This window comes from Bradyrhizobium sp. 157 (assembly GCF_023073815.1).
Lineage (GTDB): Bacteria > Pseudomonadota > Alphaproteobacteria > Rhizobiales > Xanthobacteraceae > Bradyrhizobium.
The window spans coordinates 1-57446 of the sequence record NZ_JADPKF010000014.1; the positions used below are offsets into that span (position 1 = coordinate 1).

A 57446-nucleotide genomic window follows, 5' to 3' on the forward strand; every position below is an offset into this window, starting at 1 on the left:
TGCAGATAGTTGCGTTCAATCGTCCGGTCGTAGCTGTTATCGCGCATTGGATCGTCCTCCAGTGGAGCGATCCAATCAGCGAATTAGTGAACATGCACAGCAATGACCAACGAAGGCAAATGATCGGAGCAGCATCTTGGGGCATGACGTCGCCGATTTCCTCGGCTAACCTTGCGGCAAGGCCCGCCAAGAGGGCCAGAAAATGTCCGGGGAGGACAAGCGTGCACAGAGGGCGTGTCGTATTCGGCGCCATGGACGAGGTCGTGTTCGGACGGCCGGCGTCCGAGGCGCTCGTTGCGCAGCTGGATCGGCTCGGCACCAGGCGCGCCTTCCTGATGGTCAGCGGCACGCTCAACCGCGAAACCGATGTGATCGACACTATCCGCCGTGCGCTGGGACCGCGCTGCGTCGGCACGTTCGATGCTATGCCGCCGCACACGCCGCGCTCAGCCGTCATTGCCGCCAGCAAACAGGCTCGCGCTGCGGATGCCGATCTCATTGTCACGATCGGCGGCGGCTCGATCACCGACGGCGCCAAGGCAGTGCAGCTTTGCCTTGCCAATGACATCCGCAGCGCAGATGACATCGACCGGATCAAGGCCAGTCGCGGCGGCTCGCCGCAACTTGCGGCACCAACCGTGCGCCAGATCAGCGTCCCGACGACGATCGCCGGCGGCGAGTTCTCCTCCACGGCAGGCGTCACCAACGAGAAGACGAAGGTCAAGGAAGCGCTGCGCCATCCGCTGATAATGCCGCGCGCCGTGATTCTCGATCCCTGGCTCAGCGTACACACCCCCGAATGGCTGTGGCTGTCGACCGGTATCCGCGCCGTCGACCATTGCGTCGAAGGCATCTGCTCGCGCGAGGCTCATCCTTATGCCGACGCGCAGGCGCTGAAGGGCCTGTCGATGCTGGCGCAGGCCTTGCCGCGGGTGAAGGCCGACGCCAAAGACCTCGACGCGCGGATGGATTGCCAGATCGGAACCTGGCTTTCGACCGGACCGCTCGCTTCCGGCGTACCGATGGGCGCCAGCCACGGCATCGGTTACGTGCTCGGCGCGGAGTTCGGCGTCCCGCACGGCTACACCTCCTGCGTGATGCTGCCGTCGGTGATGCGCTGGAACAAGTCAGCGAATGCCGAGCGGCAGGCGCTGGTCGCGGCTGCGATGGGGCGCCCAAACGATGACGCCGGCGACCTGCTCGATCGCTTCATTCGCGGCCTCGGTATGCCCTGCAGCCTGCGCGAGGTCGGCGTCGGCCCGGAGCAGTTCGATCGCATCGCGCAACAAGCGATGGCGACGCCCTGGGTGCCGCGCAATCCGCGCAGGATCGAGGGGCCGGCGCAGGTGCGTGAGATTCTGGATATGGCCGCGTAGGGAGACCAAAGCCAACATGTACACCGGTACACATGCCCGTCTTCGTCCACTTCAACCCGCGTTCATCATGGCTTCCACTGGCGAGGCCGTCACCTATCGGGAGCTAGAAGTCCGCACCAACCGGCTGGCGCATCTGTTCCGCAAATACGGATTGAAGCGGCTCGACCACTATTCGATCTTCATGGAGAACAACAGCCGCTACCTCGAGGCCGGCGGCGCCGGCGAACGCAGCGGGCTATACTATACCTGCGTCAACTCCTACCTGACCGCGGGCGAGCTCGCTTACATCCTCACCAACAGCCAGTCGCGCATTCTCATCACATCAAAGGCAAAGCTCGACGTCGCACGCGAGGCGCTGAAGGAATGCCCCAAGGTCGTATTATGCATTGTCGCAGACGGCGACGGCGAGAGCGACCGTATCGTCGGGCTTGAGCAGGCGACGGCAGATCTGCCGAACACGCCGATCGCGGACGAATGCATCGGCACCGCCATGCTCTATTCGTCGGGCACCACCGGCCGGCCGAAGGGCATTTTGCGGCCGCTGCCGGAGCAACCGCCAATCCAGAATCTGCCGATCTTCGATTTTCTGCACGGCGTCTGGCACTACCGCGAGGGCATGATCTACCTTTCGCCCGCGCCGCTCTACCATTCGGCGCCGCAGGCCGCCGTCAACCTGACGATCCGCGCCGGCGGCACCGTCATCATCATGGAAAGTTTTGATCCGGAAAAATATCTGGAGCTGGTTCAAAGGTGGGGCGTCACCCACACCCAACTCGTGCCCACGATGTTCTCGCGCATGCTGAAGCTGCCAGAGGATGTCCGCAAGCGTTACGATCTCTCATCGCTGGAAATCGCGATCCATGCCGCCGCGCCATGCCCGGCTGCAGTGAAGGACGACATCATCAAATGGTGGGGGCCGATCATCCATGAATATTATGGCGCCACCGAAGGGCTCGGCTTCACCGCCTGCAACACCGAGGAATGGCTGGCCCATCGCGGCACCGTGGGCCGGGTGCTGCTCGGCGACCTCCATATCCTCGACGAGAACATGCAACCCTGCCCGGTCGGCACACCCGGCACGGTGTGGTTCAAGACCGCGACCCCGTTTGAATATTTCAACGATCCCGTCAAAACCAAGGAGGCGCGCTCTCCTGACGGCAGCATGAGCACGGTCGGCGACGTCGGCTATGTCGACAATGACGGCTATCTCTATCTGACCGATCGCGCGACCTTCATGATCATCTCCGGCGGCGTCAACATCTACCCGCAGGAATGCGAGAACCTCTTGATCACCCACCCCAAGATCGCCGACGCCGCGGTGTTCGGGGTGCCGAATCCCGATCTCGGCGAGGAGGTAAAAGCCGTGGTGCAGCCGATGCCGGGCGTTTTGCCGGGACAGGAATTGGCCGACGAACTGATCGCCTTCTGCAGCCAGTCGCTGTCGCGCCAGAAAGTGCCACGCTCGATCGACTTCGAGGCCGAACTGCCGCGGCTGCCGACCGGCAAGCTCTACAAGCGCCTGTTGCGCGATCGCTATTGGGGCAACAAGACCTCGCGGATCGTCTGAGCATGCCACGATGTGAGATGGTGATGGACACAAACGTCGCGCTGCGCAGTGGTGCGGTGCATCATCGGGTGAGACATCTTAGCGCGAACCGCAAACTAGCGGCTGCTCGGCAACGAACCTGGCTCTTTCGCAGGCAACAGCCGAGTTGGCGCGCATGTTCCGCCGCGCGGATTTCTGTTAGGCCGAATTACCAATTCGTACGTCAGCTTGGCTGGTTGCCCGGACGCGCGGTCATGCTATCGTCTGGTGCAATCGGCCGTTTCGAGACCGAGCAAATGTGGGAGGGGATCATGCGGAGCGTCCATGCGCTTGCCGCCGCAGCGTTGTTGTTGCTGCCGGCTTATGATGTTGCATCGGCCGGCGAGCCGAAACAGGGCGGCATCCTCAGGGTCTATCATCGCGACAGCCCCGGCAGCGCCTCGATCCACGAAGGCGCGACCTTCTCGATCAACGTTCCCTTCATGCCGGTCTTCAACAACCTCGTCATGTTCAAGCAAGACGTCGCGCAGAACAGCGCAGATTCCATCGTCCCGGATCTGGCGGAGAGCTGGGCCTGGAGCAACGACGGCAAGAAACTCACTTTCAAATTGAGGCAGGGCGTCAAATGGCATGACGGCAAGCCGTTCACCTCAGCCGACGTCAAGTGCACCTTCGACATGCTGATGGGCAAGTCGCAACAGAAGTTTCGCCAGAACCCGCGAAAGTCCTGGTACAACCAGGTCGAGGACGTGACGACAAACGGCGATTTCGAGGCATCGTTCAGCCTGAAGAGGCCGCAACCGGCGCTGATTTCGCTGCTCGCCTCTGGCTACACCCCCGTCTACCCCTGCCACGTCTCGCCGGCCGACATGCGTACCAAGCCGGTCGGCACCGGCCCGTTCAAATTCGTCGAGTTCAAGGCCAACGAATCGATCAAGCTCACGAAGAATCCCGACTACTTCAAGAAGGGCCTGCCGCACCTCGACGGCATCGAGTTCACCATCATCACGAACCGTTCGACGGCCATTCTCGGATTTGTCTCCGGGAAATTCGACATGACTTTCCCGACCGAGGTGTCAATCCCGCTCTTGAAGGAGGTCAAGTCGCAGGCACCGAACGCAGTGTGCGTGGTCGAGCCGGTCAACGTCTCGACCAACATCATCGTCAACGCGTCCGCCCCGCCGTTCGACAATATCGACATTCGCCGCGCGCTGGCACTGGTGCTCGACCGCAAGGCCTTCGTCTCGATACTGTACGAGGGACAGGCCGACATCGGCGGCACCATGCTCCCCGCACCGGGCGGCTTGTGGGCGATGCCGAAGGAAATGCTGGAATCGATTCCGGGTTACGGTCCCGACGTCAACGCCAATCGGGAAGAGGCGCGCAAGCTGATGCAGAAGGCGGGCTATGGACCGGACAAGCGCCTCGCCGTCAAGGTCGCCACGCGCAACATCCCGATCTACCGCGATCCCGCCGTCATCCTGATCGACCAGATGAAGAGCATCTATATCGACGGCGATCTCGACGTCGTCGATACCGCACAATGGTTCCCGAAGGTCGCCCGCAAGGATTACTCGCTCGGCCTCAACCTCACCGGCAATGCGGTCGACGATCCCGACCAGTCATTCTACGAAAACTATTCTTGCGGCTCGGAGCGCAACTATACCAACTACTGTAACAGGGAAATCGAGAAGCTGTTCGACGAGCAGTCGATGGAGAAGGATGTCGCCAAGCGCAAGAAGTTGGTATGGGAGATCGACAAGAAGCTGCAGGAAGACGTGGCGCGGCCGATCATCTTGCACGCCCGCCAGGGCTCGTGCTGGCAGCCTTATGTCAAGGGCATCACCATCATGGTGAACAGCTCCTACAACGGCTACCGTTACGAAGACGTCTGGATGGACAAGTAACGTCCGGCCGAGAGAAGCCGATGCGTCAGGGAGAGTAGCCGGGTGTTTGCTTACATCGTGCGACGCCTCGCCTTGATGCTCGTGACCCTGGTCGGGATCTCGATCATCATCTTCGTGCTGCTGCGCGTCGTCCCCGGCAACATCGTCGATATCCTGTTCGACGCCGCCGGCTTCGTCGATCCGACCGACAAGGCCAACCTGGAAAAGGAACTGGGCCTCGACCTGCCGATCTATCAGCAATATCTGAACTGGATCGGCGGGCTGCTGCAGGGCGATCTCGGCTACTCGTATGTGTCCGAGAAGCCGGCGCTGCAGGAGATCCTGCCGCGCATTCCGATCACCGCCAAGCTCGCGGCGCTGGCGCTGTTGTTCTCCGCCTCGATCGGCATTCCCTTAGGCGTTCTCAGCGCAGTCCACCAGGGCTCGCGGCTGGATTACACCCTTCGTGTCGTCAGCCTGAGCGGCCTGTCGCTGCCTTCCTTCTGGCTCGGGCTGCTTATCCTGATGGCCTCGGTTTCGCTGTTCGGCCACATGCCGATCTACAACCCGAACCCAGCAACCTGGACGGAGGCGTTCGCGATCTATGCCGTGCCGGCGATGGCGGTCGGTTTTCGCAGCGCCGCGCTGACCATGCGCATCACGCGCTCCTCGATGCTCGAAATTCTGCGGCAGGACTACATCCGCACCGCGCGCGCCAAGGGCGCGTCCGAGGCTTCGGTCAATTATCGCCACGCGCTGAAGAACGCGATTCTGCCTGTTATCACAGTGATCGGCATCGAGGCGGCGTTCCTGATCGGCGGGCTGATCGTCACCGAAACCGTGTTCAATATTCCAGGCGTAGCCCGCTTCCTAGTCGAGGCGCTCCGCTGGCGCGATTATCCGATCGTGCAGAATCTCGTGATGCTGATCGCCGTGGTCGTAGTGGTCGCGAACTTCACCGTCGACATGCTTTACGCCGCGATCGATCCGCGCATCCGGTATGGGGATTAGCCGCGTGACCACGATTAACTTCGAAAGCGAGTTGAGGCGGGCCGGCGCCCATTCTACGCATGGCTGGCGCCGGCTGGTGTTCCTGGCGCAACGTTATCTGCTCGGCACGATCGGCCTCATCATCATGGTGATGTTCGTCTGGATGGCGATCTCGGCCGACCTGATCGCCCGCTACGACCCGCTCAGTGTCGATTCGGCGCAGCGGCTGGCGGCGCCAAGCGGGGCGCACTGGATGGGAACCGATTCATTCGGCCGTGACGTCTGGAGCCGGATCATTCACGGCGCGCGCATCTCGCTCGCCGTCGGTATCGGCGCCACTGCGCTGGGATCGACGATCGGCGTCATCGTCGGCCTCGTATCGGGCTATCTGTCCGGCTGGGTCGATCTGCTGTTCCAGCGCGTCACCGACATCCTGCAGGCGCTCCCCTTGTTAGTGCTGGCGTTGGTGATGACCGCGGCGCTCGGCCCCTCGCTGCCGAACGTGATCATCGCGATTGCGATCCCGTTGATCCCGACGGTCGCCCGCGTGATCCGCGCCAATACGCTGGCGCTGCGCGAGCAGCCCTTTGTCGAGGCCGCAAAATCGATCGGCATGAGCGAGACCCGCATCGCGCTCCGCCACGTGCTGCCGAACACGCTCGCGCCTTTGATCGTGCTGGCGACCGCGCAGCTCGGTTCCACCATCCTCACCGAAGCCTCGCTGTCGTTCCTCGGCCTCGGCATTCCCGAGCCCTATCCGTCTTGGGGACGCATGCTGTCGGAGTCTGCGGCCGAATATGTTCGCACTGCGCCCTGGCTGGTGATTTTCCCGGGCGTCGCCATCTCCCTTGCCGTATTCGGCACCAATCTGTTCGGCGACGCGCTCCGTGACATCCTCGATCCGAGGCAGCGCGGCTGATGAGCGAGGCGCGCAAGGACGACACTATTCTCGACGTGAAGAACCTGCAGACGGTGTTCTTCACCAATTCCGGGCTGTTCCGCGCGGTCGACGACGTATCGTTCACCGTGCGCCGCGGCGAGACGCTGGCAATCGTCGGCGAGTCCGGCTGCGGCAAGAGCGTGACCGCGCTGTCGGTGATGCGGCTGGTGCCGGACCCGCCGGGCCGGGTGGTCGGCGGCTCGGTGACGCTGGAAGGCACCGATCTGCTCGGCCTCTCTGAGGCCAAGATGCGCGACATCCGCGGCAACCGGATCTCGATGATTTTTCAGGAGCCGATGACCTCGCTCAATCCGGTAATGCGAATCGGCGACCAGATCACGGAAGTGCTTCACCTGCACCAGGAGATGACGTCAAAGGAAGCATGGGCCAAGGCGGTCGAGATGCTGCGCCTGGTCCGGATCCCCGAGCCGGAACGCCGCGCGCACGAATATCCGCACCAGCTCTCCGGCGGCATGCGGCAGCGCGCGATGATCGCGATGGCATTGGCTTGCCGGCCGGCGCTGCTGATCGCGGACGAGCCGACCACCGCGCTTGACGTGACGATCCAGGCGCAGATTCTGGCGCTGATCCTCGATCTACAAAAGAGGCTCGGCACCGGCTTGATCCTGATCACGCACGATCTCGGCGTCGTCGCGCAGACCGCGCAACGCGTCATCGTGATGTATGCCGGCAAGAAGGTCGAGGAAGCGACGGTAGAGGACCTGTTCGAGAATCCAAAGCATCCCTACACGCGAGGGCTGATGGCTTCGATGCCGGCGGTGATTTCGTTCGGCGCCAAGACCGATGCGCGGCTGAACGAGATTCCCGGCATGGTGCCGTCGCTCACGAACCTGCCGCCGGGCTGCGCCTTTGCGCCGCGCTGCCGCCTTGCCGTGGATCGATGCCGCGCCGAATATCCACCGCTGCAGGAAGTCGATGCCAATCATCTCGCGGCGTGCTGGCGCGCAACCGAATTGGTAGGCGCGCCATGACCGACCAACGTCCCTTGCTGGAAGTGACCGACCTCGTCAAGCACTACGCGGTGCGCGGCGGCGTCCTGCGCCGGCGCGTCGGCACCGTGCATGCGGTTGATGGCGTCAGCTTCTCGGTCGCCAAAGGCGAGACGCTCGGGCTGGTCGGCGAATCCGGCTGCGGCAAATCGACGGTGGCCCGCAGCGTGCTGCGGCTGGTGGAGCCGTCCAGCGGCGCCATCAAGCTGAACGGCACCGACATTACCGGTCTCAGCAAGGCCGAGATGCGCCCGCACCGTCGCTCGATGCAGATCGTGTTCCAGGATCCGTTCGCCTCGCTCAATCCGCGCATGACCGCGGGCGACATCGTCGGCGAGCCGCTCGCCGTTCATGGCCTCGCCACAGGGCGTGCGCAGCAGGAACGCGTCGCGGAACTGTTCGCGCAGGTGGGATTGCGGCCTGATCAGATGAAGAACTACCCGCACCAATTCTCCGGCGGCCAGCGGCAGCGCATCTGCATTGCCCGCGCGCTGTCGCTCGGGCCGAGCCTGATCGTATGCGACGAGCCGGTCTCGGCGCTCGACGTCTCGATCCAGGCCCAGGTGATCAACCTGTTGATCGACCTGCAGCGCAAGAACGATTTTTCCTATCTGTTCATCGCCCACGATCTCGCCGTCGTCGCCCATATCAGCCATCGCGTCGCCGTGATGTATCTCGGGCGCATTGTCGAGATCGCGGATAAGTCCGAGCTGTTCGCCAACCCGCGGCATCCGTATACGCAAGCGCTGCTGGCGTCGGTCCCGGTCGCTGATCCCAAGGCAAAGCGTCTTGCGCCCATGGTCGACGGCGACGTCCCGAGCCCGATCAACCCACCCTCGGGATGCGCCTTCCACACCCGCTGCCGCTATGTCATGGAACGCTGCAAGGTGAAGCGGCCGGCGCTGGTGGAAGCCGGCGAAGGACATCAGGTTGCGTGCTGGCTGAATGATGGGACGGGGCGACCGGAATAACATCCGTCATTGCGAGTGAAGCGAAGCAATCCATGCACCAAGGAAGTATGGATTGCTTCGTCGCTGCGCTCCTCACAATGACGGTGGAGGTGGTCAGCCCGCCGCAATCTCGACGACGATCCTGCCGGTCGTCACCTGCTCGCCTTCGGCCACATCGATCGCCGACACCGTGCCCGCAACGCCAGCCGTGTGCACATGCTCCATCTTCATCGCTTCCAACGTCATCACGGGCTGGCCGACCGCGACCTCTTCGCCCGGCTTGACCAGCACCGCCACCACGCGGCCGTTCATTGTCGCGCGCACCTTGCCGTCGCCGTCCGCCGCCGCAGCGGAGGCCGGTGCGGCCAGCGTCAGATCGCGGGCGGCAATCGAGGCTCCGCGATGCAGGATGTACAGACGACCGCCGTCGCGCAGAAATCTCGCTGACTCCATCAAGCCGTCGGTGCGAAAGCGGATCGTGTCGGCGCCAAGCTCGTCGATCTCGAAACGCCGCTCGTTGCCATCGAGGCCGGCGACATAACTTCCGTCGCGGTTCCGAACGATATCAACCTCGAACGCACCGTGGCCAAGGTCGATCCGCATCGTCAGCGGGAACGTCGTCGCCAGACTGCGTCCGCTGCGCCAGGGCGGCGCATGCGAGTTGGTGACGTAAAGCAACAATGCCGCCAACGTAGCGCCCGTCTCGTCGTTCGCACGCGACGCCAGCAATTCGTCGCGGTGATTGCCGATGAAGGCCGTGGTCGCTTCGCCCTTCGCAAAGGCAGGATGGCGCAGGCAGGAGATCAGAAACTCCTGATTGGTAGTCACCCCAAACGCTGCCAGTTGCTCCAGCCCACAGATCAACCGGCCGCGGGCCTCGTTGCGGTCGGCACCGTGGCTGATGATCTTGGCGACCATCGAATCGTAGAACGGCGGAATCTCCGAGCCCGATCGCAGCGCGTGCTCGACGCGGATGCCGTCGGGCATCTGCCACAGCGCCATTCGGCCCGATTGCGGCATGAAGTCATGATCCGCGTCCTCCGAGCACAGCCGCACCTCGATAGCGTGGCCGGAGAATCTGACGTCTTCCTGCTTGAGCCCGAGCGGCTGGCCGGCGGCAATGCGCAACTGCAGTTCGACCAGATCGAGCCCGGTAATCGCTTCGGTGACGGGATGCTCGACCTGCAGGCGCGTGTTCATTTCCATGAAATAGAACTCGCCGGACGGATCGAGCAGGAACTCCAGCGTACCCGCGCCCTCATAACCGATCGATTTGACGGCAGCGACCGCGACGGCGCCCATGCGCGCCCGCAATTCCGGCGTCACCTTCGGCGACGGCGCCTCCTCGATCAGCTTCTGGTGTCGGCGTTGCACCGAGCAATCGCGCTCGCCGAGATGAATGGCATTGCCGTAGCGATCGCCGAACACCTGGATTTCGATGTGGCGGGGATCGATGATGGCGCGCTCCAGGATCACCGTGGGATCACCGAACGCGCCCTGCGCCTCCGACCTTGCGCTGTGCAGCGCATCCGGAAATGCCGCGGCGTCTTCGACAAGACGCATGCCGCGACCGCCACCGCCCGCAACCGCCTTGATCATCACGGGGAAGCCGATCTTCCTGGCCTCTGCCAGCATCACTGCGTCGCTCTGGTCCGTGCCCTGATAGCCGGGCACGACAGGCACGCCAGCCTCCCGCATGATGTCCTTGGCGCCGGCCTTGTTGCCCATCGCCCGGATCGCCTCCGGCGACGGCCCGATGAAGACCAGTCCGGCATCGCGGCAGGCCTGCGCAAAATCCTCGTTCTCGGCGAGGAAACCGTAGCCCGGATGCACGGCGCCGGCCCCGCTGGCTTTGGCGGCGGCGATGATCGCATCGATCCGCAGGTAGGATTGCGCCGGCAGCGCCTCGCCGATCCGCACGGCCTGGTCCGCCTCGCGTACGTGCAGCGCATCACGATCGGCATCGGAATAGACCGCGACGACGCCATAGCCCAGGCGGCGCGCGGTGCGCTTGATCCGCAGCGCGATCTCGCCGCGATTGGCGACGAGAATCTTGAAAAATGGCGTTCGCTTCATCTCGATCCCGCTCATGGCCGGGCGACCGAGAATTGCATGCGCTGCGGCGTGCGGGCTTCGGCCTCGCGGCAGATCGCCAGCACCTCAGAAAGTACGCTGCGGGTATCGCGGGGATCGATCACGCCGTCATCGAGCACGCGCGCACTGGTCGAGAACACGTCCATCTGGCCGTCGAACACGCCTGTGATCTGCGCCTTCATCGCCTCCAGCTTTTCCTTCTCGATCGGCTTGCCCCGCCGCGCGGCGGCCGCCTCGGTCACGATTGCCATGGTCTCGGCGGCCTGCTCGCCGCCCATCACGGCGGTCTTGGCATTGGGCCAGGAGAAGCAGAAGCGCGGATGGAAGCCGCGCCCGCACATGCCGTAATTGCCGGCGCCGAAGGAAGCGCCGCAGTAGATCGTAATCTGCGGCACGGTCGCCGAGGTCACCGCCTGGATCATCTTGGAGCCGTGCTTGATCATGCCGGCTTCCTCGTAAGCTCGGCCTACCATGTAGCCGGTGGTGTTGTTCATGTAGAGCAGCGGCGTGCGCGACTGGCAGCAGGTCTGGATGAAATGCGTCGCCTTATTGGCGCCGGGCACGTCGAGCGGGCCGTTGTTGGTGATGATCCCGATCGCCTGTCCTTCGATGCGGGCGTGGCCACAGACCGTCGCCGGGCCGTAATTCGCGCCGAACTCGGTGAAATCGGAATCGTCGACAAAGCGCGCGATGGCCTGGCGCATATCGACGGGACGCTTGTGGTCCATCGGCATGATGCCGAGCAGTTCCTCCGCATCATAGCGTGGTGGCTTGAAGGACGCGGCCACCGGCTTCGGCCGGTCCCATTGCAAGTTGGCCATGATGTCGCGTGCGATGCGGAGCGCATCGCGATCGTCTTCGGCCAGATAGTCGCCCAGGCCAGAGATGGAGGTGTGCATCTCGGCTCCACCGAGTTCCTCCTCCGTCGCGATCTCTCCCGTTGCGGCCTTCAGCAGCGGCGGCCCAGCGAGGAACGCGCGGGTGCGGCCGCGAACCATGACGATGTAGTCGGATAGTCCGGTCTGGTAGGCGCCGCCCGCCGTTGACGATCCATGCGTCACGGTGACGACGGGCAGGCCAGCGGCCGACAACCGCGCGAGATTGCGAAAAATGTTGCCGCCGCGGATAAAGTCTTCGACGCGGTAGCGCAGCAGATTGGCGCCGGCGCTTTCGACCAGTTGCACGTAAGGCAGCTTGTTTTCCAGTGCCAGTTCCTGCACCCGCAGCGTCTTGTCGAGGCCGTACGGTTGCAGCGCGCCGGCGTCGATGCCGGAATCGTTGGCGCTGACCATGCAGCGGATGCCGGCGACGAAGCCGATGCCGGCGATCACGCCGCCGCCGGGCACGCTCTTCTCGGCATCCGGCACGTCGAACATGTAGCCGGCGAGCGTGGAAAGCTCGATGAAAGGCGAGCCGGGGTCGAGCACCAGCGCCACCCGCTCGCGCGGCAGCAATTGACCTCGCTTGTGGAAGCGATCCTTGGCCGCGGCCGATGCGGCACGCGTGCGATCTTCCAGCGCCCGCATCCGTGTGATCAGCGCCAGCATGCCGTCACGGTTGGCTTTGTAAGCGGTGCTGGAGTGGGAGATGGTGGATTCAATTACAGCCATGAACTCTCCGCCCCGTCATTGCCTGCGACAAACGCGAAGCGTTTGCGCAAGGGAGCGAAGCGACCAAGCAATCCATACTTTGCCGGACGGCGGGATGGATTGCTTCGCTTCGCTCGCAATGACGGCACTCAATGCCTTGTCCCAAAAATCTGCCGGGCCTCCGCGGGGCTCGCGACCTCGCGTCCCGCGCGCCGCGCGCAGGCGGCGATGGCTTCGATCAGTTGCCCGTTCGAAATCACCTTGGTGCCGTCGGCGAGATAAAAAGTATCCTCCAGCCCAGTGCGCAGGTGCCCGCCGAGATCGGCGCAGCGCTGGTGCAGCGGCCAGATTTCGGCGCGGCCGATCGCTGTGACCTGCCAATGCGATTTCGGCCGCATCAGCTTCAACAGGATCGGCAGCAATTCGGGATCGGCCGGCATGCCGGAGGCAACGCCCATCACGAAATTATATTCGAGCGGCCCGGTGTACATGCCGGTTTGCACGTACATGCCGACGCAGCGCACGATGCCGACGTCGAAACATTCGAACTCCGGAATCGTGCCCGCTTCCTTCATGACGTCGAGATAGTCCTGCACCTTCTCGACCGCGTTATCGAACATCATCGGTGGCCACGCCCAGGTGTTGTCGGACTTCACCTTGAGATAATTCAGCGAGCCGGCGTTGCAGGCCGCGATCTCGGGCCTCGTCTCGCGCACGCAGTCGAGCGCCCCCTGATATTTCGGGCCCGAGGTGCCCGTGGTGTGATTGATGATGACGCCGGGACAGGCCTCGCGGATCGCCTGCTGAATCTCTTTGGAGACATTGACGTCCCAGGACGGCAAATGCCCCTTGTTCGGCTCCTGCTGGCGCAGATGGACATGCATGATGCTCGCGCCGGCATTGAACGCGGCCCTGGCCTCACGCGCCATCTGCTCCGGCGTCACCGGCACGTTGTGCTGCTTCGGATCGGTCAACACGCCGTTTAGCGCGCAGGTAATGACGGCCTTGTCGCCCATGGATCAGCCTTCGAAAAGCGGAATGCGAGGGATCGCGAAGATATCCAGTGCGATCATGCGTGCCGCATCAGCCGGCTTCTTGCGTCCAGCCGCTACCCGGCGCTCGCATGGCGGTGGCTATAGATCGCCAGATCGCGCGAACCTGAAAAGATCGCGCGCGGCTTCAAGCCATAGAAGCGGCGGATCGAGTGGCTGAAATGCGTGGAGTCGGGATAGCCGATATCCTGCGCGAGATGCGCAAGGTTGATGTCCTGGTTGGCGAAATGCAGCAGATGCCGCGCGCGCTTCCAGGCGCGGAACGAGCGGAACGAGATTCCGGTCTCTTCCTTGAACAGATGCAGGAAGCGCGATGGAGACAATCCGGCCTCCGCGGCGCAGCTTGCTGCCGTCACCGGCTCACCGGAGAATTTTCCGATCTGCGCGATCGCGCGTACCACGCGCGGATCGAGTTCGCGCTGTGGCAGGGGCTCGCCAAGGCACAGGCGATCGAACTCGGTGCTGGAGAAATCACTGCCCGCATGATGCTCCCGCAATTCGTGATAAGCAGCACGAATGCGGCTGGCGAAAGCCGTGCCCTCAGGTCCCGAGAGGCGCGTGGCGAGGTCTTCAAGTGCGCCCGGCCGAACGCTCTCGGGTTCGATCACGACGCTGAGCACGGAGCGATGATCACTGGCGATGGTGTGCCTGATGTTCGGCAGCAGAGCGACCATGTCGGCATGGGTTTCGCAGCCATCGGCAGTGGTGAGCCAGAGACGGCCCTCGATCGCGACATAGATGTTGAACCCGCCCGAGCAGCGTTGCCGCGGCCGCCCCAGCAGGCCGGCATAGAACACGCGCTCCGGCGTGATCAGCATCAGATGGCCGGATTTGTGACTAGTATCGTCCATGGCTCGTCCTCCTCGCGCGGCTCTCTGGCCGCTGCGACGGGATCAACCATAGCGGAAATTTGAGGACTGACTACGGCCGAATCCGTCATTCCGGGATAGTCCGAAGGACCAGACCCGGAATCTCGAGATTCCGGGTTCGATGCTTCGCATCGCCCCGGAATGACACACCAGTTAGGCTTGTATCCGCGGCGCCACGTTTTGCTCGATGCCAGCCTTGCGTTCCGCCGCAACGGCCCGCTTGTACCCGTCGCGTTCCTGCAACCGGACCCAATAGGCCGCGACATTGGGGCCGAAATCCCTGGCAAGGCCGATATTGCCGGCGAGCCGCAACGCGTAGCCGTTGACAATATCGGCCGCGGTGAAGCGCCCGGCGCACAGAAATTCCGCATTCGCGGTCGCAGCCTCGACCGCGCGCAGCCGGCCTAGGAACCATTTCGCGTAATCGCCGGCAACTTGCGGGTTCCGCCGCTCCTCCGGCTCAAGCTGGCTGTATCTCAGCACCAGCGTTTGGGGAAAAGTCAGCGTGGCGTCGCTGAAATACATCCAGTTCAGGAAGGCGCCATAGGCCGGGTCGTCCATCCCGACCACCAGCGGGGTCGGTCCGTACTTGGTGCCGAGGTAATAACAGATGCCCGACGACTCCGTCATTTTGGTCTCGCCGTCGATCATGAAAGGAATCGTGCCGAGCGGATTGATCGCGAGATATTCCTTGGCAAACACCCGCGGCGGGAACGGCAGCATCTTCAACTCGTAGGGCAAGCCCATCTCTTCCAGCATCCAGAGCGGGCGGAACGAGCGCGCGCCGTCGCAGTGATAGAGCGTGATCATCAACCGTTCCTCATCGTTACTTTTCCGATTTGTTCTTATTAGCTTTTGGGCAGCGTGCCCATCATCTTGCACAGCACCGTCAGCATCACCTCGTCGGCGCCGCCGCCGATCGAGGTCAGGCGGCTGTCGCGATAGGCCCTGCTGACCGGCGTCTCGTTCATGAACCCCATGCCGCCCCAGAATTGCAGGCAGGCATCGGTGAGTTCACGGCCCAAACGGCCGGCCTTTAATTTCGCCATGGTGGCAAGCCGCGTCACGTCCTCGCCCGCAATCAGTGCCTCGGCAGCGCGGTAGACCAGCGCACGCAACAGCTCGACCTCGGTCTGCATCTCCGCCAGCTTGAAATGAACGGTCTGGTTGTCGAGGATCGATTTCCCGAACGCCTTGCGGTTGCGGGTATATTCGATGGTCTCTGATATGATGAACTCATGCGCCTTGAGGCAGGCGGCCGCGCCCCACAGCCGCTCCTCCTGGAACTGCACCATCTGGTAGGTAAAGCCCTTCCCTTCCTCGCCGATCCGGTTGCGCTTGGGCACCCGGACATTGTCGAAGAAGATCTGCGCGGTGTCGGACGAGCGCATGCCCATCTTGTCGAGCTTGCGCGCGATCTGGACGCCCTTTGTCTTCATGGGTACGCAGATCAGCGACTTGTTGCGATGGACTTGATCATCGCTGGTATTGGCGAGCAGACAGATCCAGTCGGCCTGCACGCCGTTAGTGATCCACATCTTGCCGCCGTTGATGACGTAGTCGTCGCCATCGGAACGCGCCTGAGTCTTGATCGAGGCGACGTCGGAACCGGCGCCCGGCTCCGAGACGCCGACGCAGGCCACCGCATCGCCGGCAATCGCGGGAGCCAAAAACTCGCGGCGCACCTCATCAGAACCGAACCGCGCCAGCGCCGGCGTCGCCATATCGGTCTGCACCCCGATCGCCATCGGCACGCCGCCGCATTTGATGGCGCCGAGCTCTTCAGCCATCATCAGCGCGTACGAATAATCTAGTCCTTGACCGCCGAACTCGGTGGGCTTGTTGAGGCCGAGAAAGCCGAGGTCGCCAAGCTTCTTGAACAGTTCATGCGCCGGGAAAATGTCGTTCTTCTCCCATTCATCGACGAACGGATTTATTTCGGCCGCGATGAATTTTTGCAGGATACGGCGGGGTTCGTCGTGATCGGCGGTGAAGAGCATGTTTGTCCCTTGTCATTCCGGGGCGATGCGCAACATCGAACTATGGTGCGCAATTGCGCACCTGAGAATCTCGATCCGTTCATTCGACTTCTGGGTTCCGGGTTCGCGCTGCGCGCGCCCCGGAACGACAGCGCTCACAACCCCATCTGTCTGGACGCGAGATCCTTCATGATCTCCTCGGTGCCGCCGCCGATGGCGTTGACCTTGACCTCGCGATAGATGCGCTCGACCTTGACGCCGCGCATGAAGCCGGCGCCGCCGAAGATCTGCACCGCTTCGGAGGCGCAGAACGCCATGGTTTGCGTGGCCTGGTTCTTCATCATGCAGATTTCGGCAACCGGGCTCTCGCCCTGCCCGAGCCGCCACGCCAGCATTTCCAGCATCGCCTGCGAGGCCGCGACCTTCTGCGCCATATCGACGATCTTGTGACGGATCACCTGGTGCTGCGCAATCGGCTTGCCGAAGGTCTTGCGCTCCTTGGCATACGCCATCGCCTCCTCGACGCAGACACGAGCGTAGGCCGTGCAGCTCGCCGCCATGCCCATGCGCTCGCTGTTGAAATTGTGCATTATGAGCTTGAAGCCCTGGCCTTCCTCGCCGACCAGGTTCTCGATGGGAACGCGGCACTCGTCGAAATGCAGCGTGGCGGTGTCGGAGGCCCACCAGCCCATCTTCTTCAGTTTCGTCCGCGACAGGCCCGGCGTATCGCCCTCGATCAAGAGCAGGCTGACGCCGCCCGGTCCCTCGCCGCCGGTGCGTACCGCGACCGTCAGATAGTCGGCCCGCATGCCCGACGTGATAAAAGTCTTCTCGCCGCTGACGACATAATGGTCACCGTCGCGCCGTGCCTTGGTGCGCAGATTGGCGACGTCGGAGCCGCCGCTCGGCTCGGTGATCGCAAGCGCCGAAATCTTCTCACCCGACAGTACCTGCGGCAACACCCTCGCCTTGACCTCGGGCCGCGCGGCGCGCGCGATCGGCGGCGAGCCGATGGTGTGGCTCATCAGGCTCGAGCTGACCCCGCCGGCGCCGGCGCGCGCCAATTCCTGCGACGCCACGATCTTCATGAACTGGTCGGCGGCCACGCCGCCATATTCCTCGGGAAAGCCGAGCCCCAGCAGCCCGATTTCGGACGCCTTGCGGTAGAGCTCGCGCGGAAACTCGCCGGCTTCATCCCATTCATGGGCGAAGGGTTCGATCTCTCGCGCCACGAATCGGCGCATCACGTCGCGGAACGCCTCGTGATCCGCCGTATAGAACGGGCTTTGCACCATTCTGCGCTCCAGCATGCCTTTCCTCCGCCACGATGACGATGCCCCGGTTGGCCTGCGCAAACTTGCGTTGAGCGGCTGGCATGATCTTGTAGGTCGTGTCGCGCCAACGCGCATGCGGTGTCCAGCAGCTCAACGCAAGACCAGTTCCTTTCGCATGACCTAGCCTTGGTTCAAGACCAATAACATATCATCGGGCCGTCGTTGGGAAGGATACAGCATGATCCGATCGCGCAATTCTGCCTCGGCTTTCTTCCTGACAGCACTGCTGTCGCTTGCAGCGACGACGGCTTCCGCCCAGCAACCCGGGATATCAGACACCGAGATCAAGTTCGGCAACATCATGCCGTATAGCGGCCCGGCGTCGGCGCTCAGCGTCACGGGCAAGGTCTTCGCCGTCTATTTCGATCTGGTCAACGAGAAGGGCGGCGTCAACGGGCGCAAGCTCAACATGCTCTCGCTTGACGACGGATTCTCACCGCCGAAAACGGTCGAGGCGACGCGCCGATTGGTCGAGAATGACGGCGTCGCCTTCATGTTCGGAACCATGGGCACTGCGCCGAGCTCCGCGACCGCGAAATATCTCAACGGCGCCAAGGTGCCGCATCTGTTCTTGATCAGCTCCGCCTCGAAATGGAACGACCCGACCAACCAGCCCTGGCTGATGGCCCTGCCCTGGGCGCCCAATTATGTTGAGGAAGCGGGCATCGAGGTGCGCTTCGCCCGCGCTAAAAACCCCAATGCGCGTTTTGCCATCCTCTATCAGAACGACGACGCCGGAAAGGACTATCTGCGCGGCGTCAAGCAGGCGCTCGGCGCCGACGCCGACAAGGTGATCGCAATGGCGACGAGTTTCGAAGTCGCCGACCCCACGGTGGACTCGCAGATCCTCACGCTCGCCAACACCAAGGCCGACGTGTTCCTGATCTACAGCGTGACGCCGCGTGCGTGCGCCCAGGCGATCCGAAAAGCGTACGAGACCGGCTGGCGTCCGATGCGATTCATCTCCAGCGGCTGCGCCAACAAGGAGTTGGTGATGGTGCCGGCGGGCCTCGAAGCGGCGACAGGCATCATGTCCGTCGGAGCGCTAAAGCCCTATGCGGCTGATTCCACCGACCCCGACTTGATCACCTATCGGGATTTCATGAAGGCGCGGCTGCCGAATATCGATCCGGCCAATCTGGCTGCGGGTTACGGTTACATGGTGGCGCAAGCGCTGGTCGTGGTGCTCACGCAATGCAAAAACGACCTCAGTCGCGAGAATATCATGGCGCAGGCGGCCAACCTCAAGGACATATCGCTGCCAATGCTGATGCCCGGCGTCAAGCTCAACACCTCGCCGACGGACTATCGTCCCATCAAGGACGGCTATATGGTCGAGTTTCGCGACAACCAGTTCAACGTGATCAGTGAACTGCTACGCGGCTCCTGAACGTTGACGGGCAATACTAACAATGAGCCCGGCGCGACCGGATGGCCGGTTGTAATCGGGCGGTTCTCGGGAGGAAGCATGCCTTCGGTTCGCTATTACGACTGGATCGCCCATTTCGGTCGCCGCACGCCGGGCAAGATTGCGGCCATCGACCTCGCGAGTGGCCGCCGTCTCTCCTACGCAGAGTTTGACGCCCGCATTTCGCGTCTTGCCACGCACCTGCGCGATGCGCTCGGCGTCAAGCGCGGCGACCGCGTCGCCGTGCTGGCACTGAACACCACCGATACGCTCGAAGTGCAGTTCGCCTGCGGCCGGTTAGGGGCGGTCTTCCTGCCGCTGAACACGCGACTCACGGTTCCCGAGTTGCAATTCATTGTCGGCGATTCTTCGCCGACGGTGATGATCCACGATAGCGACCTCGCGGAAGTTGCGCTGACGGTCGCCAGGCTCTGCAGCGTTTCATCGGCGCTGCTGCTCGGCCCCGGCGGTTCCTATGAGGCGGCGATCGCGGCTTCGAAGCCACTCGAGCGTTTTGAATACGTCACGCATGACGACGTCTCGACCATCATGTACACCTCGGGCACGACAGGCCAGCCCAAGGGTGCGATCATCACCCATGGCATGACGTTCTGGAATTGCGTCAATCTCGGCGGCCCTGCCTATGTCTCGCCGTCGACGGTTCTGCTCACCGTGCTGCCACTGTTCCACACCGGCGGGCTCAATTGCTACACCAATCCCGTGCTGCATGCCGGCGGCACCGTGCTGATCATGCGTGCGTTCGATCCCGGCATGGCGCTGCAACTGATCAGCGATCCATCATATGGCATTACCCAATTCTTCGGCGTGCCGGCGATCTACCAGTTCATGGCGCAGCATCCCTCGTTCGCGACGGCCGATTTCAGCCGCCTCGTGATCGGCGGCGTCGGCGGTGCGCCGATGCCGGTACCGCTCCTGAAACTGTGGGAAGAACGCGGCGTCGCTCTCCAGCAGGGCTACGGCATGACCGAAACGTCGCCGGCCGTGCTGGCACTCGACCGAGAGGACGCCGCGCGCAAGGCCGGCTCGTCCGGCAAGCCGGTACTGCATACGGAAGTGCGGATCGTCCGACCTGATGGCACGGACGCGGATGTCGGCGAGCTCGGCGAGCTCTGGGTCAGGGGGCCGAACGTCACGCCCGGCTACTGGAACCGGCCGGACGCCAACCAATCATCGTTCACCGACGGCTGGCTGCACACCGGCGACGCCACCCGCGTCGACGAAGAGGGCTTCTACTACATCGTCGATCGCTGGAAGGACATGTACATTTCCGGCGGCGAAAACGTCTATCCGGCCGAGGTCGAGAGCGTGCTGCATCAGCTTACCGCAATAGCCGAAGCTGCTGTGATCGGTGTTCCCGACGAGCAATGGGGCGAAGTCGGCATGGCGATCATCGCCGGGAAGCCCGGCCAGACGCTGACGCCGGCCGAAATTCACGCCCATTGCGCGGCCAATCTGGCGCGCTTCAAATGCCCGCGGCTGATCGAGTTCGTCGATGCCCTGCCGCGCAATGCGACCGGGAAGATTCACAAGCCGACACTGCGACAGAAATTCAACGCGCCGAAAGCGACGGACAAGCTCGCTTCATGATCGTGCGCCGGCATGCGACAAACGAAGAGCCCGCCGGTTCATCACCGGCGGGCTCTTGTATCGGAGGCCAATTAGAGGATCCCAGTACATCCGTGGAAATCCCGAATCGGCAACCTTTATTCGACGCGAAGGTTCTCGGCACTGGTCTTGCCGCGCATCGGGTCCTTCTTCGCTTCGAACGAGATCTTCTGACCTTCGTTGAGCGAGCTCAGACCCGCACGTTCGACGGCGCTGATGTGAACGAAAACGTCAGTGCTGCCATCATCGGGCTGAATGAAGCCGAAGCCCTTGGTCGCGTTGAACCACTTAACTGTTCCGGTAGCCATACAATTATCTCCAAGATGCGCGAAAGCGCTTTGCCCGCACGACCTCCGTGCAGGTTTGATCCGATTTCAACGATGTCTTGGGGATTAGAGCCGGTTCGGCGTGGTCAACAAGGCAGAGCGATAATTCGAATAAGAGCCATATAGTCTGTTTCGCCTGGAATGCAAGGCCGACGGGCGCTACCCCGGCAGAAACATCGCGAACGGCTCATCCGTCGTTCGCGAAGTGCTGGCAGTACTGCACGTAGTTGGGTTCATCGACTGAGATCCTGCCGAAGGTCGGGTGCGCGACCATGTTGATCGGCAGGTAGGCGATTGGGGCTGCGATCGGCGTCAACAGTGAGCCGTTCAAGCTTTCGGAACTGCCGATCAGCCTGCCGGCCGGTTGGGAATCTGAAAGTTGTTCGGCGAGCGCCCACGCGTTCCTGCAACGCCTATGGAACGGCGCGCGGATACGAACGAGGCGCGGGTTCAAATCGCGGCGCTGAAGCAGGCCCCAGCCTGTCGCCACCCAAGCGCCCAGCACGGTCATGCTGCCGGGAACAGCGACCGACGCCGAACTGAAGATGATTACGGGCGTGATCCTGCTCACGTTCAGCCTGATCGTCTTGGTGTTCAATCGACGTCAGATGTCACTGCGTTGACGTCGGCTGAAAGGAGGAGGAACCCCCGACCTCCTCTTTCCAGAGCGCGCGCGGCTTCCACCCGTCCCCCCAGAGCCGCGCGCGCCGTTTTTCTCCTCACCGTCATTCCGGGATGGTCTCGCGCTTCGATGCCCGGCATCGATCCGCTCGCGGGCGGGCATGAACTTGTGCTGTCGACCTGCTGGCCGTTCGACGCGCTGACACAGGGGCCGGAGCGCTATCTTGTGCACGCCACGATGATCGGGCCCGTATCAAATACGCACTGAATTCTGTGAGCCGGGAAATCTTGCGCGGCGCGAATGGCGCTCATCGCGTAACGCGTGTTGCCACCCTCACCAGGGCTCAATAAAAAGGTCGTAATCAAAAGAAAAACATGGCGAGACGATCGTTTTCGATCACCACGGCCAAGAACAACAGAGTCAGGGATATCCATGGACGCTCAGGCAAGCACCGCATCGCATCAAGCCGAAAAATGGTCGCCTTCGCCCGACGCCAGCGACATCATCAAGGGTATCCACGCGATGCTGCACCCACGCAACATCGTGCTGGTCGGCGCCACCGATAAGCCCGGCAATTATGCCGAGCGTATCTGGAACAATCTGGTCAAGTACGGTTACGAAGGCGGACTGTTTCCGGTCAACGCCAAGCGCGAGACGATCTGGGGCGTGCCCTGCTACAAGGATTTTGCGAGTCTCCCCGAAAAGCCCGATCACGTGCTGGTGCTGGTGCCAGCGCGTTTCGCCGTGCAGGTGATCCGCGATGCCGCGGCTGCCGGCGCGCGCTCCGCCACCATCGTCACCTCGGGCTTCAGCGAATTACAGGACGAGGAAAGCCAGCGGCTGGCGGTTGAATTGAAGGAGGCGGTGCGCGAGACCGGCCTTGCGGTCACCGGGCCGAACTGCCTCGGCAATTTGAGCGCGGGCGAAAAGCTGTTCACCAACATCGATGATCGTATCGTCACGATGGAAGCCGGCCCAGTGGCGATTGTCGGGCAATCCGGCGCGATCGTGATGGCGATCCGCCAAACGCTGGAAGATCGCGGCGTCGGCGTCGGCTACATGGTCACGACCGGCAACGAGACCGGGCTCGAGACGCCCGACCTGATGGCCTATTTCGCCGCCGATCCCTCTATCCGCGTCATCGTCGTCTACCTCGAAGGTGTCCGGAATACCAAAGTGTTCCGCGAAGCCTGCAAGGCCGCGCGGGCTGCCGGCAAGCCGGTGATTGCGCTGAAGCTCGGCGCCTCCGAGGGCGGCCGCGCGGCTGCGATGGCGCATACCGGTGCGCTCGCCGGCTCGATCGAAACTTTTGACGCGATCTCAACCCGCGAAGGCGTGATCCGCGTCCGCGGATTGGACGAGCTGATCGAGACCACCGAATGTTTCGTCCATGCCGATCCGCCGAAAGGCAACCGTATCGCCGCGGTTTCACTGTCGGGCGGCAAGCGCGGCCTCCTGATCGACGCGTTCTATTCGGCCGGCATGAACTTCGCGCCGCTCAGCGCGAATGCAACAGAGCAACTGGCGCAAATGCTCGGCCCCGGCAGCATTGTCGGCAATCCGCTCGACGCCGGCTTTGCCGCCGTGGTCGATCCGTCCGTCTATATAAAGTCGATCAAGATCATGATCGACGATCCCGATACCGACATCGTCATCATCGACGCCGAACTGCCGAAGGCGCCGCACGAGCTGCGCGAGCGCAATCTGCGCCTCGTCAACGAGATGGCGGGCGCGGCAAGCAAACCTGTCGTTTACATCAGCGCGATGTCGATCGGGTTCACTGACTTCACCAAGGCGCTGCGCAAATCGCTGCCGAACGTCGCGGTGATGCAGGGCCTCGACCGGGCGGTCGGCGCGATCAAGTCACTGATCGAGTATGCATCGCTGCACAAGGAAGTGCCCGACATCGTGTCGAGCTCGAAAGCTTCCGCGCGCGCGGTGTTGGAGAAGACGCTCAAAGCCGCCAACCGCGCCGCCGCGCTGGACGAGGTCGCCTCGAAGCAGCTGCTCAAGGCCTATGGCATTCCCGTGTCGAAAGAAGAGATCGCGAAGACCGCGGCGGAGGCGGTGAAGATCGCCAAGAAGATCGGCTTTCCGGTCGTGGCAAAAGTCGTCAGCGCCGACATCCTGCACAAGTCGGACATCGGCGGCGTGGTGCTGAACCTCAACAGCGCCGCCGAGGTGAAGAAGGCGTTCGCCGACATCACCGCGCGGGTAAGGAAGATCAAGAGCAAGCCGAAGTTGGAGGGCATTCTGATCGCGCAGCAGGTCAAGGCCGACCTCGAACTCGTGGTCGGGGCCTCGCTCGACGCTGAGATGGGTCCCGTCGTGCTGTTCGGCACCGGCGGCGTCGACATCGAACTGATGAAGGATGTTGCGCTTGCCGGCGCGCCGCTGGACGAAGCCGAGGCGAAACAGTTGATCGCCAAGACCAAGGCCGGCGTGAAGATGAAGGGCTATCGCGGAAAGCCGGCGCTGCACGAGCCGTCCGCCGTGAAGGCGCTGGTCGGCCTGTCGAACCTCATGGCTGACGCCGGCAACCGCATCGCCTCGATCGATGTCAATCCGTTTTTGATCAACAGCAAGCTCGGCGTGGCTGTGGATGGCCTGATCGTGCTGAACAACGCCGCGGCGAACAAAGCGGCAGGGCATTAGCGCCACTCGTCATGCGCGGGCTTGACACGCGCATCCATCTAGAATGAATCCTTTCGAAGGCGATGGATTGCCGGGTCAAGCCCGGCAATGACGGCTGGGTACTACAACCCCGCGCCCCATTTCTGCGCCGTCTGCATAATCCAGTCTCGATACAGCGTCAGTGGCGTAACGCCGGTCATGCCGCCGCAGCCTGCGCTGCCGTTCGGCCCGGTCGACCAGCTCACCACGCCGATAATGACGGGACCACCTTGCTTGTCCTCGAACACCGGCGCGCCGGAATCTCCCGTACAAGCTCCGAGCCCCTCACGCGCGCCCTGCCCCACCGGATCGACCAGCCTGATCTGCAACGTTCCCGGCCTGCCGGTTGCGACCAGGCTGGCGACCCGGATGGTGCCGCCGCTCTTGCCGTCGCCGCGGACGGTGACGCCGATGCCCGCGATCGTGAAACGGCTGCCGATGTTGATCGGAATGTTGGGCAATCCGAGCGCGGCCGTCGTCTTTCCCTTGGGCGACACCGCCAACTGCAACAACGCGACATCCGCCGTCGCACGATGTCCTGACATCGCCTGCATGTTGAAGCCAGGATGAATGGCGACGCTCTTCACGTCCTGCAGCGAGGGCTGCCTGTCCGCGCCGTATTCGACGATCTTGTATTGCGCGCCGGGCTGCACGCAGTGCGCCGCCGTCAGCACCAGCCTTGGCGCAATCAAGGCGCCGGTACAAAAATTGCCGCGCGAGCCGACGATGGTGACAATCGAGCGGGCCACGCCATCAGTCGATGGCGCACCACCGCCGACGACGGCATGCGCGGGAACCGAGAGCAGCAGCGCGAGGCAGGCAATCATTCGAGGCAGGATCTTCATCGGCGCAGCAATAGCTTGTGCGGCGCGCATCGCCAAGGGCGGCGGTCGGGCTGGTTCGGGCAGCCAATCCGTGTTAGCCGCTCCCCGGAACGGTTACTTCAGGCGGGACATTATGATCGAGGCTGTGATCTGGGATTTCGGCGGGGTGCTCACCACCTCGCCGTTCGAGGCGTTCACGCGGTTCGAGACCGAGCGCGGGCTGCCGGCCGACATCATTCGGCGCACCAACGCCGCCAATCATCTTGAAAATGCCTGGGCGAAATTCGAGCGCGCCGAGGTCGACATCGAAGCCTTCGACGAATTGTTCGCGGCCGAATCGCTGGCGCTGGGCGCGGCGGTTCGCGGCAAGGACGTGCTGCCGCTATTGTCCGGCGATCTGCGGCCCGAAATGGTCGAGGCACTCAAGCGCATCAAGGCAAAGTTCAAGACCGGCTGCATCACCAACAACCTGCCCGCCAACGCCATCGGCAGCCACAGCGGCCGCACGCTCTATGTCGCCGAAGTGATGGCGCTGTTCGATCATGTCATCGAGTCAGCGAAGATCGGACTCCGGAAACCCGACCCACGCATCTACCGAATGATGGTCGAGACGCTGAAGGTCGATCCCAGAAATTGCGTCTATCTCGACGACCTCGGCGTCAATCTGAAGCCGGCGCGCGAGATGGGCATGACCACGATCAAGGTGGTCAGTGCGGCGCAGGCGATCGCGGAGCTTGAGGCGGCAACCGGGCTGACATTGCGCTAGGCGGAAAATACCGGAAAACTGCGACCTCCCCTGAGCAAACGGCGCTTGTCCTTTGCCGGGAACGCAGGCAGAACACTCTGAAATCTATCGAATTCGGAGTTGAAACCCGGTGGCGGACAACAGGCCTTTGGCCTCGATCGAGGCAGTGGAAAGCGGTCTTGCGGCGCAAGGCTATATTGCGAGCCGCCAGATCGCGACCGCGGTCTATCTGGCGCAGCAGATCGAAAAGCCCATTCTGGTCGAAGGTCCTGCCGGCGTCGGCAAGACTGAACTCGCGAAAGCGATCGCTGCCTGGCGCGGCATGAAGATGATCCGCCTGCAATGCTACGAGGGGCTGGATGAGGCCAAGGCGCTCTACGAGTGGAAGTATGCCAAGCAGCTTCTGTATACGCAGATTCTGAAGGACAAGCTCGGCGAAGTGCTCGGTGGCGCGCCGACGCTGGAAGCGGCGCTGAACCAGCTTCACGATTTCGGCGACGTGTTCTTCTCCAAGGAATTCGTCGAGCCGCGGCCGCTGCTGCAGGCGCTGGAGCAGCCCGCCGGCTGCGTCTTGCTGATCGACGAAATCGATAAATCCGACGCCGAATTTGAATCGCTGCTGCTGGAAATTCTCAGCGATTTTCAGGTGACGATTCCGGAACTCGGAACGGTGGTCGCAGTCGCGCCGCCGACCGTGATCCTGACCTCAAACAGCGAGCGCGATCTCGGCGACGCGCTGAAACGGCGCTGCCTGCATCTGCATATCGGCTTTCCTGAGCAGAAGCTGGAAGAGCGGATTGTCGAAAGCCGGGTGCCGGGCATTTCGCAGACGCTGCGCAGGCAGATGGTAAGCTTCATCCACGAAGTCCGTACGCTGGACCTCAAGAAGCTGCCGTCGGTCAGCGAAACCATCGATTGGGCACGGGTGCTAGTGCTGCTGCAGGCGCCCGAGCTCGGCCACGAGATGGTCAAGGATACGCTGAACGTTCTCCTGAAATACGAGGCCGATATCGAGGCCACCGTGCCGCAGGTCTCCACCTTCATCGCCAAGGCCTCGCGTCAAAACGTCTTCGGGTGACGGATTAATGCGCGAGAACCTGCATCGCTTCTTTCGTGCGGCGCGGGGCGCAGGCGTCAGGCTCTCGCCGGCGGAAAGCATCGATGCGATGCGAGCCGTCTCCAAGGTCGGCTTTACCGACCGCACGATCCTACGTGACACTTTTCTGCTGACGCTCGCCAAGACGCAGGACGAGAAGAAAGCGCTCGGCGATTGCTTTGATCTGTTCTTCGATCAGCCCGAGCCGCAATCGCCGCCCGAAGAGGGCAAGGCGGACGAGCCGGATGCGCAAGGCTCCAACGCGACATCCGATTCACCAGGTGACGTCACCGGCGGCGACAAGCAAGCCGAAGGGCTGGGTTCGCTCGCCCAGATGCTGCTGGCGCAGGACCGCAACCAGATTTCCGCGGCAATCGCCAACGCGGCGAGCGCCGCTTCGCTGTCCGACATCCGTTATTTCACCCAGCGCGGCATCTTCTCCGGCCGCATTCTCGACCAGATGGGCATTCAGCGCCTGCGCGACGATCTCGACAATCTCGCGGCGACCAACCCGGCACTGGCGGAGCGGCTGACCAACGCGCTGGACGGCCTGCGCGGCACGGTTCGTGACACCGTCTCGCAGGCGCTGATGCTGTACGGGCGCGAGGAAGCTGAGAATTTGCGCAATGAGATCCTGCGCAACGCGCCGCTGTCCCGGATCGAGCCGCGGCAGGTCGATCAGATGCGGCATCTGATCCGCCAGATCGCGCGCCGCCTGCGCGAGCGCTACAGCAAACCGCGCAAGCGCCAGCGCCGCGGCCATCTCGACGTCCGCCGCACCATCCGCCGCAACGCCGCCTGGGGCGGCGTGCCGTTTCTCACCGCGTGGAAGCGGCGGCACCGCGACAAGCCGAAGATCGTCGCACTCTGCGACGTTTCGGGCTCCGTGGCGCGGGTTTCGGATTTCTTTTTGCTGTTGATCCACAGCCTGCATGAGGTCGTGGACGACGTCCGCTCGTTCGCATTTTCCGGCCACCTGATCGAGGTCAGCGACATCCTGGAGTCAAAATCGCCGGAAGAGGCGATGGCCGACATCATGTCCAAGGTCGGCTTTGGTTCGTCGGACTACGGCAATTCCTTCGCCGACTTTGAAGACGAGTGGATGAGCGCGATCACGCCGCAGACCACCGTGATCGTGCTTGGCGACGCCCGCAGCAACAATCTCGACCCTCGTGCGGACATTCTGCGCCGTATTGCCGAGCGGTCGAAACGGCTGGTCTGGCTCAATCCCGAGGGACGCATGGCCTGGGGCTGGGGCGATTCCGAGATGCCGCGCTATGCAACCTTCTGCACTGTCGTCCGCCAATGCGCGACCGCCAAGCAGCTTGAACGCGCGGTGTCCGACATCGTGGCGAGCTATCAGTAGCCACCTTCACGCATCGATCGCTTCCTTGATGCGCTTGCGCGTCAGCGGCAGGTTACGCAGGCGCTTTCCGGTCGCGTTGGCGATGGCGTTTGCAATCGAGGCCGCCGCCGGGCCCTGCCCGGTTTCGCCGCTGCCGAGGAACGGCTGCCCCGGCCGGTCGATGATGTGAACCTCGATGCTTTCGGGCACTGAATTGAAACGCAGGATTGGATAGGTCTGCCAGTCGATGCTGGTGATCCTGGTGTCGTCGAACGTAACGCTCTCATACAGCGTCCAGCTCATCGACTGCACGATTGCGCCTTCGATCTGGTTGATCAATCCGTCCGGATTGACCACCTGCCCGCTATCGACCGCTGCCACCGCACGCACCAGGCGCGGGCGGCCGGTCTCGCGGTTCACCTCGACTTCGGAAGCGATGGCGCAATAGGCGGCCAGATTCTTGTACCGCGCAAAGGCAAAGCCGTAGCCGCGATCCGGCGGCGGCCTCCGATCAGGCTTCCATCCGAACGCTTGCGCGGCCTTTTCGACCACGTCGCGGCCGCGCTGATCGTCGAGATGTTTCAATCTGAACTCGACCGGATCGGCGCCGGCGAGAATGGCGAGCTCGTCGATAAAGCTCTCGATCGAGAACACATTGTGGTAGGCGCCGAGCGCCCGCATCGCCGAAATCCGCAACGGCATCGCGGGAATGAAGTGATGCACCACGCGCGCATTGGGGAAATTGTAGAATGGGATCGCGTTGCGATCACCGCCGCCTTCCGGCAGCGGCAACGGCCTGGGAGCCGGCACGGCAAACGGCTGCGCCATGTGCTGCGCCGCCAGCAACGATCCAGCGCCGCCCGGCCGCATCGAATGCGTATTGCTCCAGACATCGAAATTCCAGTCGGCAATTTTGCCATTGCCGTCAAGTGACGCCTTGAGCTTCGTCACCATGGCCGGGCCGAACGGCTCCCAGGCATGTTCCTGTTCGCGCGTCCAGTGCACGCGAACGGGTCGGCCGGGTAATGCACGGGCGATCAACGCAGCGTCGGCCGCGGCGTCGTCAGCGCCGTTGTGGCCATAGCAGCCCGAGCCTTCGATGTGGATCAGGCGAACGCTGGCCGGCGACATGCGCAGCATTTCGGCGATGCCCTGACGATCGGGATAGACGCCTTGCGTATGCGTCCACACTGTCATCGCGCCATCAATGAATTGTGCCACCGCGCAGGACGGCCCGATCGATCCATGCGCCTGATATGGCCGCGTATAGGTCGCCTCCACGGTCTTCTGGCCAGTGTCCGCGGGATTGCCACGCTCAAAGATGGTCGCGTCCTGCGAAGGCAAGCTGGTCAACACGTTAAGCAGATCATCCTGTTTCGGCAGGCTTGCGGTTTCCTTCCATTTGGCGGCAGCGGCAAGCGCGTTCATCGCCTTGATCGACTGGAATTCCTTTTCTGCGACCACGGCCAGGAAATTGCCGTCACGCACGACCTTGACGACGCCGGGCAGTTTCTCGACGGCGGCGGTATCGCATTCGGTCAGTTGCGCGCCGTAGCTCGGCGGCCGCACGACGCGGGCGTGCACCATCCCAGGCAGCCGCATGTCTTGAACATAGGCCGTCCCTCCGGTCACCTTGGCAGGGATGTCGACGCGCGGCACAGGCCGGCCGATCACCTTGAATGTCGCCGGGTCCTTCAATTTGGACGTCGGCTGTGCCTGAACATGCAACATCTCGCCTGCGACGAGTTCACCATACGACAGGCGCTTGCCATCTGGCGCGATCACCGCGCCGTCTGCCGTGCGCAGGTTCTCGGCCGGCAGATCAAGCCGCCTCGCCGCTTCTGCAATCAGCAGCGCGCGAACCTGTGCCGCCGCGTTCTGGATTGCGGTGCCGCTGTCCTTCATGGAGTTGCTGCCGGCTGTATAGCCTTCGTTCGCGGTCAGACGCGTGTCCGCCGTCGTCACCTTGAGAGATTCAAAGGGGATATCGAGCTCCTCGGCCGCGATCTGCTGAAACGCCGTCTTGAAGCCCTGGCCGAGTTCGGCCTTGCCGGTGAACACCTCGACGCCATTAGCATCAATGCGGATCCACGCGTCGAGATAGGGCGATGTTTTCAAGCTACCGGGCGGGCTCGGTGCGGCAGCCGGGGGCGGGTCTTGTTGCTGCGCCAAGGCATTGCCGAGCGAGAAGCTGACGATCAGCGCGCCGCCGCCTGCCAGCACGCGACGGCGATCGATAATGACGGGGGCGTTCATCGGGCGCCTCCATTGGCTGCCGGTGACGCTTCCGCCGTGTCCATCAGCCGCGCCGCCCGATGCACCGCACGCAAAATTCGCATATGGGTGCCGCAGCGGCACAGATGCGGTTCGAGCTCGGCGCGAATCTGCTCGTCAGTCGGCTTCGAATTCTTCTGCAGCAAGGCCTGCGCCCGCATCATCATTCCCGGGATGCAATAGCCGCATTGTGCTGCCTGCTCTTCCATAAATGCCCGCTGGATCGGCGCGGGCTCGGCGATCGTGCCAAGACCCTCCAACGTCGTTACCTGCTTGCCTTCGAGCAGCACCATCGGCACGACGCAGGACAGCACCGCCTTGCCGTCCACGATTACCGTGCACGAGCCGCATTGTCCTAACCCGCAGCCGAACTTGGCGGCATTGAGCTTGAGGTCGTCGCGCAGCACGTAGAGCAGCGGCGTATCCGGCTCTGCGTCGACCTGATGCTCGCGGCCGTTGACCTTCAATGTCATCATGGCTTTTCTCGCTGCTGAGGGTCGGCAGGCGCGTTGCGCGGCGCGGGCGATGTCTGAAGAAATACGGTCTGCGTGCGTCGTGCTTCTGCGATGGTCTTTTTGAGATCGGTCCATGCCGGCTGGTCGCTGAACCGCGCCCGCAAATAGTTCAGCAAGGCCGAAGCCTGATCATCGTTCATGCTGGCTGCAAAGCCCGGCATGATCGGGCTGCGCTCGCCTTCCACCGCGTCAATGCCTGACAGCACGATGTTGGCGAGATTGCGCGGATCGGGGCTTGAGATCGCGGTGCTGAGGCCGAGATCGACTCCGCCATAAGGAAGCGGCCTGCCGCTCTCGTGGCATGACGCGCAGGCGGCAGTGTAAATCGACGCGCCAACGGGGTTTGCCTGCGAAGCCGCCTTGCCGCGCGCCAAGGCAGCCTCGCTTGGTCCCGTGCGGCCAGACGTCGGTGTACCGGAAACGCTGGCCACATAGACCGCGATGGCGCGGACGTCGCTTGCCGGCACCGAGGACAGGTTGCTGACCACCTTCGCCATCGGTCCGCGCGCAGTGCCATGATCGGGATGCCAGCCTTCGCGCAAATAGGTGAACAATGCATCGGCGGTCCAGGGCACGGGTGAACGGGACTGGTCGTTGATCGCATAGGCGTGCCAGTCATCGACATCGCCGCCGGCAAACCGTGCGCTGACGCGCTCGGCGCCCAGCGCATTTCGTGGCGTATGGCAGGCGCCGCAATGGGCGAGCCCTTCGACCAGATAGGCACCGCGGTTCCACTCGGCGCTCTGCTTCGGATCAGGCCGATAGGTGTCGTGGCGAAGGAAAAGCAATTTCCATCCCGCGATGGCGAGCCGCTGGTTGAACGGGAAAGAAAGCTGGTTTTCGCGTGCCGCTGCGCGAACCGGCTGCCGCGTCATCAGGAAGGCATAGAGCGCCCGGTCGTCCTCATCGCTGACGTTGGTGAAGTGGTCGTATGGGAATGTCGGATAAAGGTGCTGGCCTTCACGGTTGACGCCGGACCGCATCGCGCGGCGGAATGCGGCTTCCGACCATCGGCCGATTCCCGTCTCCGGCTCCGGCGTGATGTTGGTGGAATAGATTGTGCCGAACGGGGTCGGCACCGGCAGGCCGCCGGCAAAGTTCTTAGCCCCGCGCGGCGTATGGCAATCGCTGCAATTGCCAATCGCCGCCAGGTCGCGGCCTCGCTTGACGAGATCAATATCGAAGGATTGCGGGTCGGGACGATCGATTGCCGCGATTTCCGGGCGCCACGCAATTGCAAAGGCCGCGACGGCGGCAGCGATCAGCAAGGCGGCAACGATACCCGCGATGATCCGCGCCGATACCCGCATGCTCTCGTCTCGGATTTTTGTTACTTGGGTTGCCTTCTAACACAAATCTCCCTCCGTCGTTCGCCCCCGGACGCGCTGATCACCGGCAGTTGACCCGTTGCTGCCATTGCTGAACACGCCACGGGAACATCAAATCAGGCATAGACTTGCCACGATGTTTTTGGCCTATTGGATCCGCTCAATTTTCGGTACCTCCCCCAAAAGCCTGGCGCCACACGCCTTCAACCGGACGACCTCACTCCCATGCCTGCTCCCGCAGCCCGGCGCCCTGAATCCGGCAATGTCCCCGATGCGCTGTCTGTCCTGAATTCCGTGTTCGGCCTGCCCGCGTTCCGCGGCGCACAGGAAGAAATCGTCCGGCACGTGACCGACGGCGGCAATTGCCTCGTGCTGATGCCGACCGGTGGCGGCAAGTCGCTGTGCTACCAGTTGCCGTCGCTGCTGCGCGAGGGCTGCGGCATCGTGGTGTCGCCGCTGATCGCACTGATGCGCGACCAGGTCGCGGGGCTTCTGGAGTCCGGCGTCGACGCGGCCGTGCTGAACTCGACGCTGTCATTCGACGAGGCGTCGGAAGTCGAGCGGCGGCTATTGGCCGGCGACCTCGACCTGCTCTATGTCGCGCCGGAACGGCTGTTGACGCCGCGCTGCCTTTCCCTGCTCGGCCAAGCGAATATCGCGCTGTTTGCGATCGACGAGGCGCATTGCGTGTCGCAATGGGGGCACGATTTCCGTCCCGAATATATCGGCCTCTCCGTACTGGCGGAGCGCTTTCCCGACGTGCCACGCATTGCGCTGACGGCAACCGCCGACGAGATGACACGCAAGGAGATCGTGACCCGGTTGGGGCTATCAGGCGCACCGAGCTTCATCTCGAGTTTCGACCGCCCGAACATTCGCTACGAGATCGTCGAGAAGCAGAACGCGCCGGCCCAGCTCAAGGCATTCATTACCGAGCGTCACGCCGGCGATGCCGGCATCGTCTATTGCCTATCGCGCGCCAAGGTCGAGGATACCGCCGAAGCGCTGAGCAACGCCGGCATTCCGGCCCTGCCCTATCACGCCGGTCTAGACGCCGGCCGTCGTGCCCGCAACCAGGATCGTTTCATCAACGAGGACGGCATCGTCATCGTCGCCACCATCGCGTTCGGCATGGGCATCGACAAGCCGGACGTACGCTTTGTCGCACATCTCGATCTGCCGAAAAGCATCGAGGCCTACTATCAGGAAACCGGCCGTGCCGGGCGCGACGGCAAGCCGTCCAGCGCCTGGATGGCCTATGGCCTGACCGATATCGTGCAGCAGCGCCGCATGATCGACGAGTCCACCGGCTCCGATGCGTTCAAGCGCGTCTCGATCGGCAAACTCGACGCGCTGGTCGCGCTGGCGGAAACCGCCGGCTGCCGACGCAGCCGCCTGCTCGGCTATTTCGGCGAGGCCGTCACGTCGACCAATTGCGGCAATTGCGACAACTGCCTGTCACCGCCACAGCTTCGCGACGGCAAGGTCGCTGCGCAAAAACTGTTGTCCTGTGCCTACCGCACCGGGCAGAGGTTCGGCGCCATGCATCTGATCGACGTGCTGGTCGGCCGCATGACCGAGAAGGTCACGCAGTTCGGACACGACAAGCTGTCCGTGTTCGGCATCGGCGGCGAACTTAACGAAAAGCAGTGGCGTGCCGTGATCCGGCAACTAGTCGCGATGGGTCACCTCAAGGCGGACAGCGAAGCCTTTGGTGCACTTAAGCTGACGGAAAGCGCGCGCGGCGTCCTCAAAGGCGAGACCGAGGTGATGCTGCGCGAGGCGGCGCCCGGCACCCGCACTCGCGCCAGCCGCGCCAAATCAAGGCGTGGCGATCTCGCGCCGCGCGCCGAAACCAAGCCCGCCGATGCCGGCCTGCAGGCCGCGCTTCGCGCCTGGCGCTCGGAGATCGCGCGCCAGCGAGGCGTGCCGGCCTATGTCGTGCTGCATGATTCCACGCTCGACGGCATCGCCGCCGCACGGCCGGCGACGCTGAACGCGCTTCGCGATATTCCCGGCATTGGCGACAAGAAGCTCGAACATTACGGCGACGAATTGCTAGCGGTGGTGCGAGCGGCGGACAAGTAAGTCTCTATCCGTTGCGGAAGGTGTAAGCGTAGCCGTTGATCGCGGGCGCGCCGCCAAGATGGGCGTAGAGCACTTTCGATCCCTTCGGGAAATAGCCCTCGTTCACGAGGTCGATCATGCCCTGCATCGATTTTCCCTCGTAAACGGGATCGGTGATCATGCCTTCGAGCCGCGCGCAGAGCCGGATGGCCTGCTTGGTTTCTTCCGACGGAACGCCATAGGCCGGATAGGCATAGTCCTCGATCAGGACGACGTCGTCCTCGACGATCTGCTGACCCAACTCGACGAGATTTGCGGTGTTGCGGGCGATGTCGAGCACCTGGGCCTTGGTCTGCGCCGGGGTGAAGGATGCGTCGATGCCGATCACCTTGCGGGCGCGGCCGTCCTTGGCAAATCCGACCAGCATGCCGGCATGGGTCGAGCCGGTGACCGTGCAGACCACGATGTAATCGAAGGCAAAGCCAAGCTCTTTCTCCTGCGCGCGGACCTCTTCGGCAAACCCGACATAGCCGAGCCCGCCATATTTGTGCACGGAGGCACCGGCGGGAATCGCATAGGGCTTGCCGCCCTTCGCCTTCACATCTGCAATCGCCTCTTCCCAGCTCTGGCGGATGCCAATGTCGAAACCTTCATCCACCAGCCGTACGTCCGCGCCCATCACGCGGCTGAGCAGGATGTTGCCGACCCGGTCATAGACCGCGTCCTCATGCGGCACCCAGCTTTCCTGCACCAGGCGGCACTTCATGCCGATCTTGGCTGCGACCGCCGCAACCATGCGGGTGTGGTTGGACTGCACGCCACCGATAGAGACCAGCGTGTCCGCGTTGGAGGCGATCGCGTCGGGAATGATGTATTCGAGCTTGCGCAGCTTGTTGCCGCCGAAGGCGAGCCCCGAATTACAGTCCTCGCGCTTGGCGTAGAGTTCGACCTGACCGCCGAGATGCTTCGAGAGCCGCTCCAGCTTTTCGATGTGGGTAGGCCCGAAGGTGAGCGGATAGCGTTCGAATTTCTCCAACATGGTCATCCCCCGTTGATGGTCTGAATGTCGGGGGAATGCCTATCACCGCGCTCCAGATAGGTGCTTTCAAAATCGAAACCAAGCTAGCGCTGTTATTGCACAATTCCGGGATTGTGATGCATCATCTACCATCACTCGGCACGATTGCGGAACATTCTTTCATGCCCGGCAGACTCGACCGTATCGACCTTAAGATATTGCGTTTGCTGCAAAATAGCGGCCGACTGACCAATGCCGAGCTGGCCGAAACGACCGGTGTCAGTGCCGCAACCTGTCACCGCCGCACCCAGCGCCTGTTCGACGAGGGGTTCATAGCGGGGATCCGGGCGATGGTGGCGCCACGAAAAGTCGGCAAGGGTGCGCTCGTCATGGTCGGCGTCGTGCTCGACCGCTCCACACCGGAAAGCTTTGCCGCCTTCGAGCGGGCGATCGCACAACTTAAATTCGTGCTCGATTGCCATTTGGTGGCGGGCGATTTCGACTATTTCCTCAAGATCCGCGTCGGCGATATGGAGGATTTCAACCGCATTCATGGCGAACAGTTGATTGCGCTGCCGGGCGTCCGCCAGACCCGGACCTTCTTCGTCATGAAGGAGGTCGTCGACAACGCGCCGCTCGATTTCTGATAGTGTTCGGCACCGCAAGACGGGCCCATCTTGCCCGGATGCGCTCTTCCGGAACCTGCGGAGACTCTGGTCAGGCAGCGCGCCATGTCCTATCAACCGGGCATGACCATGAACATTTGCCGGCGCGTTTTCGCTCTCGCCACCATTTTCATTGCAATGCCAGCCTCTGCCTCGGACGAACTTCACCGGCAAGAGCCCGATACCGTTATTTTTGCGATGATGTCCGGCAAATGCAGCACGCTTAAAGTGGCGGGACGCGATTTTGCCTGCCGCGCGGTTGCGTTCTTCCAGACGGAGGAAGGCAGGGCAAATTTTACCGTCGCCCTCGAGGACCCCAGCGACGACAGCCATATCATCACGTTTTCCGGCGACAACGGGCGGAGACCGGAGGCCAATCTGTACGAATTGCCGATCGACCGGATGCTGTTGAAAACCAAGGACAGGCCGAAGGCCGACGGTCTGCCGGTGCCGGCAGTCGAATCGACCGCTGGCCTCTGCAAGCAGGTCGGAAACTTCGTGACGCTTGAGCTTTCCTCTATCTCCTGCACCGCCGTCGACCGGAACGGCAAGAAATACGAGCTGCAGTATCAGTCCGACGGCGCGCCGATGGCGGTGCGCCGCATCAAGCGGATGCGTGTCGGCAGCCCCGCGGTGTCGCCGTTCGACGATGTAAAATGAAAGGCCGCCGGCGGAAAACCGATGGCGGCCAGTGTCGATCCACGCATGGCTCGCGACTGCGCGGACAAGCTCATGCTAGTTTGAAAGTCCTCCCAGGCAGTTGGAGGCTACCCGTCAAAGTCGAGCGATTGCCTTCACGCGGGCTTTACCGTGAACTGCCTCGCTCGCGCCCGCTCCTCGCTGGGAGGATGGAGCTCGCGATGTCGAACGCTATGGCCCATCTCGGCTTCTCTTCCTCTGCGCCGGGCACGTTGATCTGGACGCCGCCACCGTCGCTGACTGTATAGGACGCGGCCAGTACGGCGGCCTCGAGGGCGGCGCCCCGCGAATCGTAGACGCCGCCAATCTTGACGTTGTCGGCAAACACCGACCAGCCCAGCGGCGCCTTCACGACTTCGAACACTGATCGTTCCATCAAGACACCCTATGTCGCCTTACCTGTATCGCTTCCGTCCCTCGCCGACGCGGCGAATCCTGGCGAATGAAGCATGGCGCCGGGACGCTGACTTCTCGCCGGCGGCCTTCGCTCGCCCGTCGGAGGCCCGCAACTCCGTCAACAAATTCGCCGCCGGTGCCAGCGCGATTTCCTTCCGCACAGCATCGACAATTCGATCGAACTCAACTTCGCTCATCGCACGCTCCATTGCGCCGGGCCGGCATTCAGCCGCCAGGACGATAAGAGGGGACCGCGCTGACCACAGATCACCATGCAAGTTTGTTGTTAGAAGGCTCGCCCGCGGTCGCTTCGGTGGCAAAAAGAGGTCGAAATCGGGAAGCGGCCGCCTCTCGGCCTGCGCGAAACCGGTGGGCCCGATGCGCCGCCGGGTCCCCCTTGGCCCAACTTGCCCCATGCGTGCTAGATTCGGCCACGAATCAGGAGGGTTTGCATGCCGGTAGATAGTGACAGCGCCATTGCGTGGCACCGCGCCCAGCTCAAGAAGCTTCGCGAGACATTGAGGAGCATCGAGACCGCCAGGTTCACGGTGGGCGAGTCCGCACAATCGAGCAGAACCGGCAAAACCCAGAAGACCATTGCCGAGCTCGAGCAGAAAATCCGGCAGTCGCAGCACATCATCGCCGCCTATGAGCGGCAGACCCGGCGGCCGTTGGCGACCGACCAGCGAAGCCTCGCCAGCGTGAGCTGGAGCGCCTGGAACGCCCAGACGGCCCATAGCCGCGGTAGTTCGCGATAGGTCTTTGCCAGATCGTTGGCCGGCGCAATGTAGACCTGCGCTCGGCCGAACGGCGTCGGGCGCGCGATCGTGAAATCCGGAAGGACCGGCTGGGCAAAACGGCGGCGCGGCACCTAATTCTTTGCCGTCTCTTTCTCCTTCGCCTTGGCCTTGCACGAAATCAGAAAGGTAAACGCCCGCGCATTGCGGGCGATTTCGGTGGTCTTCAATTCGGTCTTGGCGTCCGAGATCTGATAGGGGACCACGCTGTTATCGAGAAAATCCCGCAAGGCTCCGGTCTTGATGGCGAAATTGATGTTCTCGGGAATGTTGCCCGTTGCCCTCGCGAACTTGATGGCATTCAGTTTCGCCGCGACCACGCCGACAACGTCGCCGCTTGCGGCCAATAGCGGCCCGCCGCTATTGCCGGGTTGAACGGCAGCACTGATCTGCAGGAAGCGCGTATCGTTCAGGATGCCGCTGAGCGAGCTCACGATCCCGGTCGTCACCGTGAAATCGGATGTCAGCAATCCATGAAAGGGATAGCCGATCGCGACCACGCTGTCGCCGGACTGGATTGCCTTGTCCCTGATTTTCGCGACGTCCTTGAACGAGCCCGTCACCTGCAGCAGCGCCAGATCATTGGTCTCATCGCTCGACACCAGGCGCAATTTGGCGGGCGCCTCGCCGGACAGGTTGCCCAAAATGTCGCCGACGCATCCGTGCACGACATGCGCATGGTCACGAGATGTCCGTTGGTGCTCACCAGAAAGCCGGTGCCGGTCTGGTCGAACAACCTATCGGGCTTGCCGGCCGCAGCATCGGGCGCCGCCGCTGCGGCGACCGGCTTGGCGGCGGGCAGGACCGAAAAATCGCCGGCACTGGCCAATCCCGATTGCCTGATCTTGGCGACGCAATTCGCTAATACCGGCAATAGCTGGCCGGTCTGATCGAGGTTGAACTGGAAGAGCTGCCCCTGCGTATAGGCGGTCATGGCCTTGGCCCGCCGGAACTGGCTGATGAGCGCGGAGTTGTTCGGCATCGGCACGCGAACCAGCTTGTCGGCAATTGGGACGCCATGAACGTTAACGGTTGCTGACCATCGAATGTCAAGGTCAGCGGAAAGGCTTCCCCGGTCGTCAGTCTCCATTGTTCGTGCATGAAGCCGAGGCTCCATCCACCACTATGATCGATCATAACGAGAAAATAGACGCCGCTGGCGTAGCGGGCGCCCGCCGCACAGTGCGAGAAGGATCCGGTCTGGTCATTGGTGTAGGCCCCGCCCTGCCAGTTGCCGACGCTGATCGAACCATATGGTCCGCGCGCCTGCGCATTCGAATTGGCAAAAATCGCACACAACAAAGCTGCGACCGCACCAGCACGGCACGTCATAAGCGCATCACCCCACATTCCCAGGGCGAGCATATTGGTCTTTGCAACCGAAGTCCATTTGGACCAATGCGGAAGATCAAAATTTCCGCTCCGGGGGGAGAGGAAGCCGTGGTTTGCTATCGGCCATATACCCGCTGCAGCCGGGGGCGGCCGAGCCGCCGAAGTCCACTTTATTAAGGTCTTTGCCGGATCATTCGGCACCGCATTTCGATCGGCGTAAGATCGAAGCCGATTCGTGTCTGCCCGTAGCAGGCAACTCAATCCTCAGCAGGTCAAATGATGGACTTGGCCAACCGTGGCATTGATTTCAAGCAGACGGCTGCGCTGCGTCCGCCGCCGGTGGTGCTGATCCCCGCCCTGGCAATGTCGTTCTACGTCTGGCTCAACCTCCTCACGACCATTCCATATCCGGGCAAAATCGGGCTTGACTACAACACGCTTGGTACGGACTGGATGGTCTTCTACGGCGCGACCCGCTCGGTCCTCGACGACAATGCGCTGCTGATCTTCGACGGTGATCGCTTCACCGACTTCCTCAACACGACGTTTGCAGGCTGGCTCTCCAAGCCGCTGGAATTCCGGCCATGGGCCTATCCGCCGAGCTTTCTGCTGATCCTGCTGCCGTTCGCGCCGCTGGGATTCTTCGGCTCCTATGTGGCGTTTCAAATCGCGACCGGCGCCCTGCTGGCCGTCGCGCTGCGGGCGAGTGCGGGAAACACCCTGCCGTCAGGCGCTCTGCTGCTGGCCGCGCTGATGTGTCCGGCGTCGGCCATCAATGCGATCAACGGTCAGGCCGTCTTTCTGGTCGCAGCCCTGATCGTCGGCGGCTTTAGCCTTCTCGAACAGCGTCCCTATCTCGGCGGACTGGTGCTGGGGCTGCTGACGTTCAAGCCCCAATTCTGCATCCTGGTGCCGATCGCGCTCGTCGCGGCCGGGCAGTGGCGCGCGCTCCTGGCTGCAGGCTTGTCCGCGTTGGCCATGATGATCGCGAGCGGATTGATTTTCGGATGGGAGCTGTGGCTGCGCTGGATTCCGGTCATCCTTGAAAATCTCGTCAGCCCGAATCCGAAGTGGATCGAGTATGGCCGCATGTGGGGCCACAGTGTCTACACCTGCGCGGTCTTGCTGGGCGCGCCGGAGCGGCTGGCGTCGTGGATTCAACTGCTTGCGACGCTCGGCGCGGCGGCATCCGTCGTCATCGCTTTCCGGTCGCGGCTGGGGACGCGGGAAAAGACGGCGGTCTTTCTGGCCGCCACGGTGCTTGCCGCTCCGCATTCCGGGCCCTATGACGCGACGCTATTGGTGATCGCGACGGCGTTCTGGTTGATGGCGCGAGAGGCTCCGCTGCCGGTTTGGTGCTGGACGCTGGCATTCATGACCTGGCTGATGCCGATGCTGAGCCCGCCCTTGCTGTTTCCCGTCGGCAGGATCGCCCCGCTCTTTCCCGTATTGTTAATGGTACTTCTGCTTCGTCCCGGGGTTTCGACCGTCCCGGCGCCGGCGCAATAGCGGCAGGTGCGGGGGCCCTTTTTAGTAGCCTTCGGCGCAGCCGCACGGGAACGAGCGGCCCCGGCGCCCGTGGGAACGACTATACGCCCCAGGGGCTGCCGCTCATTTTCCCCCGGCCTGCCCGCTCATTTTGATGGATCGCGCCTGGCATCTTGCATACGGTGTGGGCTCGCTGCCCTGGCCGTTTCCGGAATAAAGCCGGAATCAGGGAAGTAAAAAGACAATCGCGCCGCCGAGGGCGGATGCCAATTTGCAATACCCGGAGGAGAATGCCGTGAAGTCAAGAGTTGTCCGGTACGCCCTGTTTACAGTTCTGACGGCGCTATCCGCCGTGGCCGGCCAGGCCCAAGCCCAATCATGGCCGGAGAAGCCGATCACCTTCATCGTGCCGTTCGCGGCCGGCGGCGGTACCGATGCCTTTGCCCGCCCGTTGGCGGCCCAGCTCGATGCCCAGTTGGGCAAGCGCGTGCTGATCGAGAACCGCGCGGGCGCCGGCGGCACCGTCGGCGCTTCCGCAGCGTCGAAGGCCGCGCCCGATGGCTACACCTTCTTCATGGGCGCGGCACATCACGCCATTGCCCCATCGCTCTATCCCAACCTCGACTACAACATCGAGAAGGATTTTATCGCGGTGGCGCTGATCGCGCGGCCGCCGCAGGTGGTGGTCGTCAATCCGGAAAAGGTTGCCGCCAAAACGCTGGCCGAGTTCATCGCTTACGCCAAAGCCAATCCGGGCAAATTGAACTATGGCTCCGCAGGCGCCGGCACCACGCATCATCTCGCGGGCGAACTGTTCAAGATTCTGACCAAGACCAACCTTCAGCACGTCCCCTATCGTGGGGCCGGCCCCGCGATGCAGGATCTCATCGCCGGCCACGTGCCTGTTGTCTTCGACGGACTTGGCTCGTCGGCTGGGCCCATCAGGGCCGGACAGTTGCGGGCGCTGGCCGTCGCTGCGCCGAAACGCGTGCCCGCGTTCCCCGATCTTCCGACCGCCGCGGAAGCAGGCCTTCCCGGCTATGAAGTATCGACCTGGTACGGCCTGTTCGCACCGAAGAACACGCCGCCGGCGATTGTCGAGCAGATGGCCAAGGAGTTGCAGAAGGCCATGCAGACGCCGGCCATCAAGGAAGCCTGGGAGCGCAACGGCTCCGACGTCCCTGATGTCGCCGGTCCTGCGTTCGCGAAAATGGTGTCCGCGGAAGTCGAGCGCTGGCGCAAGGTCGCGACCGAAGCGAACGTGAAGCTGGATTAGCCCGGCAGCCCAGGCGCGGCATCGTTTTCACGACGAATTTGCCGCGCCGGGCTCGCTGGCTAATTGCTGTCACGCACGCCGTAGCGCATGAAGTCCTGATCGATTCCAGCCCGCAGCGCCTTTGCTGCGGAAATATCGGTATCGCCGCCAGCCTTATCGCCGCTCGCAAGCCTGGCAAGCCCGCGCCCATAGAGCGCACTCGCCAGCCTTGAATCTACACGTAGTGCCGAACTGAAATCCTCGATCGCCGCGTCAGCTTGTCCCATCTTCAGGTGAATCAGCCCACGCGAGTCATGGGTGGCGGCGTCGTTCGGCCACGATTGAAGCACCTTGTTGCAGTCCTCAAGCGCCGCCTGTAACGAGCCGAGGATAGCCCGGGTCCAGCAGCGGCCGCTCCACGCAGCTTCCAGATTGGGCTCGAGGCGGATTGCCTCGTCGTAGTCCCGCGCCGCGCGATCGTACTCGTTCTTTTTGAGGTAGACACCAGCACGGTTGACGAAAGCTCGGCCATAGTTCGGTTTCAGCCTGATCGCCTCGTCAAGAGCTTGGAGGGCGAGGTCGTATTCGCCCTTCCTCAAGTAAGCTGCGCCGCGGTTATTGAATGGCCTGGCGTAAGTCGGATCAAGCTTGATCGATTGATCGAAATCCAGGAGGGCGCGGTCAACGTCTCCGTTTATCGTATGGGCATTGCCACGATTGTTATAGGCAATAGCAAGTGCGGTCCTTGTACCTTGACCGGAATCGATGAACGCCGTGCAACCACCGATCCGGGCTGCAAGCGAAGTGTGTTCCGAGCCGTTGCACAGCGCGATGTTTTCGAGATAGTCGCTCTTCTTGGGACTCTGCGCCGCAGCGAGTGAGCCGAGCAGCAGCAAGCCAAAAGCGGGCGCCAAGCCGTGGACGATGCGCTTGCTTGCACTAAATTCCATATCAGGCCTTCCGATGTTGGAACTAGCGGATGGGCCCCTTCGACCTGAAGGCGGCACGCCCGGACTGGTTGACTGATGAATTTCTCGCACCGGAAGCGGCTTGCGCCGGAACTGCGCCTAGCACCCCCGACAGATATTCAGATTTGACTTCGAGAAAGGCTTTTGATCGGGTTGCTGCGCCGCTGGTGCCGTCGGCTTTCTTGCGACTCTGCTCTTGCCCTCTTCAATGAGAGTAGAAAATCTGACTGTCCCGTCATCCGAAATTTCGACGCGTGGCGTGGTGCCTCGAACGCCCATGGTCGCGACCGGGGTATCGACCTTCATATCGCCGGTCTTCGCGACTTTGCCCGCGACAAAGGTGAAGGTGCCCTTGGTCAGATTGAACAAGGACGCGTTGGACGTGTTATTTGGATCGTACACGAACTCGTTCAAAACCATGCGCGCGTTGTTCGACAGATTGAAGGAAGTGCCGTCCGTGAAGTTGATACCGACCCTGCCGTCGGCGCCGGTTGCAACTGCATCGCCCTGATAGACGAGATCACCGACCTTCGCCTGACCGGCTTGACCTGAGGTGCTGACCTGAACGACCGTCGCACTCGCGCGTTCAAGTGTGACCGAACCCGTGGCGACAACAATTTTTCCAATTGGTTTTGACGCTAGATCCTGAACGGCGGGCCTGGCGGAATCGCGTTGCGCGTGAGCCGGCCCAGCAAAAAGCCCGGCTGTCGCCAGAACGAAGCCTGTTACCAACGCAGCAATAGCATGCGTGCACATGATCCCCCTTCCTGAGAAGATCTTGTCCAAGAGAGAACTCACGGTCGCTTTGAACCGTCGGCCAAGGCGACATTAGACCCGATGTCGGGGGAAGGCATTATTCTATCACCCGCTCAAAAGGATTACTCCTTTTGAGCCTAAAGCCTAACGCCCCCCGATTGGGATAGCTTGGAGGTCTTGGCGGCTAGCCTTCGGCTGGCCGCGCTAGGCTATTTTGACCTGAATATTTTGACCTCATGGGCTGGGCAAAGCCAGACCACGAAAATTTCGCACGAGGGGCGGGGGTTGAAGCCATGCTTGTCGGGTCCCACGCCGAGACTGGGGACGAACGTAAGGCCGCGGCGGCTCCGCTTACCCAAATTATCGGCAACGTTCCGACCGCGGCCGGCTTCGGCACCCTTAAGCGCGCGACCCGCACTGCCGCTCAAGTCGCGGTCGGCGATCCGCGAAGCAGGGCTCATGCCGGCCGGTTCGGCATGCTGTGGCTCACAGCACTGACCTTCTCGCTTGTGAAGGAGGCTAAGGCCGCCGAGCCTGATGTCACGTTCCTGGACGACGGCAACATCACATACAAGGACCTCGAGCATGGCGCATTCGAGCTGGTCACCAAGGAGGTGATCCCTCGACGCTTCCTCGTCGACGATCCCGGACAGACCATCATCCTGCGCTCGCAGGGGTCCACCATCAGCGTAAGTCAGAGCACGAACTCCGCCGCTCGAATGGCCGAATTGCAGGCAGCCCAGCAGGAGGCGCTTGCCACCTACGAGAAGGGACTGGGGTCGACGGGATCGAGCACGCCCCCTCCCCTCGAACGACTGCCGGTGCAGCCGATCAATTTCATTCAGATCGATGGTTCTACCCCGGCGCAGGAACTGCCCGCTTTGCCCGCGGTGATCCTCGCATCAGCCCCCGAGATGATCATCGGACAACTGCCGCCTCCGCAGCCGACGCCACCGACGTTGAACGCGGTTGCCGGGCCGACCGAGATCGACACCACGGCCTTTGACATCTTCACCGCGACAAGCGGCACTTTCCTTGCGAGCAGCCCCAACAGCGGCGCGACACTGACCTTCGGCATCGACGGGGGAACCGCCGGCAGCACCGTCATCGACGGGGTCACATACGATGTATCGAGGGCTGGTCCCTACGGTACGCTTTACGTCGACAGCACGACCGGCGCCTATACGTTCGTTCCGGATAATACTGCGATCAATGCGCTTATTGAGCCCACGACCACGGACTTCACGATCACCGTTTCCGACGGGACGCTCTCGGCCAATCAAACTTTCACGATTTCCATCAACGGCGCCAACGACGCGGCCGTCATCTCCGGCGCCACCACCGGCGCGGTGATCGAGGCCAGCGGCGTCGCCAATACCACGCTCGGCGCGCCGAGCGCCACCGGCACGCTCACCAGCGCCGACGTCGACCATGCCCCCAATACTTTCACGACGGTCAGCACCCCGACCGCGAGCACGCGCGGCTTCGGCACCTTCACGATGACGGCGGCGGGCGCGTGGACCTACACGATCGATGATGCCAACGGCACGGTGCAGGCACTCAATGTCGGCGACACGTTGACCGACACGTTCACCGTGACCACCATCGACGGTACCCCACAGGTGGTGACAGTCACCATCAACGGCACCAATGACGCGGCGGTCATTTCCGGCGCCACCACCGGCTCCGTGACCGAGGACGGTGGCACCAAGTGCGACCCGCCGACCGCGACCGGCACGCTCACCGCTACCGACGTCGACAACGCCTCCGGTTTTACGGCAGTCAACTGCCCGACGGCCAGCGATGCCGGCTATGGCACCTTCACGATGACGGCGGACGGCGTGTGGACTTACAAGCTCGACAACAGCAACTGCGCGGTACAGGCACTGAACGTCGGAGACAAGCTGACCGACACTTTCAAGGTGACCTCCCTGGACGGCACCGCGCAGCTGGTGACGGTTACTATCAATGGCACCAACGACGCCGCCATCATTTGCGGGACCAAGGACGGCTCGGTTATCGAGGCTGGCGGCGTAGCCAATTCCGTATCTTGCAAACCAACCGCGACCGGCACGCTTACCGACACTGACGTCGACAACACTCCCAACACCTTTACGGCGATCGATTCGCCGAAAGCTAGCGATGGCGGTTATGGCACTTTCACCATGACGGCGGATGGGGTTTGGACCTACACGCTCGATAATACCAACTGCAAAGTGCAGGCTCTCAATGTCTGCGACAAGCTGACCGACTGCTTTACGGTGACCACCATCGACGGCACCCCGCAGGTGGTGACGATCACCGTCAACGGCGCCAACGACGCCGCTGTCATTTGTGGCGCAACGACCGGCTCAGTCACCGAAGCTGGCGCCTGCACATACGGTACGCCAATCGCAACCGGCACGCTCACCGATACCGACGTCGACAATACGCCCAACACGTTCACAGCGGTCAACTGCCCGACAGCCAGCGACGGCGGCTATGGCAGCTTCACGATGACGAAGGATGGCGTCTGGACCTACAGGCTCGACAACGCCAATTGCGAGGTGCATGCGCTCAACGACTGCGACACGCTGACCGACTGCTTCACGGTGACCACCATCGACGGCACCGCACAGGTGGTGACAATCACCATCAACGGCACCAACGACGCGTTCTATTTCAAGGACAAGATGTCCGACGTCAAAACTTCTGACGTCATCGACCTTGTAGGGGATGACTCGGCGCCAATCAGCTCCCCCAGCGGAGCGCCCGCGATTTCAGAGGCGAATCAAACGATCGAGCTGTCTGCACAATGGTCCGACAGTTTCGTTTGGAACCAGCCGGGTAACGCTGTCACTACCCACGCGCCGCACGATCTGATCGTGTGATGGAGCTGCGCCGGTTTCGGCGCAGCCATTCCGCATCGCGGGGCGGCCTTACTTTGCTTCGCTCGCCTTGATTCCCGAGCTTTCAACGAGCTTTGCCACCCGTGTCAGGTCGCTGGCGAACAGGCGCGCGTGCGCCTCGGGCGTCAATTCATTTTCGGGAAATGGCAGGGTACCGAGCTGCTTCAGCTTCTCCAGCAGGGTCGGGTCGGCCAGTGCTGCACGAAGCGCCGAATTCAGCGCCGCTATGGTCTCCTTGGGAGTGCCCTTCGCGACGTAGAGCCCATGCCACATCGAGTAGCTGACCTCGGGCATGCCAAGCTCGGCGGTGGTCGGCACGTCCTTCAACTGTTCGAGCCGTTGCGGCGAGGTGATAGCGATGCCGTGCAGCGTTCCGGCCTGAATCTGCGGCAACGCGTTAGTCACCTGATCCCACAACAGATCAATCTGCCCCGCCAGCAGATCGGAGATCGCCGGCGCCGATCCGCGATAAGCGACAACCGTCGGCTTGAAGCCGAGCACATTGCCCATCATCACAGCGCATAAGTGACTGTTGGTCCCGAGGCCACCATGCGCGAAGTTCGCCTTTTCGCGTTGCGCCTTGATCCAGTCCACAAAATCCTTCGGTCCCGCGCCGGGGATCGACTTGCGGCCAATCAGAACCATCGGCGCATTGTTGACGAGACCGACTGCCTCAAACGCCGTTTTGGTATCGTAGCGCAGGTTGGTGAACAGACTGGGAGCCGCAAGCAGCGCGACGTGATTGATGAGGATCGTGGTGCCGTCAGGCGCCGATCGGGCCACGCGATCATTGGCCAGCGTGCTGCCGCCGCCCACCACGTTCTCGATAATGACGGTCTGACCGAGCGTGCGCGCCATCCGCTCGCCGATCAGGCGCGCGACGGTGTCGGTGCCGCCGCCGGCCGCAAAGGGCACCACCAGCGTCACCGTCTTGGACGATTGCGCGTGCGCCTGCGGCGAGAGCGCCGCAATCAGCAGACCAAGCCACACGATTGCGCTTCTGAGGGGAAAATTGATCACGACGGCGTCCTCCCAATTCATTCTTTTTGTTGTGATGCCGCATTGTTGCGGACGTGAGCTCGTTGGCGAAGCCGCGCCGCAGCAACATGCCTGGCCTCGCATGAGCTCGGATCATGCTGATTGCGCTTCCGCAAATCAAATGGAAAGCGAACGTAGCTCGCCGGCACACCGGCGTGATACGATGTCCTCAAGGCACAGATAGCATCGGGACGGACTTGAAATGAGCGAGGCTGCATACGTCGCGGTCGATTGGGGCACGAGCAGTTTTCGGCTTTGGCTGGTCGACCGGGCCGGCAACGTGCTCGGAGAACAGCGCAGCCACGAGGGCATGATGGTGGCAGGCAAGCTTGGCTTCGCAACCGTGCTGCACTCGCATCTAAAGGCCGTCGGCGCCGGGGATGGGTTGCCCGTTGTCATCTGCGGCATGGCCGGTGCCCGGCAGGGATGGGTCGAAGCCGGATACGTCGACACGCCGGCGCGGCTCGCATCGATCCTGAAGCAGGCCGTCGCGGTACCGGGACAGGATCGTGACATCCGCATTCTCCCGGGAATAGCACAACGAGACCCCAAGGCGCCGGATGTCATGCGGGGCGAGGAGACACAGTTGCTCGGCGCCTTGGGCATGGACGCGGCTGACGACACGCTCGTCTGCATGCCGGGCACGCATTCGAAATGGGTCAGGACGAGTGGCGGCACCGTCGAGCGCTTCGCTACTTTCATGACGGGCGAGCTGTTCGACGTCGTGTCGCGCGAAACGATCCTCTCCCACGCGGTGGCCGGCGCCGATGCAGCGGAAGACATCGACGCATTCAAATCAGCGCTCATTGCTGCCTTTGAGACGCCAGCGTTGGCCGCCAATCTGCTGTTCCACGTGCGATCGGGTCAGCTCCTCTACGGCGGCACGCCATCCTCCGCCCGCGAAAAAATATCGGGCACCTTGATTGGTCTCGAATTGGCGGCGGGGCTCGCCGGCGAAGCTCGCAGGGCGGGCATCACGCTGGTGGCATCGGGGAGGCTCCAGATGCTTTATCAATTGGCGTTTGACACGGTTTCCGTTCCTGTCCGATCAATCGGTGCCGAGGATGCGGTCCGTCGCGGCCTTGCGATGGCCGCTCACTCGATTTGGAACGTATGAAGGATCAGACGATGAGCGTTGTCCCATTTCCCCCGATGAAGCGTCCGCTGGTCGCGATCCTGCGCGGCGTGCGGCCCGAGGAGGCGGAGGGTATCGTCAGCGCACTGATCGATAGCGGCATGACGGCGATCGAGATCCCGCTGAACTCGCCGGATCCTTTCCGCTCCATCGAGATCGCCGTCAGGAGGGCGCCCGTCGGAATCCTGGTTGGGGCAGGCACCGTCTTGACGCTGGAAGCTGTCGAGCGGCTCCACGATCTTGGAGGGCGGCTGCTGGTGACCCCTAATGTCGATCCCGAAATCATCGGCCGAGCCGGTGCGCTCGGCATGGTCACGATGCCGGGCGTCTTTACCCCTACGGAAGCGCTGCTCGCAGCCAAGGCAGGCGCCTCGAGCCTGAAATTTTTTCCGGCGAGCGTGCTTGGTGCAGCGGGGATTACCGCCATTCGCGCTGTTCTTCCCGCCGACCTGATGATCGCCGCCGTGGGCGGCGTCTCCGACAAAAACTTCGCGGATTACACCCGGGCCGGCATTCTGGCGTTCGGCCTCGGCAGCAGTCTCTACAAGCCCGGCATGACGGCGGCGGAAGTGGCCACACGCGCCAAGGCGACGATCGAGGCGTATGACATCGCTGTTCAACAGGTGGGGTAGATCAGCGCGGGTCCGACCTGCGCGGGCATGCCGCGCCGAAGCGCGCGAAGGCGGTGGCAAAGAGAGTGTCAGTCAGTCTCCATTGAAAGACAAAGCATTTTCGACCTTCCTGGACCAAAACCCACGATTTGAGCAACAGCCTAAGAGCCTACGCGGTGCCGTCGCGCCGGGTCGCCGCGGCTCCACCAAAAATATCGAAAACAACCCCATGCAAAGTAGCCGGCGGCCGCCGCAACCGACGGTCTGGACCGAAAATTTGACACGTCGGGCAAATCAGCGGCACAATTTCACCATCACGAAATCCGCTAAACGACCACGGGCACGCAACGGACTCTGTCTGTTGTGGCGTCAGAGGTTCCCTGCCTGTGATCGGATGCTGCGTCGTGACAGCTTCCATCCGCGTGAGTACCTCGTTGAGGACGCGTCACCGACGCGAGTCGGAAGTGACCACCAAGTGAGAAAGGCCCACGCAGGCGGCTCGTCGCTTGCACGAGGGTGCAGAAACCGCGAAAATCCAGGCTGGTTTAGAAGTGTCAGGGAATCCCACACAGATGCAGTTTGATGACGTTATTCTCGGTCGCCGGAGTATCCGCGGTTACAAACCCGATCCGGTACCCAAGGCGCTGATTGCGGAAATCATTGGTTTGGCGATGCGCGCCCCGTCGTCGATGAACACCCAGCCCTGGAATTTCTACGTCATATCAGGCGAACCGCTGGACCGGATCCGCGCCGGCAATACCGAGCGGATGGTGGCAGGCATCCCGCAGTCGCGCGAGTTCCGCACGGGCCAGCCCTTTGCAGGCAAGCACCGCGACCGGCAGGTCGGTGTCGCCAAGCAATTGTTCTCCGCGATGGGGATCGAGCGCGACAACAAGAACAAACGCCAGGACTGGGTGCTGCGCGGCTTCCGCCAATTCGACGCGCCCGTCTGCGTGATCATTACCTATGACCGCGTGCTCGACGGCAGCGACGATACGCCCTTCGACTGCGGCGCCGTGGCGACCGCCCTGGTCAATGCCGCCTGGTCTCGTGGGCTCGGCGCCGTGATCAACAGCCAGGGCATCATGCAGTCCCCTGTGGTGCGCGAGCACGCAGGGATTGCCGACGATCAGGTCATCATGAAAAGTATCGCGCTGGGCTGGCCGGATGAAACTTTTCCGGCGAATGCGGTCGTGTCGGAGCGGAAGTCCGTCGAGGAGGCTACGGTGTTCGTCGGGTTTGAGAAGTAGCGGCGCGCGGGCGGAAGGGCTGGAGGTACAGCAGTGATCCGCGCCATGGTCCGACGTGCACTAGAGCGTTTTCCAGCGAAGTGGGTACCGGTTCGCGTCAAGAAAACGCGTCAAAACAAGAAGCGAGAGCCCCGTTCCGATTCAATCGGAGCGGCTAAGGCTCTCGTGCTGGCGGCGGCTTTTGCCGCTGCCTTGACGCCGGTCACGTGCCTTGGCGAAAGCAGCAAGCCGTTGCCGGCCAAGGCGACACAGGAATTACCGGCCGAACTGCTCGCGCTGCTCGAACAGAAGAAGATGCCAAAATATTCACCTATCGTCGTGCGTCTCTTCAAGGAAGAGGCGGAGCTCGAAGTCTGGAAACAGGACACGACCGGCCGTTTCCAGATCCTCAAGACCTATCCGATCTGCCGGTGGTCGGGCGATCTCGGGCCGAAGTTGTACGAGGGCGACCGACAGGCTCCGGAAGGGTTTTATACAATTACGCCTGAGTTGATGAATCCCAACTCCAACTTCTATCTTTCGATTAACCTCGGCTACCCCAACAGCTTCGACAGGGCGAACAAGCGCAACGGCAGCTTCCTCATGATCCACGGCGACTGCTGGTCGAGCGGTTGCTACGCCATGACCGACGAACAGATCAGCGAAATCTATTCGCTGGCGCGCGACTCACTCCGCGGCCGGCCGTCGTTCCAGGTCCAGGCCTATCCGTTCCGCCTGACGCCGGCGAATCTGGCGCGGCATCGAAACAGTCCCAACCTGGCCTTCTGGAAAATGCTCAAGGTCGGCAACGATCATTTCGAGACGACGGGACGCGAACCCAAGGTGGATGTGTGCAACCGCCGCTATGTGTTCGATGCGCAACCTCCGCCGAATTCGCCGCACCCGCTCGTGTTCAACGCGATCGAAAAATGTCCGCCCTTCGTCGTCAATCCGGAAATCGCGCGGCGGGCGCTGCAAAAACAGCGCGCCGACGAACGCGCATACGCGCAATTGGTTGAAGACAATGTGCCGGCGGCCCCGATCTACAGCGGACTTGACGGCGGAATGAACAAGGTTTTCCTCGCACAGTTCCCGGGCAGAGTGACGCTTGCGAAAGTGATGCCGTATGCATCTTACCTGCCGCAATTGCCACCGATCCCCTGGATCGATAATGACGGCTCGTTGACGAGCAAATGGTTTGGTACGTCGTTCTCCAAACCGGTTGTGTGTGATGCGGCTCGTGCCAGCTTCCCGTCGGACCGGTGCTAAGCTCTTGTCGTTACAAATACACGTGCCAATTCAGGTCAAATAGCGCGCGATCACATTGTGCGGACTACGCCGAAAACCTGGGTGGGACCTGCCCCTTCACAAAGACAAGCGCGTTGCATCAACGGCTTCGAAACATCCCACACTAGGACCGCCCTCTTAGTTGTCGGTGCAACGGAAAGGAAATAGCGAAATAATTTCAGCAAGTTGCCTTATTTGCGAGCGCCTGGGTGGGCCTTGGTGCTGCGAAATGTCCACACCCGGCGACGTCCGTACTGCGATTGAAGTTCACGTTACGTGCTTTATCAACCATTGGCGTGTAAGCTTCCGACATGGCCAAAAGTGATCTCCTTGTTTCGCTCGTTCGCGCTGGCGCTGCTGGCGACAAAAGCTTGCTCCGCTCGACGGTCGAAGCGCTGATGGCGGATGAGCGGGCGAAGAGCCATCATTTATTGGCTGATCGGCTAGAGAGAGCTCTTCAAGCCGTAGCTGTGACCCCACCTAGCTTGTCACTTCACCACGCACACAACAAACACCCGGCCGCGACACTATCTTGGAATTGACCCTCGCGTTCGCTTGGATGAGCTTGTTCTTCCTCTTCCAGCACGTGCGGAAGGGCTGCTCGTTGGACGGATCACTCTTTCTTAGCATCCTTCGGGGCCGCTGCCGGTCCGAGCGGGATGACAGTTGGAGGTGCGGCGCCAGGTGCTGGCGCGCTAGGTATCGCTTGAGGAACAGCCGGAGGAGTTACAGTCGCTTTATCGACGCCCTGGCTTTTCTTTATCGGCATCAGCGCGGCCTTTTTATCGAGGGAAATGCCACCAAAGACCGCGATAAGAATTGAAATCCCAAATAGAGCCGAAATCATAGATTTGTAGAATAGTTCAAGCTTGCCATCCGAGTGAAGTTGGCCCTTTTTGCGGAATTTGTCGTGGCTCACAAAGCACTTCGCAGCGACCCACAATAGGCCCTTGGGAACAAAAAAACTTTCCTTCCCGATCTCGTCGGACAACGACAGCTCTGGAATTGTGTCCTTGTACTTGTTTTCGATTTGAATTGCATGGTTCACCGCGCCCTTGAGCAACCGGTGGAACCAGTATCTGTCCATAAGATAAAAAAGCGCCGTGCCGAACACGCCAAATATCGGCACCAAAACAGCAAACTGAATATTTATCCGCCAAAGTTGCAGAGACCAGCCTTTATCCAAAAGGAAACCGATAGATGCCAACAGTGCCAACAAGATCGTGATGAACAGGCCACGTATACGCATGCCTATATCATTGAAGTGCATTTGCACGCCAACGACGGTCTTCCAAACATCGATCACCTGCTTCGCGCGTTCGTCCCGCAATCGTCGATCACTCCGCATGGAAATCACCGAAATCAAACAGTCCTAAAATTTCGGAGAAACTTTTTTCGAGCGTGTAGTTCGGACTAACATGCTCACGCTCTTTGATCTTCTGCTCCCGCTCGACCTCTTCGGCTGTCCAGTGCGTTACATCCTGAAGCAATTTATACTCGGGGCGCTTGTGTGCTTGTCCGTACTTTGCCCACACAGCATCGACCCCGCAATCGACGGCCATCGCGACGTCTTTCATGAGATTGTCGCCGACGTAGACGCAGTCGCTTTTTGAAAGCTGCAGATCATCCATGATCGCGTTCAAAACCGCAGCGTCCGGCTTCTTTGAGCCTTTCGGAGTAAATTCTTGCTTCGTCAGCTTGAGACCGTAATGGGAAGCTGGATAGTGACGCAAATCGTCTGGCGATAATCCGACTGGCAACTTGTGATCTTCAGGACAGAATACGTAATCGAGCACGCCATCAAGCCCTAGGCGGCGCACCCGATAATTTGAGTAAAAGGCCATGGACTCGGTGTAACCGATGATGCGCGTTCCCCGCCCTTTGATCTTGAGCAAGTTTTCGGCCACGGTCGGATAAAGGCGCAGGTGCTCTCTACGCTTGGACCTATAAATCTGAATGGACTTGGCGAACACCTCTGTTGCGGGACGACCTTTCAGGATCGGTTGTAGCGACGGGAGTTCCTCGATGAGAAACGAATATTCCGACGTACCATGTCTCTGATGCACAGCGGCGATCTCGGGAAGGAGCTTCGCTCTTTCGATACCGCTGATTTCGACAATGCTGTCCAACATTGAAGAAAAGCAATTGAGCCACAATTCGACCCAGTCGAAGAGAGTGTTATCCAAGTCGGTTATCAGTGCGGTCTTTTTCATGCGACACTTCGTCGGTGGATTAATAATGGTCGTTTTATCAATGATTGTATCAGACCTACGATACTAACGGAGTGAGCGCGATTAGACCGGCCACGTATCCACCGCTTAATTCGGCTTGGTGCAAAAGATATCATGGTTCCGTCTCGCAAACTGGCGTGATGCAATCGGTCGCGCTGCGCCCTTTCCGGCGAGCTGGAAAATCTGAGTTCGGCGCTAGGAGCGGTGCACGGCAAATTAAGTCAGGCTAGGTGCGGTGCCGCTCTAAGTCTCCGACGGTCCAGGCCCATAAGCTCCGCTGAAAGCGACGGCAATGCGAAGGAAAGCGCTTATCCAGATGCCCTTGGTGGAAGGCGGCTTGCCCGCCTAGGCAGACCCGTCTAGGTTGTACGGCATGATCGATTGGACCACCCTTCCGGTACGCGACGGCCTGGCCGCGCTGGCGCTGATTGTCTCCAGCCTAAGCCTGTACATTTCCTGGAACACCGCCCGGCGGGCGAAAGCAGAGAAGGCCGTCAATGCGTGGATCACGATCACGCGTCCCGATCCCGAATGGTGGCTCGCAACATTAAACCTCAAGAACGGTTCTCACCTAGGCATCGAGATCGAGAAACTCGGCGTTGACCTCCCCGATTATCGGCTCGGTGATTTATCGCAGGCAAAGCAGATCACGGCTCCCGATGGCAAACCGACCGGAATAGACATGGCAGGCGTTGACCATTGCTTGGCGATGCCGTTCAAATTCAGCGTCGCTGCGGGCGAAACGTTGCAACGCAACTTTTTACTCCATCAGCCTGCACACAGTCGGCGCAAAAGCGCTGAGGTCAGCGTGATGTATTGGACGCTAGAACCGAAGAGGCGATGGCGAATTCTGCCGGTGATGGTGCAAACCCGAAGTGATTTGTGAAGAGACAGGCTATGACCTCTCCCTTTTCGGATGACGAAGTCAGATTTCTCGCGCGACACGGCTATTCCGAAGAAGACGTTTATGACGGTCGCCATCAATCAAAAGAGGGGCGCGCAGCCGCCGCCAAGGAGGCGGGGAAACATCTAGTTCTCGCCGGAGTGATTGATCGAGGGCATTGTCGATCGATGGGCCATCGCCTGCGAACGCGAGTGGGCCATTGCATTCAGTGCAAGCCAACGAACATCGCATTTCAAAGACGCGAGGACACGCCGGGCTATGTGTACATCGCTGGATCGTTGTCAGGGCGCGTCATCAAGATCGGGACAACGGGGGACCTTAATCAGCGCGAAAACCAAATGCGCGCGGAAGCGCTACGGAGGGTCAAGGGATTGGATTGTTCTTTTCTCCGTTTACGTTGGCAAGGGGGCGAGTTTGAGCGAGCGGCTTCGTCTCGGGTGAAAGGTAATCGCGTCTATCGAACTTATTTTAAGGACGGGATTGAGCAAGGTGCGGTTGAACTTCATTTATGCTCATTCAGTGAGGCGCTAAGGGCGATGACCGAACATTTGACCGATGAAGAGCGGGAACGCCTGACCATTTTTAGTTCTCCGTATACTGGTCGATACGAATTTGAATACGAATAGCGTGGTGCCCACGCGGATGAGATTTGCTTGGCAAACGGTTGGTCCGCGACAGCGCACAGGGCTAGCCTTTCACGCGCCGCTTAAGTGACGCCCCCCCTTGCTGGGCATCATTTCCGACTGCCTCGGAGGACGGAAAGGGTACGGGAAAAGAATTATTCGACGGGCGCGCGTCTTTCGATGAACAACAAGGAGGCGTTCCTGGAGTACTTGGTGGACCTCTGCGACAGCGCACAAAACGAAGTCGAGCCTTGGCACACGACTTACAGGGCGTCGAGCCGTGAATGATACAGGCGTGAAGAAAATCGGTATCCGACCTCTCACTTACGATGACACATTGCGCGCCATCGTCGGACAATCATGCTGGCCTCGCCTGCTTGGGATAGAACGTGCTGAACCAGTCCAGCTTCAACTTTCCAAAAACGACACGCGATGGCACACCCCAGCCCGCAGGGAAGAATGCGCCAAGATGTTCCCCAACCTGAACGGCAAGCCGACCCATTTCGGAAATGCCAGCCTGCAGGGTCGTGAACTCTATGAACGGGCCAATGACGGCGTCGCTGCCTTTTTCAGGCCGCATCATCAAGTGCGAGTTCATGTTGGGGTGACCGGCAAGTTCGGAGAACATCTCGTACATCTCAAAGCGCTTCTTCGATGTGTTGCCATCGCGAGTATCCAGTGCCTCCCGTACCTTGACGGGCGAGAACTGCTTCATGCGACCCTTTTTGTCGGCAAATCGCCACCGCTCGATGAGTGAGCGATCGCCTCTGAATAGGTCCAGCAGGAAGGTGGTTTCGAGGACGTCGCGGAGAACAAGAGCACTGTTCTGGTGATAACCTGACAGGGAGAGTTTAAGGCTTGCACCGAATGCGTTGAACGTTCGCATTGCCAGCATTTGGACAACCTTCAGGTCTTCGTCGTTTGTCGCGAACTGGCGCAGCATATTAGCCAAATCCATCGCGGCTTCAGTCACCGCAAGATGTAATTGCAGCCGGGGTTCACCCGCGATCATGTGCCCCGCCTTCTTGCGCAACTCCTCTTCGGCGGTATGAAGACTATCGAGGTTTCGCGGGAGGCCGCTGGACATATCGTTGCGCTCGACTGTCGAGGGGGAAGGCATGCTGAAGAGGCGTAATTTTTACGTCAGTTGGTCGCAATTTTTACGGCCAATCGCTACTGTAACACCGTTAGACAGCGTCGCCGAACAGCCAGTTCTTCTCGCGCGGTGGCGGAATGACATAGGGACTAAGGGCTGGGGGGCCGTTGAACTGCAGGTTGCCTAGTAACTGCTCTACAAGCCAATCATAGGTGTGAATACGTATCGCACTATCTTCGCGTACTGCATTCCGAACAAACCCGGAATTGTGTTTTAGCCGCGCTCGCCTGCCTACAAGAACGAGACCTTCACTCTTGGGTCGAATATCAACCAGACCAAGGCCATCTTCACGCGGCGATCGCCGAGCCATACCTAGATTGTTTTGCAGCCACTCCCGCCATTCCTTGATTTGGCTCACGCCTTTACGCGCAACGTCGTCCAAGTCGTTCCTACTGTTTAGCGTTATGGCCGAATGAGGCGTTTCAAGTTCAACCAGAAGCCATCGAACACCAGCGGAGTCGGTATCGCAAATCAGAAAATCTGGAATATACTTGCCACCAAGTGAG

Annotated in this window: 53 protein-coding genes (1 of these 53 running past the window's edge); 28 read left to right on the forward strand and 25 right to left on the reverse strand. The window is 61.7% G+C overall.

The annotated features are described in order from the left end of the window. The first annotated feature begins 221 nt into the window (after window positions 1-221). The 7 genes from IVA95_RS02340 to IVA95_RS02370 all read left to right on the forward strand — a co-directional run bounded on the left by IVA95_RS02340 (window position 222) and on the right by IVA95_RS02370 (window position 8719). The gene (locus tag IVA95_RS02340) at window positions 222-1376 is read left to right on the forward strand and encodes an iron-containing alcohol dehydrogenase (protein WP_247509030.1); all 1155 of its coding nucleotides are present in this window, start codon (window positions 222-224) and stop codon (window positions 1374-1376) included. Between the two features lie 16 nt (window positions 1377-1392). Continuing rightward, window positions 1393-2943, forward strand: coding sequence for an AMP-binding protein (locus tag IVA95_RS02345; protein WP_247509031.1), 1551 nt, complete (start codon window positions 1393-1395; stop codon window positions 2941-2943). A gap of 290 nt (window positions 2944-3233) precedes the next feature. Further along, window positions 3234-4829: an ABC transporter substrate-binding protein gene (locus IVA95_RS02350; protein WP_247509032.1), complete on the forward strand. Its 1596-nt coding sequence runs from the start codon at window positions 3234-3236 to the stop codon at window positions 4827-4829. A 42-nt stretch (window positions 4830-4871) separates the two neighbouring features. After that, window positions 4872-5819 (forward strand): ABC transporter permease, encoded by a 948-nt coding sequence (locus IVA95_RS02355; protein ID WP_247509033.1) that lies wholly within the window; start codon window positions 4872-4874, stop codon window positions 5817-5819. Window positions 5820-5823: 4 nt separating this feature from the next. Then, on the forward strand, window positions 5824-6717 hold the full coding sequence (locus IVA95_RS02360) for an ABC transporter permease (RefSeq protein WP_247509034.1): 894 nt from the start codon (window positions 5824-5826) through the stop codon (window positions 6715-6717). Next, entirely contained in the window at window positions 6717-7730 is a 1014-nt protein-coding gene (locus IVA95_RS02365; protein WP_247509035.1) for an ABC transporter ATP-binding protein, read from the forward strand. Before IVA95_RS02360 ends, IVA95_RS02365 begins: the two co-directional genes overlap by 1 nt. Continuing rightward, complete coding sequence (locus tag IVA95_RS02370) at window positions 7727-8719, forward strand: dipeptide ABC transporter ATP-binding protein (RefSeq protein WP_247509036.1); 993 nt, start codon at window positions 7727-7729, stop codon at window positions 8717-8719. Before IVA95_RS02365 ends, IVA95_RS02370 begins: the two co-directional genes overlap by 4 nt. A 93-nt stretch (window positions 8720-8812) precedes the next feature. On the opposite strand, the gene IVA95_RS02375 is transcribed toward IVA95_RS02370, so the two are convergent. From IVA95_RS02375 to IVA95_RS02405, 7 genes are all read right to left on the reverse strand, one after another. Beyond that, the gene (locus IVA95_RS02375; RefSeq protein WP_247509081.1) at window positions 8813-10774 is read right to left on the reverse strand and encodes an acetyl-CoA carboxylase biotin carboxylase subunit; all 1962 of its coding nucleotides are present in this window, start codon (window positions 10772-10774) and stop codon (window positions 8813-8815) included. 11 nt (window positions 10775-10785) lie between these two features. Further along, on the reverse strand, window positions 10786-12402 hold the full coding sequence (locus IVA95_RS02380) for an acyl-CoA carboxylase subunit beta (RefSeq protein ID WP_247509037.1): 1617 nt from the start codon (window positions 12400-12402) through the stop codon (window positions 10786-10788). A gap of 128 nt (window positions 12403-12530) precedes the next feature. Further along, window positions 12531-13397 (reverse strand): 3-keto-5-aminohexanoate cleavage protein, encoded by an 867-nt coding sequence (locus IVA95_RS02385; protein ID WP_247509038.1) that lies wholly within the window; start codon window positions 13395-13397, stop codon window positions 12531-12533. A 92-nt stretch (window positions 13398-13489) separates the two neighbouring features. Next, entirely contained in the window at window positions 13490-14284 is a 795-nt protein-coding gene (locus IVA95_RS02390; protein WP_247509039.1) for a helix-turn-helix domain-containing protein, read from the reverse strand. Between the two features lie 171 nt (window positions 14285-14455). Then, a complete protein-coding gene (locus tag IVA95_RS02395) occupies window positions 14456-15112 on the reverse strand; it encodes a glutathione S-transferase family protein (RefSeq protein WP_247509040.1) in 657 nt (218 codons plus the stop codon). A gap of 38 nt (window positions 15113-15150) precedes the next feature. Then, entirely contained in the window at window positions 15151-16302 is a 1152-nt protein-coding gene (locus tag IVA95_RS02400) for an acyl-CoA dehydrogenase family protein (RefSeq protein WP_247509041.1), read from the reverse strand. A gap of 134 nt (window positions 16303-16436) precedes the next feature. Continuing rightward, entirely contained in the window at window positions 16437-17576 is a 1140-nt protein-coding gene (locus tag IVA95_RS02405) for an acyl-CoA dehydrogenase family protein (protein ID WP_247509082.1), read from the reverse strand. A 217-nt stretch (window positions 17577-17793) separates the two neighbouring features. Between IVA95_RS02405 and IVA95_RS02410 the strand changes: the two genes are divergently transcribed. Both IVA95_RS02410 and IVA95_RS02415 read left to right on the forward strand, forming a co-directional pair. After that, a complete protein-coding gene (locus IVA95_RS02410) occupies window positions 17794-19005 on the forward strand; it encodes an ABC transporter substrate-binding protein (RefSeq protein WP_247509042.1) in 1212 nt (403 codons plus the stop codon). Window positions 19006-19083: 78 nt separating this feature from the next. Further along, window positions 19084-20631 carry a long-chain fatty acid--CoA ligase gene (locus IVA95_RS02415; RefSeq protein ID WP_247509043.1) on the forward strand — a complete coding sequence of 516 codons (1548 nt, stop codon included), beginning with the start codon at window positions 19084-19086 and terminating at the stop codon, window positions 20629-20631. A 116-nt stretch (window positions 20632-20747) separates the two neighbouring features. Here the strand turns inward: IVA95_RS02415 and IVA95_RS02420 are convergent, their stop codons facing one another. Together IVA95_RS02420 and IVA95_RS02425 are read right to left on the reverse strand one after the other, a co-directional pair. Continuing rightward, a complete protein-coding gene (locus IVA95_RS02420; protein ID WP_247509044.1) occupies window positions 20748-20957 on the reverse strand; it encodes a cold-shock protein in 210 nt (69 codons plus the stop codon). A 205-nt stretch (window positions 20958-21162) separates the two neighbouring features. Further along, window positions 21163-21573 (reverse strand): hypothetical protein, encoded by a 411-nt coding sequence (locus tag IVA95_RS02425; RefSeq protein ID WP_247509045.1) that lies wholly within the window; start codon window positions 21571-21573, stop codon window positions 21163-21165. A gap of 153 nt (window positions 21574-21726) precedes the next feature. Here IVA95_RS02425 and IVA95_RS02430 point away from each other — a divergent pair, with 153 nt between their 5' ends. Both IVA95_RS02430 and IVA95_RS02435 read left to right on the forward strand, forming a co-directional pair. Continuing rightward, window positions 21727-21864: a hypothetical protein gene (locus IVA95_RS02430; protein ID WP_247509086.1), complete on the forward strand. Its 138-nt coding sequence runs from the start codon at window positions 21727-21729 to the stop codon at window positions 21862-21864. A gap of 165 nt (window positions 21865-22029) precedes the next feature. Beyond that, entirely contained in the window at window positions 22030-24252 is a 2223-nt protein-coding gene (locus IVA95_RS02435; protein WP_247509046.1) for an acetate--CoA ligase family protein, read from the forward strand. Window positions 24253-24353: 101 nt separating this feature from the next. Here the strand turns inward: IVA95_RS02435 and IVA95_RS02440 are convergent, their stop codons facing one another. Next, complete coding sequence (locus tag IVA95_RS02440) at window positions 24354-25115, reverse strand: trypsin-like serine protease (RefSeq protein ID WP_247509047.1); 762 nt, start codon at window positions 25113-25115, stop codon at window positions 24354-24356. Window positions 25116-25227: 112 nt separating this feature from the next. On the opposite strand from IVA95_RS02440, the gene IVA95_RS02445 reads away from it, so the two are divergent. The 3 genes from IVA95_RS02445 to IVA95_RS02455 all read left to right on the forward strand — a co-directional run bounded on the left by IVA95_RS02445 (window position 25228) and on the right by IVA95_RS02455 (window position 28301). Then, window positions 25228-25860, forward strand: a complete 633-nt coding sequence (locus tag IVA95_RS02445; RefSeq protein ID WP_247509048.1) for an HAD-IA family hydrolase — start codon at window positions 25228-25230, stop codon at window positions 25858-25860. Between the two features lie 109 nt (window positions 25861-25969). Beyond that, entirely contained in the window at window positions 25970-26917 is a 948-nt protein-coding gene (locus IVA95_RS02450; protein WP_247509049.1) for a MoxR family ATPase, read from the forward strand. A gap of 7 nt (window positions 26918-26924) precedes the next feature. Beyond that, window positions 26925-28301 (forward strand): VWA domain-containing protein, encoded by a 1377-nt coding sequence (locus IVA95_RS02455; protein ID WP_247509050.1) that lies wholly within the window; start codon window positions 26925-26927, stop codon window positions 28299-28301. Between the two features lie 6 nt (window positions 28302-28307). Here the strand turns inward: IVA95_RS02455 and IVA95_RS02460 are convergent, their stop codons facing one another. From IVA95_RS02460 to IVA95_RS02470, 3 genes are read right to left on the reverse strand one after another with little or no spacing between them, the layout of a single operon-like run. Then, the gene (locus tag IVA95_RS02460; RefSeq protein ID WP_247509051.1) at window positions 28308-30536 is read right to left on the reverse strand and encodes a molybdopterin cofactor-binding domain-containing protein; all 2229 of its coding nucleotides are present in this window, start codon (window positions 30534-30536) and stop codon (window positions 28308-28310) included. Then, complete coding sequence (locus IVA95_RS02465; protein WP_247509052.1) at window positions 30533-31030, reverse strand: (2Fe-2S)-binding protein; 498 nt, start codon at window positions 31028-31030, stop codon at window positions 30533-30535. Before IVA95_RS02465 ends, IVA95_RS02460 begins: the two co-directional genes overlap by 4 nt. Further along, window positions 31027-32379, reverse strand: coding sequence for a cytochrome c (locus IVA95_RS02470; RefSeq protein WP_247509053.1), 1353 nt, complete (start codon window positions 32377-32379; stop codon window positions 31027-31029). Before IVA95_RS02470 ends, IVA95_RS02465 begins: the two co-directional genes overlap by 4 nt. Window positions 32380-32622: 243 nt before the next feature. Between IVA95_RS02470 and recQ the strand changes: the two genes are divergently transcribed. Further along, window positions 32623-34485, forward strand: coding sequence for a DNA helicase RecQ (recQ, locus tag IVA95_RS02475; RefSeq protein WP_247509054.1), 1863 nt, complete (start codon window positions 32623-32625; stop codon window positions 34483-34485). Between the two features lie 4 nt (window positions 34486-34489). Here recQ and IVA95_RS02480 read toward each other — a convergent pair whose 3' ends face one another. Next, window positions 34490-35503, reverse strand: a complete 1014-nt coding sequence (locus tag IVA95_RS02480) for a 1-aminocyclopropane-1-carboxylate deaminase (RefSeq protein WP_247509055.1) — start codon at window positions 35501-35503, stop codon at window positions 34490-34492. 161 nt (window positions 35504-35664) lie between these two features. Between IVA95_RS02480 and IVA95_RS02485 the strand changes: the two genes are divergently transcribed. Both IVA95_RS02485 and IVA95_RS02490 read left to right on the forward strand, forming a co-directional pair. Further along, window positions 35665-36129, forward strand: a complete 465-nt coding sequence (locus IVA95_RS02485; RefSeq protein WP_247509056.1) for an Lrp/AsnC ligand binding domain-containing protein — start codon at window positions 35665-35667, stop codon at window positions 36127-36129. 84 nt (window positions 36130-36213) lie between these two features. Next, the gene (locus tag IVA95_RS02490; RefSeq protein ID WP_247509057.1) at window positions 36214-36807 is read left to right on the forward strand and encodes a hypothetical protein; all 594 of its coding nucleotides are present in this window, start codon (window positions 36214-36216) and stop codon (window positions 36805-36807) included. Between the two features lie 145 nt (window positions 36808-36952). On the opposite strand, the gene IVA95_RS02495 is transcribed toward IVA95_RS02490, so the two are convergent. Both IVA95_RS02495 and IVA95_RS02500 read right to left on the reverse strand, forming a co-directional pair. Beyond that, a complete protein-coding gene (locus tag IVA95_RS02495) occupies window positions 36953-37222 on the reverse strand; it encodes a hypothetical protein (RefSeq protein ID WP_213251618.1) in 270 nt (89 codons plus the stop codon). A 19-nt stretch (window positions 37223-37241) separates the two neighbouring features. Next, window positions 37242-37439, reverse strand: a complete 198-nt coding sequence (locus tag IVA95_RS02500) for a hypothetical protein (protein WP_247509058.1) — start codon at window positions 37437-37439, stop codon at window positions 37242-37244. 255 nt (window positions 37440-37694) lie between these two features. Between IVA95_RS02500 and IVA95_RS02505 the strand changes: the two genes are divergently transcribed. Beyond that, complete coding sequence (locus IVA95_RS02505) at window positions 37695-38000, forward strand: hypothetical protein (RefSeq protein ID WP_247509059.1); 306 nt, start codon at window positions 37695-37697, stop codon at window positions 37998-38000. 113 nt (window positions 38001-38113) lie between these two features. On the opposite strand, the gene IVA95_RS02510 is transcribed toward IVA95_RS02505, so the two are convergent. Continuing rightward, on the reverse strand, window positions 38114-38707 hold the full coding sequence (locus IVA95_RS02510) for a trypsin-like peptidase domain-containing protein (protein ID WP_247509060.1): 594 nt from the start codon (window positions 38705-38707) through the stop codon (window positions 38114-38116). Window positions 38708-38737: 30 nt separating this feature from the next. Here IVA95_RS02510 and IVA95_RS02515 point away from each other — a divergent pair, with 30 nt between their 5' ends. After that, on the forward strand, window positions 38738-38929 hold the full coding sequence (locus IVA95_RS02515) for a hypothetical protein (protein WP_247509061.1): 192 nt from the start codon (window positions 38738-38740) through the stop codon (window positions 38927-38929). 40 nt (window positions 38930-38969) lie between these two features. On the opposite strand, the gene IVA95_RS02520 is transcribed toward IVA95_RS02515, so the two are convergent. Continuing rightward, complete coding sequence (locus IVA95_RS02520) at window positions 38970-39404, reverse strand: hypothetical protein (RefSeq protein WP_247509062.1); 435 nt, start codon at window positions 39402-39404, stop codon at window positions 38970-38972. A gap of 243 nt (window positions 39405-39647) precedes the next feature. Here IVA95_RS02520 and IVA95_RS02525 point away from each other — a divergent pair, with 243 nt between their 5' ends. Both IVA95_RS02525 and IVA95_RS02530 read left to right on the forward strand, forming a co-directional pair. After that, entirely contained in the window at window positions 39648-40880 is a 1233-nt protein-coding gene (locus IVA95_RS02525) for a glycosyltransferase family 87 protein (RefSeq protein WP_247509063.1), read from the forward strand. A gap of 274 nt (window positions 40881-41154) precedes the next feature. Continuing rightward, entirely contained in the window at window positions 41155-42135 is a 981-nt protein-coding gene (locus IVA95_RS02530; protein WP_247509064.1) for a tripartite tricarboxylate transporter substrate binding protein, read from the forward strand. Between the two features lie 59 nt (window positions 42136-42194). Here IVA95_RS02530 and IVA95_RS02535 read toward each other — a convergent pair whose 3' ends face one another. Both IVA95_RS02535 and IVA95_RS02540 read right to left on the reverse strand, forming a co-directional pair. Further along, window positions 42195-43010 (reverse strand): tetratricopeptide repeat protein, encoded by an 816-nt coding sequence (locus IVA95_RS02535; protein WP_247509065.1) that lies wholly within the window; start codon window positions 43008-43010, stop codon window positions 42195-42197. 171 nt (window positions 43011-43181) lie between these two features. Next, window positions 43182-43868 (reverse strand): FecR domain-containing protein, encoded by a 687-nt coding sequence (locus IVA95_RS02540; protein ID WP_346657973.1) that lies wholly within the window; start codon window positions 43866-43868, stop codon window positions 43182-43184. A 206-nt stretch (window positions 43869-44074) separates the two neighbouring features. On the opposite strand from IVA95_RS02540, the gene IVA95_RS02545 reads away from it, so the two are divergent. Next, entirely contained in the window at window positions 44075-46708 is a 2634-nt protein-coding gene (locus IVA95_RS02545) for a VCBS domain-containing protein (protein WP_247509066.1), read from the forward strand. A gap of 48 nt (window positions 46709-46756) precedes the next feature. Here the strand turns inward: IVA95_RS02545 and IVA95_RS02550 are convergent, their stop codons facing one another. After that, window positions 46757-47746 carry a tripartite tricarboxylate transporter substrate-binding protein gene (locus tag IVA95_RS02550; protein WP_247509067.1) on the reverse strand — a complete coding sequence of 330 codons (990 nt, stop codon included), beginning with the start codon at window positions 47744-47746 and terminating at the stop codon, window positions 46757-46759. A 220-nt stretch (window positions 47747-47966) separates the two neighbouring features. On the opposite strand from IVA95_RS02550, the gene IVA95_RS02555 reads away from it, so the two are divergent. From IVA95_RS02555 to IVA95_RS02570, 4 genes are all read left to right on the forward strand, one after another. Beyond that, the gene (locus IVA95_RS02555) at window positions 47967-48881 is read left to right on the forward strand and encodes a 2-dehydro-3-deoxygalactonokinase (RefSeq protein ID WP_247509068.1); all 915 of its coding nucleotides are present in this window, start codon (window positions 47967-47969) and stop codon (window positions 48879-48881) included. An 11-nt stretch (window positions 48882-48892) separates the two neighbouring features. After that, entirely contained in the window at window positions 48893-49531 is a 639-nt protein-coding gene (locus IVA95_RS02560; RefSeq protein ID WP_247509069.1) for a 2-dehydro-3-deoxy-6-phosphogalactonate aldolase, read from the forward strand. 551 nt (window positions 49532-50082) lie between these two features. After that, the gene (locus IVA95_RS02565) at window positions 50083-50760 is read left to right on the forward strand and encodes a nitroreductase (RefSeq protein WP_247509084.1); all 678 of its coding nucleotides are present in this window, start codon (window positions 50083-50085) and stop codon (window positions 50758-50760) included. Window positions 50761-50925: 165 nt separating this feature from the next. After that, window positions 50926-52008 (forward strand): murein L,D-transpeptidase family protein, encoded by a 1083-nt coding sequence (locus IVA95_RS02570; RefSeq protein ID WP_247509070.1) that lies wholly within the window; start codon window positions 50926-50928, stop codon window positions 52006-52008. 631 nt (window positions 52009-52639) lie between these two features. On the opposite strand, the gene IVA95_RS02575 is transcribed toward IVA95_RS02570, so the two are convergent. Continuing rightward, window positions 52640-53356 carry a hypothetical protein gene (locus tag IVA95_RS02575; protein ID WP_247509071.1) on the reverse strand — a complete coding sequence of 239 codons (717 nt, stop codon included), beginning with the start codon at window positions 53354-53356 and terminating at the stop codon, window positions 52640-52642. A 7-nt stretch (window positions 53357-53363) separates the two neighbouring features. Further along, window positions 53364-54239 carry an HAD family hydrolase gene (locus IVA95_RS02580; RefSeq protein ID WP_247509072.1) on the reverse strand — a complete coding sequence of 292 codons (876 nt, stop codon included), beginning with the start codon at window positions 54237-54239 and terminating at the stop codon, window positions 53364-53366. A gap of 391 nt (window positions 54240-54630) precedes the next feature. Between IVA95_RS02580 and IVA95_RS02585 the strand changes: the two genes are divergently transcribed. Together IVA95_RS02585 and IVA95_RS02590 are read left to right on the forward strand one after the other, a co-directional pair. Further along, on the forward strand, window positions 54631-55143 hold the full coding sequence (locus IVA95_RS02585; RefSeq protein ID WP_247509073.1) for a hypothetical protein: 513 nt from the start codon (window positions 54631-54633) through the stop codon (window positions 55141-55143). Window positions 55144-55154: 11 nt separating this feature from the next. Then, complete coding sequence (locus tag IVA95_RS02590) at window positions 55155-55787, forward strand: hypothetical protein (protein WP_247509074.1); 633 nt, start codon at window positions 55155-55157, stop codon at window positions 55785-55787. A 355-nt stretch (window positions 55788-56142) separates the two neighbouring features. Here IVA95_RS02590 and IVA95_RS02595 read toward each other — a convergent pair whose 3' ends face one another. Beyond that, window positions 56143-56871: a hypothetical protein gene (locus IVA95_RS02595; protein WP_247509075.1), complete on the reverse strand. Its 729-nt coding sequence runs from the start codon at window positions 56869-56871 to the stop codon at window positions 56143-56145. Between the two features lie 100 nt (window positions 56872-56971). After that, window positions 56972-57446, reverse strand: partial view of a Shedu anti-phage system protein SduA domain-containing protein gene (locus IVA95_RS02600; protein ID WP_247509076.1) — the final stretch only. Its footprint extends 758 nt past the window's final position; the window shows 475 of its 1233 coding nt (coding positions 759-1233); its start codon lies beyond the right edge, outside the window — the gene reads right to left on this strand; it ends in the stop codon at window positions 56972-56974.

Excerpts from the sequence above, each read along its gene's own strand:
- IVA95_RS02345 (WP_247509031.1), top strand. The coding sequence starts at position 1,393 with ATGTACACCGGTACACATGCCCGTCTTCGTCCACTTCAACCCGCGTTC.
- IVA95_RS02350 (WP_247509032.1), top strand. The coding sequence starts at position 3,234 with ATGCGGAGCGTCCATGCGCTTGCCGCCGCAGCGTTGTTGTTGCTGCCG.
- IVA95_RS02365 (WP_247509035.1), top strand. The coding sequence starts at position 6,717 with ATGAGCGAGGCGCGCAAGGACGACACTATTCTCGACGTGAAGAACCTG.
- IVA95_RS02370 (WP_247509036.1), top strand. The coding sequence starts at position 7,727 with ATGACCGACCAACGTCCCTTGCTGGAAGTGACCGACCTCGTCAAGCAC.
- IVA95_RS02375 (WP_247509081.1), bottom strand. The coding sequence starts at position 10,774 with ATGAAGCGAACGCCATTTTTCAAGATTCTCGTCGCCAATCGCGGCGAG.
- IVA95_RS02380 (WP_247509037.1), bottom strand. The coding sequence starts at position 12,402 with ATGGCTGTAATTGAATCCACCATCTCCCACTCCAGCACCGCTTACAAA.
- IVA95_RS02385 (WP_247509038.1), bottom strand. The coding sequence starts at position 13,397 with ATGGGCGACAAGGCCGTCATTACCTGCGCGCTAAACGGCGTGTTGACC.
- IVA95_RS02390 (WP_247509039.1), bottom strand. The coding sequence starts at position 14,284 with ATGGACGATACTAGTCACAAATCCGGCCATCTGATGCTGATCACGCCG.
- IVA95_RS02395 (WP_247509040.1), bottom strand. The coding sequence starts at position 15,112 with ATGATCACGCTCTATCACTGCGACGGCGCGCGCTCGTTCCGCCCGCTC.
- IVA95_RS02400 (WP_247509041.1), bottom strand. The coding sequence starts at position 16,302 with ATGCTCTTCACCGCCGATCACGACGAACCCCGCCGTATCCTGCAAAAA.
- IVA95_RS02405 (WP_247509082.1), bottom strand. The coding sequence starts at position 17,576 with ATGGTGCAAAGCCCGTTCTATACGGCGGATCACGAGGCGTTCCGCGAC.
- IVA95_RS02410 (WP_247509042.1), top strand. The coding sequence starts at position 17,794 with ATGATCCGATCGCGCAATTCTGCCTCGGCTTTCTTCCTGACAGCACTG.
- IVA95_RS02415 (WP_247509043.1), top strand. The coding sequence starts at position 19,084 with ATGCCTTCGGTTCGCTATTACGACTGGATCGCCCATTTCGGTCGCCGC.
- IVA95_RS02420 (WP_247509044.1), bottom strand. The coding sequence starts at position 20,957 with ATGGCTACCGGAACAGTTAAGTGGTTCAACGCGACCAAGGGCTTCGGC.
- IVA95_RS02430 (WP_247509086.1), top strand. The coding sequence starts at position 21,727 with ATGCCCGGCATCGATCCGCTCGCGGGCGGGCATGAACTTGTGCTGTCG.
- IVA95_RS02435 (WP_247509046.1), top strand. The coding sequence starts at position 22,030 with ATGGACGCTCAGGCAAGCACCGCATCGCATCAAGCCGAAAAATGGTCG.
- IVA95_RS02440 (WP_247509047.1), bottom strand. The coding sequence starts at position 25,115 with ATGAAGATCCTGCCTCGAATGATTGCCTGCCTCGCGCTGCTGCTCTCG.
- IVA95_RS02445 (WP_247509048.1), top strand. The coding sequence starts at position 25,228 with ATGATCGAGGCTGTGATCTGGGATTTCGGCGGGGTGCTCACCACCTCG.
- IVA95_RS02455 (WP_247509050.1), top strand. The coding sequence starts at position 26,925 with ATGCGCGAGAACCTGCATCGCTTCTTTCGTGCGGCGCGGGGCGCAGGC.
- IVA95_RS02460 (WP_247509051.1), bottom strand. The coding sequence starts at position 30,536 with ATGAACGCCCCCGTCATTATCGATCGCCGTCGCGTGCTGGCAGGCGGC.
- IVA95_RS02465 (WP_247509052.1), bottom strand. The coding sequence starts at position 31,030 with ATGATGACATTGAAGGTCAACGGCCGCGAGCATCAGGTCGACGCAGAG.
- IVA95_RS02470 (WP_247509053.1), bottom strand. The coding sequence starts at position 32,379 with ATGCGGGTATCGGCGCGGATCATCGCGGGTATCGTTGCCGCCTTGCTG.
- recQ (WP_247509054.1), top strand. The coding sequence starts at position 32,623 with ATGCCTGCTCCCGCAGCCCGGCGCCCTGAATCCGGCAATGTCCCCGAT.
- IVA95_RS02480 (WP_247509055.1), bottom strand. The coding sequence starts at position 35,503 with ATGTTGGAGAAATTCGAACGCTATCCGCTCACCTTCGGGCCTACCCAC.
- IVA95_RS02485 (WP_247509056.1), top strand. The coding sequence starts at position 35,665 with ATGCCCGGCAGACTCGACCGTATCGACCTTAAGATATTGCGTTTGCTG.
- IVA95_RS02490 (WP_247509057.1), top strand. The coding sequence starts at position 36,214 with ATGTCCTATCAACCGGGCATGACCATGAACATTTGCCGGCGCGTTTTC.
- IVA95_RS02495 (WP_213251618.1), bottom strand. The coding sequence starts at position 37,222 with ATGGAACGATCAGTGTTCGAAGTCGTGAAGGCGCCGCTGGGCTGGTCG.
- IVA95_RS02500 (WP_247509058.1), bottom strand. The coding sequence starts at position 37,439 with ATGAGCGAAGTTGAGTTCGATCGAATTGTCGATGCTGTGCGGAAGGAA.
- IVA95_RS02505 (WP_247509059.1), top strand. The coding sequence starts at position 37,695 with ATGCCGGTAGATAGTGACAGCGCCATTGCGTGGCACCGCGCCCAGCTC.
- IVA95_RS02520 (WP_247509062.1), bottom strand. The coding sequence starts at position 39,404 with ATGCTCGCCCTGGGAATGTGGGGTGATGCGCTTATGACGTGCCGTGCT.
- IVA95_RS02525 (WP_247509063.1), top strand. The coding sequence starts at position 39,648 with ATGATGGACTTGGCCAACCGTGGCATTGATTTCAAGCAGACGGCTGCG.
- IVA95_RS02545 (WP_247509066.1), top strand. The coding sequence starts at position 44,075 with ATGGGCTGGGCAAAGCCAGACCACGAAAATTTCGCACGAGGGGCGGGG.
- IVA95_RS02555 (WP_247509068.1), top strand. The coding sequence starts at position 47,967 with ATGAGCGAGGCTGCATACGTCGCGGTCGATTGGGGCACGAGCAGTTTT.
- IVA95_RS02560 (WP_247509069.1), top strand. The coding sequence starts at position 48,893 with ATGAGCGTTGTCCCATTTCCCCCGATGAAGCGTCCGCTGGTCGCGATC.
- IVA95_RS02565 (WP_247509084.1), top strand. The coding sequence starts at position 50,083 with ATGCAGTTTGATGACGTTATTCTCGGTCGCCGGAGTATCCGCGGTTAC.
- IVA95_RS02580 (WP_247509072.1), bottom strand. The coding sequence starts at position 54,239 with ATGAAAAAGACCGCACTGATAACCGACTTGGATAACACTCTCTTCGAC.
- IVA95_RS02585 (WP_247509073.1), top strand. The coding sequence starts at position 54,631 with ATGATCGATTGGACCACCCTTCCGGTACGCGACGGCCTGGCCGCGCTG.
- IVA95_RS02590 (WP_247509074.1), top strand. The coding sequence starts at position 55,155 with ATGACCTCTCCCTTTTCGGATGACGAAGTCAGATTTCTCGCGCGACAC.
- IVA95_RS02595 (WP_247509075.1), bottom strand. The coding sequence starts at position 56,871 with ATGTCCAGCGGCCTCCCGCGAAACCTCGATAGTCTTCATACCGCCGAA.